The sequence below is a fragment of the Wolbachia endosymbiont (group B) of Erebia ligea genome (genome assembly GCF_947179575.1).
Classification (GTDB): Bacteria; Pseudomonadota; Alphaproteobacteria; order Rickettsiales; family Anaplasmataceae; genus Wolbachia; species Wolbachia pipientis_C.
Map to the genome: position 1 here is coordinate 1 of NZ_CAMXBW010000001.1, position 57,671 is coordinate 57,671.

A 57,671-nucleotide genomic window follows, 5' to 3' on the forward strand; every position below is an offset into this window, starting at 1 on the left:
TATAATAGAGCTTTCATCTGACATATCGATATAGTTTCTTATACCTCCCTTCTCACTTTTAACCTCAACTGCATCATTGCCAATTTTTAAAATATTAATTCCTAACTCTCTCAGTATTTTGGCTACCTCTACCTTGCTATCCCCAGAAAATTCTATATACGATGTTGTATTATCTATCTCAACATCTATTAATTCTCCTTCTTGCATAGCATTTTCGCCAGCTTTCTCTAGTTCTTCTAGTCTCTCATCTATCTGTGGCTGAACTTCTGGCTGTAGCTCATTATAGATTTCACCTATTAGTTTATTCTGCAATAAAGTATCATGAAAATCTGCACCACTTAGCATTAATTTACGCATTATCTTTTTTCGATCAGTCTTATCAAATTTATGAAAATGTGTACCCAATACTACATACTCTGCAATGCTCCATTCCCCATCGTTATATGCATTTATTCTTGCTCCAGAGGCTAGTACTTGGTCTATAGTTTTGTGCAATTCATTTACGTTTTTTGCCTCTACCACTTCACTTTTAAACCAGCTCAACTTTTCGCTTTCGCTTATACTTGGCTTTATTTTTTGCAAAGCTGAAGCAAATGGATTTAACCCTTCTGGATAATCTGCTTGATTACTCAAAGGTTTTGTGCCATAAATATAGTCAAATCCTTTCCCATAGTTGATTTGGTTTTCGCGAACTTCTCTACAAGGGAAAGGTACTACTTCTTTATCTCCAAGCTTTTTAGCATTATTAATTTTGCTTACAAAGGTGGATTGCTCCTTAGTACGACCAATTCCTACAATAGCATTTAACATCTCACCTTTTGATAATCTATCAAGATCAACGTTTAACTCGTAAACACCCCCCTCTTTATCACTAAAAGGTACAATTATTTTATTATTCATATTAGCCTCCGCTATTAAATATACTTTCTAAGTGTATAGTTATTATACACTGTATTACTTATTATAAATTATAGTGAGTAGATTTGCAAATACTTTCTGCTATAACAATCCGTTTTCTCTAAAGCTAAAATAGCCACCACTTGTGATGATAATGTGATCAAATAACCTAACGCTTACAGTACTACATGCTGCTGCTAAGCTCTTCGTTACTTCTTGATCTTCTTCTGATGGTTCTAAGCGTCCCCCAGGATGGTTGTGTGACATTATTACTAATGTTGCATTCTTTATTAATGCTTTTCTTATAATTTCCTTTATGTATACTGGTGCTTTTTCCATTTCACCAATATAGGATTCTTCTCCAATTAGTTGACGCCTTTTATTCAAGTACAGTATTTTTACACATTCCCTCTCTGCATGACCTATACTTACGTTTAAGTACTCTACTAGCCCTTGTAAGTCCATTATTGGCTCACTCTTAAGCTTTTCTTTCAGTACCCTTTCTAGTGTTTCCTTAACACACATAATCATTGCTACTGCAGAATCAGTTACTCCTTCTATAACTTTCAGGTCATCCATTTCTCGGCCTAAAATCCTTCCTACTCCCGTATAAGTGTTCACCAGATTTTTAGCAATTTCTTGAGCTTGTGGTCTTTCATGTACTGCACTTAAAAACGTTTCCATTATTTCACGATCAAGTAGTGCTTTGCCTTTGCTTTCTAATATTCTGAATTCGATTTCTTCTTTACTTTTATTCATATAATTTACCCTTCACTAACAACAAACTTTTTTTAAATATTTACTGCTGTTTTTTTATCAGCATTGGCATAGAGCCATAGCTTTCGAGTGAAGTCAAATCAATTTTTCAATCTTTTTTACTTATTTTTTCATTAAGAAGTAAAAATATTAATATATAATGATTTTTTATTTTAAATTTGTTGAATTTCGTTCAAAGAGATGCCTACCGCTTGCAAAATAATATCAACAGAAATTCCTTCTTTTACTAAATCTTTTGCAATTTTGATTCTTTCTTCTTCTCTAATTTTCTCCTCACAAATTTGTATGCTTTCAAACAGAGATTTTATTAGCGCATAGCGTAATTCTTGACTCTCAATTTTTTTGTATTCTTTTATTAAATCAGGTAGCTCACTTTCTACTATCTCATCTTCCTCTATGAGCAGATCTGTAATGCTAATTGATAATGTTTCTGCTATTGCATATAATTTTTCCAGTGGAATGGCCACACGTCCTTGCTCATAGTTGCTTATTTCATCACGTGTTGTATCCATTTTCTCAGCCAAATCCTTTTGAGTATACTCCCGTACTGCCCTCCACTCCTTTATCTTTTTTCCTATTTGGTAGTAGATAGAACCCGTTTTTTCTTCAACACATTCATCAGCAGACAGACCAATTGTTTTTGAAACAGTATCAACAGAAACTCCTGCTTTAATAAGACCTTTTGCAATTTTTATTCTCTCCGTTTTTTTACTATTTTTCTCACTAACTTGAACAAATTTGGTTAGTAAACAAAACATTCTACGTAATTCCTGATCATTAATCTTTTTATATTCTCTTACTAGATTTAGTATTTCTTCTCCCTCATCTTCAAGACAGATTTTTTCATTTGATACAGGAATTAGGTCTACAATACCAATCGACAATATCTCTGCTATAGCATACAACTTTTCAATCGAAATTTTACGTGTTCCTTTTTCATATTGTAGTACTACTTGATACGTTACACTGACTTTCTTCGCTAAATCTTTTTGAGTATATCCTCGCTTTAACCTCCAGTTCCTTACTTTTTGTGCTATCTGATACCTTATTGAGATGTTTGCCATAAATATTATACATGTTAATACTACCAAACAAAGATATACAAAAACTTCTATGTTTGCATTTTAGTTGAATATTTCTTCAGAATTGTGTATAATTATTAATGCTTTTTAGGTACTCTTGCTATGGCTCTCTCGAAGTTTCTGGATCCCAAGAATGATGTCGCATTTCGCCGTATCTTTGGCACTGAAAAGAATAAAGACATCCTCATTCACTTTCTCAATGATATTCTGGGTTTTACTGGCAAAAATGAAATAAAGGATATAGAGTTTTTAAGTACTATTCAAGACCCTGATATTGCCTCTAAAAAGCAAAGCATTGTTGATGTATTATGTAGAGATTCCACGGGGATGCAATGGATTATTGAAATGCAGGTCGCTAAAACCAAAGGCTTCGAGAAACGTGCCCAATACTATGCTGCTAAAGCCTATTCAAGACAAGCCGATAAAGGTGATCAATACCAGGACCTTAAGGAAATTATCTTTATTGCTATAGCAGATTGTATTTTATTTCCTGATAAGTCTGAGTACAAATCAAAGCATACTATTCGCGATGAAGATACTAATGAACGTGATCTAAAAGATTTTTACTTTATATTTATTGAGTTGCCTAAATTTCCAAAAACAAAAGAAGATCAGCTTTCAAGTATAGTTGAAAAATGGGTCTACTTCTTTAGATATGCAGATGAAACTAGTGAAGAAGAGCTAGAGAGAATAATAGGAAGTGATCTAATAATTAAAAGAGCGTATGAAGAATTAAATAGGTTCAACTGGTCAGAAAAAGAATTTATAGCCTATGAACAAGAGATAAAGCGTATTCGTGATGAACAGGCTGTCCTCGCTCAAAAACTCGATGATGCCACTCAAAAAGGTAGACAAGAAGGCATCCAAATCGGCCATGAAAAAGGCAGAAAAGCAGAGAAAATTGAGGTTGCAAAGAATCTACTTAAAGCAGGAGTTTCTATTGACATTATAACTCAAACTACTGGTCTTTCTGTTGATTATATTGAGAAAATTCAAGAAAAGAAGTTTTAGCCATAACGTTTTTTTATTAAACCCTCTATTCTGGTAATTTTAATATTGCAATCCATTCTAATTTCTGTATAATGCCTTTTTTACATGACACTGTTAATACTTAATAGGGGGGATAATGCCAACACAGAAAGAGCTTCGGGCTACGATGTCCAAAAAATTACAGGAAGCTATTAAACATCCAGATCCAGCAGTTGTTGCCGGGAGGAAGTCAGCTATCAAGAGATGGGTGGGAGTCCTTCAAGATAACTTTATGGAGCACATAAAATACTTTAAGGGTGATAAGTTGAAGTTTTTGCACAATGTATTTCAAGATGAAGGTTGCTGGTCAGGTGTAAGGTTGGATAATGCTGCTTTAGGTCAAAGGTTTACTGAAGAAAAAATAGGTGGAATAGATAATCCACTTCGCAAATATGAGATGGCTTGTAGTTACTGTGTAGTGGATAAAATTCATCCTCTCTTTCAAAAAAGATTTGAATCTTATAGGAACAAGTTTCCTCCTGGTGCATTTGATGGTAAAACTGAAACTGAATTTGGCAAATACGTACGAAACTCGTTACTAGATAGCATAAAGAGGAAAGGTCCTGTATTTGATTTCTGGATCGATAGAGAATCTGGGGAATTAAAGAAGTATGATGCAGTAGAAGGTTTTGACAGTGCTGTAAAACTTAAGTGGAGTGAAGGGGTAGAGTATTTTTATAATCATTTAAAAGAAGAAGATAAGGAAAAGAAGCTCACAGAAGCTATTCTTGCTCTTTCTCGCGTTCAATCTGTTGAGAAAGACGCCCCTATTTTAGATTTTTGTGTAAATAAGATAGTCGATAAAGATACTCTTTTACAGAAATTATCACAGAAAGATAAAGGAGTATATTCCCTTTTTGCTGAATTAATAGAGTCATGTTTTTTTGATACGGTTCATGATTTGGTACAGTGCTGGTGTTATAAAGAAGTTTCAGCAAGAGGAGACTGTTCGGACAAAATATTCTCACAGCGAGACTATGAGCTTTTTCTTTCCTCTCTTTCAGATGTGATGTTGAAAAATCCTGAATCAAATGTTCAAGCTAGATCTCTTATTATGGAATTTTGGGAATGTGGTAGCTTGTATCAATACAGAAAAGCTGCTGTTAATACTTCTAATTATACAGTTCCTACAAGTGGTGTATTTGCAGAGTTAATAGTCAATTGGAGACGAGAAGACATTTATAAGACTGATGAAGAAAAAGAAATAGAGAAAAAAGAAATATTAGATATGATGTCATTTGCCAAAGATTGCTTTCCTGAAAAGTTTGAGCTCTTTAAAAAACTAATAATAAGAGACCTTAGATTATGCGGTAGGGAAGGTAAAAGAGTAAATGTAGATTACGGTCTGTTTGCAGAAGAATTATTCTCTGAGTTAGAGAAAACAATTTTACCACCTGGTCCTGTAGGTGATGGTCCTTGCAGTAATTTGCGATCACGATCTAAAGCTCATGGTAGTAAGAAAACAACTTTGCCAGTTGATGATAGTCCGCAGTCTGAGCTTGGAACTCCTAGTGTAAGTGGTGTTTCTTCTTATAAGAAAAAAAGCGTCTTTACGCTTAGTGGTAATAAGTAATCCACTTATGAACTCTTGGTGTTTCTGGTCGTAGTAAATAAGGGGTATTTTGTATGAGTAATGGTGATGGACTTATTAGGAGTTTGGTGGATGGAGATCTTGAAGGATTCAGACAAGGATTTGAATCTTTTTTAGATCAATGTCCATCTTTCTTGTATCATGTAAGTGCAGGTCGTTTCCTTCCTGTATTCTTTTTTAGTATGTTTTCTACTGCACATGATGCTAATATCTTAAATGCAAATGAGAGAGTCTATTTTCGTTTTGATAACCATGGTGTTAATCCACGTAATGGTGAAAATCGAAATACGGCAAACCTAAAAGTTGCTGTTTATCGTGACGGACAGCAAGTTGTCAGATGCTACAGTATTTCTGATCGTCCTAATAGTGATGGGTTGAGGTTCAGTACAAGGGAGAGAAATGCTCTAGTACAAGAGATTAGACGGCAAAATCCAAATTTAAGGGAAGAAGACCTAAATTTTGAGCAATACAAAGTATGCATGCACGGAAAGGGCAAGAGTCAGGGAGAGGCAATTGCAACGGTATTCGAGGTAATTCGTGAAAAAGATCGTCAAGGTAGGGATAAATTTGCCAAATATTCAGCATCTGAAATCAATCTTATTAGACGGCTCTTAGGAGATCACAGACTAACAATTAAGGAAATAGAAGGAAGACAACTCAATCAAAATCAGCGTAGACAACTTGGTAGGTTGGTCAATTTTGCGCAAGTAGCACAGGGTCAACAAGGAATTGATAATTTTATGGAAATGCTAGCGAGTGATAGAAGACAAGATGTAAGAGATAGAATACGCAGAGAAATTTTGCCATACATAACTGACATCTATAATAATTACAGACAAGTACTGGAAAATAATATTGAAAATCGCAATCAAAGATTTGAGGGTCACGGGTTTTTATTAGGTTTCTTAGCAAATTTTAGTCATCGCTACACAATAGGCATCGATCTTGATTTATCTCCTAGAAACACACATGTTGCATTTCTTGTACGTCATCAAGCAGAAAGAGAAAATATTCCTATTGTTATTAATCTTGCTATATTTGACACACCGTCAGATGTTACATTAAACTGTGCCATAGGCTACGCTGGAAGGTTACACACTTCTTCATTTATACCTATCCATACTGAATCAAGAAATACTGTCTGTGTTGGATTAAATTTTAATTTAGATCTAGATCCTTTTAGTGTTGATACAGTAGAACTTCAACAGGATAGATTTCCTTTAGTACAAAGATTATTTGAGTGTTTGGAGAATGAAGGCATTAGAGAAAATGTTAGAGATTTCTTGCTTCACCATCTTCCTGCTGAAATACCAAGAAATGCAGAGAATTATAATAGAATATTTGATTGCATAACTGGCTTTGCTTTTGGAAGTAGTGCTTTTGATAGGCACCCTTTAGAACTAGAAGAGGAAGACGAAGCACCTATAACAAAGTACATATTTAGACATGGTGATGAGGGTTTAAGATGTTTAACTATGGTCTTTCATGCTGAAGGTTCTGATATAGTTATACTTCATATTAGAGCTCACGATGCGCAACAACAAGGAGCCATCAATTTACAGACTCTTAATGTTAATGGAAATGATGTTCATGTGTGGGAAGTTTCATGCACACTTAATAATCAACTTGAACTAGATATTGATCTACCAAATGACCTTGGTTTATATCACGATTACCAAAATAATAATGCAAATAATTTTCTTGCTGGTGATCTTGTACAAGTGCCCAATACTGAAAATGTACATAATACTTTAAATCAAGTTGTGAATGATGGCTGGAAAAATATAGCTCAGCATAGAGGATTATTTCAAGAGATCTCTGGAGCATTGATGCCACTTGTGGATACAATAAATGTTAATAGTGAGGATAAGTTCCGTTCTATACTACATGGTACATTTTATGCTAGTGATAATCCTTATAAAGTGCTTGCTATGTATAAAGTTGGTCAAACATATAGTTTAAAAAGGGGGCAGGAAGAAGAAGGAGAAAGGGTAATACTCACAAGAATTACAGAACAGAGATTAGATCTTTTATTATTAAGACAACCTAGAGAGAATGACCTAGATACTCACCCAATTGGATATGTGTTAAGACTTGCTAATAATGCAGAAGAAGTAGGACAACAGCAAAATGATGCGAGACAAGAAATCGGAAGACTTAAGAAACAACACAGAGGATTTATACCTATTACTTCTGGAAATGAGGTGGTTTTGTTTCCTATTGTGTTTAATAGAGATGCACGCGAAGCAGGTAATCTTATACTTTTCCCAGAAGGGATAGGAAGAGAAGAGTATGTACACAAGCTTGATCGTCATGTTCGCGGTTCAAGACCAGGAGGATTAGTGGGACCTGAAAGTGTTATTGATGAGAATCCACCAGAAGGTCTATTATCAGATCAGACTCGTGAAAACTTTAGGCGTTTTTACGAAGAAAAAGCACCAGGACAAAATTCGATTTTTTTGCTTGATATAGGCGACAATCTACATGTTCCGTTTAGTTACTTGCAAGGTACTAGAGCACAGGTAATAGAAACATTAAAGTCAAGAATAAGGGGAGGTGGTACTCCTACAGCACAAGGAATATTACAACAAATAAATGCTATCCTTCGTAGAAACAACGCTCGTGAGATAGAAGATGTGCATGATCTACTTGCACTAGACTTTGCAACAGATAATCAAAATTATCGTTATTGGCTACAAACTCATGACATGTTTTTCGCTGCACAACAATATACTTTCTATGATGATCGATCTAATCCAACTAATAATCGTCATGATTTTACAATAACTTCAGTAGGAGTCGATGGAAATCAAAATGATCCAACAGGTAGGGGCTTATTAAGTAGTCACATAGCTAACTTTAAACAAAAAGTAGATTCGGGTGAAAAAGATAGATTAATTGCTATTATTAATGTAGGTAATCGTCATTGGGTTACATTAGTTATTGTACACCAAAATGGAAATTATTATGGGTATTATGCTGATTCACTTGGTCCAGATAGTGGTATTGACAATAATATTCGAGGAGCTTTAAGAGAATGTGATATTAACGATGATAATGTCCATAATGTTTCCGTTCATCAGCAAACAGATGGCCATAATTGTGGCATATGGGTATACGAAAATGCTAGGGATATTAACCAAGCTATTGATCAAGCTTTACAGGGAAATAATAACTTTGGAGAGAAAGGTGAGGGTATTATAGGTTATATACGTGGTCTTCTTAGTGTAGGCATTGGAAATGACACTAGACAATCTCAAAGAAATGAACAATACTTTAAAAATCGGAGAAGAAATATTTCACAATTATTCCAAAATGATCCTCTATCTTCTCCTAGGGGTAGACTGATTCAAGATCATCCAGGAATTCAACATGAAATTGATCCATTACTATTACAATTTTTAGGACTCCAATACCCACAGCGTGGAGGTGGAGGAGCATTACAATTAGGCGGAGAAAGAGTGATATCAATTGATTTTGGTAACCCGCAGTCTGCATTAGATAAAATTGATGGAGTGAGTAGAGTTTATAACCATAGCAATAGTAGAGGTAGTAGGTAGAAGTTAATAGGTGGATGAAGTTTTCTTTACTCTATATTTACGCATTGGTTGTAATCGGTCTTCTAGGTTGTTTCTGCATATTTTATCTTACTATTACCCACAAATATAAATGTTTGTTGCGTAGCTCTTAATGGCATAACTTTTGCTTGAAATAACTGTTTATATGGTGCAATTTACAGCTTTTAGTTGCTAAAATTATAACTCTTAGTTTAATAATTTTAATCCAATAAGTTTTCAGGTTAATAAAATTAAATTATTTGAGTAAATACAATACTATGTTTTTATTTGTGGGTAATAGTAAGATATTTTATGGTGGTGTTTATTAACAATAATATAGAAGACTATTATTAAGACTCTTGTCCGTAAAGCACCTTCATTTGCTCCTCTCATGAGAGTGATATTTCCTTCAAATCAGCTAGTTTTAGATGCTGAGGTTGTGTGCCGTTTAAAATGGCTTCCTTAATTTTGGGTATCAAATAATTTAAACGTAAGACCCATTGTAAAAGATAAGATTTAATTTGAAAGAAAAATTGATGTGGTTAAAACTTGACCTTGCGCAGTATAGGAATATTTTTTATAAAAAGAACAATATCGATTTGAAATGTAAAATTATCATAAATTTTTCTTTTTATTCTCAAATGAATTACTATTAATTCAGTAAACTATATTATTAATATCTCAAGTAAATCAACCATTTTCAGCGCTCAAAACCAAGTGCGGTGAGAACAAGTTTTTTTGGTATGGATTGGACTACCAAACGATACATACGAACTTTTTAATATAGTGATTTTGCTATACGCTAAAACTAGCTATATTAGCGGATTTCATCGATATCTACATACGAACTGTTTTGCCCAAGCTTATGAAAATAATTTAAATCCTCTATTTTTATAACCTTATTTTTACGCGGCTTGTTCTCACAAATATACGACCTTTTTTGCAATCTTATGAAGAGTCAATAATTCAATTCTTTATAACACTAGCTAGCATGGTACTTTTACTAAAGTATTTTTTGAAAAAGTTAGTTGACTTATAAATCATTCTCTACTAATATTGGCATGTATTTGTTTATTCTGCTGAAGTTGCTCCATACAGGTTTGCTGTAAAAACTTCAGCAGTTTCCGTACTCCTTTAAAGCATCATATTCCTATATATTAAATATAGCTGGTGTTCTCAATTTTGTTGATCTATAGTAAAATTGGCTAAAACTTCCAGTAATAAACAACTTTTAACCTAGCAGTACTCACCATAAAAACTTAACAAAAATATGAGTAGTAAAAAGATTATGTTGAAATTAGCTTGACACATACTACACATTCTATATAATATATTCTATATCTAGAGCTAGCAGGTAATATGGGTACAGGGTCAGTAAAATATATTGCAGGACCTATCAGTGAACAAAGCAAACACACTGATGAGCAAAAACTGAAGTGTGACCTAAGTGCTGGACAAGAGTGTTCAGAAATAGGTAGCCCAAAAACAGAAGCAACTGAATTACCAGTAGATAGTTATTATGAATTCATTAAGCGAGATTTATTTTGGGCTGATAGAAGTTTGATAGATGATAAAAAATACTTAGAGGATTTAATAGATGAGTGGCTTATTCATGCACCTAACTTAAAACTGGAAAAGAGTCAAAAAAAGTTAAATCAAAAATTACTCAATAGTATTATAAAAGATTTTAATATGGGGAATTATGACTCATTTTCAAATCTTAAGCAGTTTTTAGAAAGTAACGAGAAAAATAAAGACCTGAAGTACGTTCTTAATCTAAAAAGAGGGCATCTAGGAACAACAGTATTGAATGTGTTTGTCGCACACGATGAAGCCATTCATCCTCTTCTCAAAGCTGGTGCTGATCTAAATATGAAGGATAATAAAGGTAAAACACTTTTGCATGATACTGCTATTTATTCCAGTGAGTATGAAGGTCTAAAGTATCTCTTAGATGCAAAAACTGATCCAAATATACAAGATAAAAAAGGTAATACACCTTTACACTATTATGCTGCTAATTGTAATGATTATAGCAGAAAGGTTATGGATTTACTCATAAGCAAAGGAGCTGATTTAAACATAAAAAATAACAATGGAAAAACCCCACTGCAAATTGCAATTGATAGCAACAATATTATAGAGTGTTTTTTAACTGACAACCAAAAAAAGTTAAGAGACCAACTACGTAAAATGGTTAAAGCTACAGATTCTGATGAAGATTGGGATAATCCTTATGGTCCAGGTGTTGAAGATCTGAAAAAATTTTTAGATAAACATAAAAATAACCAAGATTTAAAGATAGTTTTAAATGTTAAGGGTGATAGTTCAATTTGGCCGTTTTGTCAATTTCCTGATGTAAAAGCTTTACTCTTAAAAGCAGGAGCAACTGACTTTGTAGGTAATAAGCAAGATAATTGTGAAAAATGTGATAGTCTCTTATCAGAGATGTATCAAACAAATCAACTTGCTAAGCTAAATAAGTTTTTGAGTAAGGTAGTAAAAGCTAAAAGCATGATTGAACTACAGGAAGTTGTAAATGAGATTATAGCTTCTGGAATGAGATTAAATTTTGCTAAAGACAAAGATTATTACTTTGCAGATCACGTACTAGAAAAAATTGCTCAGCTAGAAGGAAGCTATGGAATTGCCAGTGATATAGTGTGTGCATTAATATCGAGAGGAGCAAAGTTAAAAAACTCAGATAGTTTAAAAGTCATTGATACAATAGAACGAGAGTTTAAAGATCATAAAGCTAATGTAATCAAGGCTCATGTAGAGTACATTAATTATGCTGAAGAATTTTTTAGAGTTGCAAAGGATGCTACCAGTGGTCAACTGTGTGATGGAAAAATCGATAACAGTGTATCTTACTTAGAATACTCAGAGGATAGTATAATAGATGTTGCAAAAATCACAGATAGAACAAGGAATTTAGGAATACCTCAAGGAGAAAAAGGATATGGAAGGAGTGTAATAAAAATTGGCAAAAGTGAGGTGGAAATTATAACCCAAGATGGCATAAGGAATTACACAGATCTTACAGAAGGCAGCGATGTAGTATTAACTTTCTATACTAGTTTGGGAAATGTAGACGTTAGGCTGTATCCTGACATACAGAATAAAAGCAAAATTATAGTAGAAGTGAGTAATAGAGAGGAAATATTAGAAAAATTCAAAGGTCGCGAAGAAGAGTTAGGCAATGATTGCGAGCTTGGTAACTACTGGGTCTACGATGCTATTGAACAGGGATATTTTGAAAGGTCTGGAAAATTAATGCATACTGAAGTAATAAGCGAGTCTAACAACAAATGGACAGAACGTGAAGAGTTAAGAAAGGATTCTATGGAGGAAGTTGCTAGAAGGCATAAGTTATTACAAGATTTACGCAATATTGAGTCTAATATTGTGAAAAAGGAGAAGAATTTTGACGTAAAAACTTACCTGATAGATATCTTTAAAATTTTATCTAGGTTCTATGAAGAAAAAGGGGATATTTCTAAAACAGACTTAGCTAAAGCAGCAGAAAAGGAAAGTAAAAAATTGGGGTTAGAAGGTAAATACAACTGGAGTAAGATTTTTGGTTTAGAGGAAGAAATTATTGAAAAGGCAGAAAAACAAGGTGATAAAGAGCAAAAATCAAACATACCTGATGACTTCTATTTAGGGCACGCAATCAATAATGGAAGCTGTTTTTTTGATTCATTCAGGCAAAGTCTGGAACAACAGAAGGGAATCAAAGTTACTGTAGAGCAGTTAAGGAATGAGTGTAAGAGATTTGCGCAAGACAATCCTCCAGAGTGGTTTATAAGTAAAATTGGCAATGACTTTGATGAGGTTGAAGGTGAGTTCGTAAATCGTGGAATTACGTGTAACCAATATATCAATAGCATTGGAAAGAATGAATTTTGGGGACGTTCCGATATCGAGGGCAGAGTACTTTGTGATAAGTATGGTGTGAAATTGCATGTTGCAGAAAGTAACCCATTGCACACTATTGATAAGCAACAAGATCCGTTCTTGCATCAGTTAATAGATAGCTCAGGATCAAAAGCAGGTAAGATAGATTATAGTCACAATAGTGTCTTACATATGGTAAATGGAGGCCATGATCATTTTCAACCCCTACTTTATAGAAATAAGGCCTTGGCAAAACAAACGCAAGAACAAAAAGATTCCTTATGCTATTCAAGCTTGCCAAGCTGTAGTATGGATGAGTTAAAGATAGAAAAAAAAGCATCTCATCAACAGAAGGCACTGCTTGTAAGTAGACCATAGCTTTGTATATGATTTGTTACACAGCAATGATGGGAGAAGTTTATTGTATCCGTTCAGAGGTGTGGTTTAAGAAACAACAGCTAGCAGGTTTTGAAAAGGGTTTAATTCCTTTTGTTTCCAAGTCAGATACAACGAAATTATCCGCTCAAGAAATCTATTCCCTCGCTCTGACTGTGCAAAATATGAATTCTTACGATAGACAACATAATGCCGTATCTGTCGCTCAACATGGTTATTCGTTAATGGAATATTCTCTGGGTCATCCAAAAATGTCCACATCATTGACTCGGATTTTATAATACCCTTTACCGTTCGTGAAGCTCCTTTTGCTTCAAGTATATAAGATATTTTTATCATGCAGTACTGTATGTATCTTCGTAATTCTTTAGCTTGCTTAGTGAACTTTGAAATACTAATTTCATTTTCTGACAAAGCGTTTTTTAATACAAACAATCCATTAGCTGCGTCTTTTAAACAATGGCCAAGTCTCATTACTTCACTATTCCAACTATGAGATAACCTCTCGAAATTTCTCAATAAGTGAGCCCAACAAATTTGTCGTTTTTCATCACTGAAGTGGTTGTAAACTGCATATCTGTCAGTAATTACCAGGTTTTTGTAATCACAAAATGCACTATTCTTTAAAAATTTCATTCCTCTTGTATCTGCTAACTTCATAAGACTTGCTTTATTGTTGGCAAACATCCAGCACCATCCCAATTTGCCTTTGTTGTAGTGACTGGTTTCATCAATATGCAAAATTTCGCTTGCTTTTATTTCTTCCTCTATTTGTTCATAGGCTTCTTTACATTTTGACGAAACCCTTGCTTCACTATTGGACACACTACCAACACTTATACTCATGTTAAAGATGTCTTTCATAATATTCGCTATTTCTCGCTTTGAATTCTTATAAAACCCACTTAGTGATGCAACTACTGACTTAACTCTAGGACCAAAGGTATCCGGTGTAACTCCTTCTGGTAATTTGCTACTCCTTCTTTTTCCGCATTTACGACAGCGACCATGTTCTAATTGATACTCAACTACGTAAGGCTTAATTTCTGGTAAATCAACTTTTTGATAGACATATGGTTTTTCCGATATTGCGATTTCTTCACCACACTCGCATCTATTTGGTAACTCTACCTTCACCACCTCATCTGCTTCCATTTTAGCTCGGCAATTCCCCTTATGTCCAACTTGACCACCTATCTTCCTGCCGCCCTCTGACTTATCTTCTGGTGTGTCTTTTTTTATTTTGTACAGCTCTTTTGAACTTGGTAAAGATGAATTCCTTGAGTTTAAGCCGAGTCTCTCTCTTAGTTCAGCATTCTCTATTTCTAAGATTTTATTTTTTTCTTCAATCTTTGCTACTTTCTGCTCTAAGTTTTTACATAACTCTACAATACTGATCAACAATTGAAGCATCTAGCCTTACTTTACTATCAACATTTTGTGTTATTACTACTTTAATATATTATGTCAATTGTTTTTTATCCTTGCCACACCTCTGAACGGATACAAATATTTACTTAATATACTAGTATTTACCTTGACTAAACAATTATAGTGCTGTATGATTTGTACTTAAGCTTTAATAGTGAGGTGTTGATGGACGCACAAGAATTAGAAAACTTACAGAAAAGTTCATCAACAAAATCCCAAGATGCTGGGGAGAAAACATCAGAAGAGTTGGAAAGAAATTTAAACCCGAATGAAGCCAATAATGATATATTCTAAAATCTATCAAGAATACGAGGGAGAAACATGGACAGAGTCATTAATGAATGGTTTTATAGCCGCTGTTTCTTTGGGATTTGGCTTCCTTCTAGGAAAAATTCTACAAACGAAGCTGTTTCTACAAATCTAGAAAACGCTGCTGTTGAACAACCCAATGTGCAACAAACCCTACCCTTATGTATATAAAATGACAAATTTTATAACTAAAAAAGTACTTCCCCATTTTCAAAGCACTGCATACAATAGAATTATATTGTAGTGCCTTATACTCATCCTGAGATATAGGAAAACAATCTGTACGACATTTTAAGCTGGCTCAGAGCGCTGGCAAACCCAATACCATAATTTACAAGGAGGACTTATGAATAAGAAATTTCTCTATTCACCATTGTCAATAAAAAGCATAGAAGAAAACGGAGTATTTTCTGGCTATGCGAGCGTTTTTAATATAGTTGATAAGCAAAATGATCTGATATTGCCTGGAGCATTTAAGAACAACTTAAATAAAAGTCAGATAAAACTTCTTTGGCAGCACAACCCAAGTGAGCCTATAGGTAATATTACAGATATTTGCGAAAATGATATTGGCCTATATATAACTGCACATTTGCTTTTTGGTATTCAAAAAGCAGAGGAAGCATATTTAATGCTAAAAACTGGAACTATTAACGGGCTTTCGATTGGCTATATACCAATAGAGTATGATGTTGATCATGAAAGCGGAGCTCGAGTGTTAAAACAAGTGGAGCTATGGGAAGTTAGTTTAGTCACTTTTCCTGCAAATTTGTCAGCTCAGGTAATCAATGTGAAGAATCATTACAATGAACAAGAAATGTTAGCAAGAGCAATAGAAAAAGCAAATTCTGTGCTTACAAACATGTGTATTTCTACTTAAAATTTATAAAAATTTTCACATAATTTAACATTAATATTATTATTTATTTAATAATTATATTAATATATATAACTTCAATACTTTGAAAATTAGGTAATTTTATGATGAATGCTAACAATGAGGTTAATTACGAACCTAGTATTAAACAAAAGGAAAAAAAATACAGCTTATCCACTGTGCTTGCTTGGCTATATCTAAAAACAATTGGACGAATATTGCCAGAGAGATGGAATAAATGGGCAGAGAATATTCTACACCACAATAAGGTTATTGTGGATAGTGGAGTTCAGACTGAGATAATGAGTAAAAATAAAACTACGAAGACTAAATATGATAAAATAGAGGGTAAAAATTTCCAAGCTATAGTATTTTCTAAAATGGATGATAAAGTTCCATTATGGTATTACCAACCAAAAGCTGTAAGTCTGTATATTTATACATGAGAGGTCTGAGGCGGCTTTTGATGGTATGCCAACAGTATTCTATAGGATTCAAATCTGGTGAATATGTTGGAAGATACAGCAAATGACAGCCAAAAGACTCTATTAATGATTTTGTTTTAGTGGTCTTATGAAATGTAGCATTATCCATAACTATAGTTGTGCCAAGTGGCAATTTAGGTAATAACATCTTCTCCAACCATGTATTGAATACCTCTTTGTCACACCCACCTTTGAAAGTCATTGGTGCAATAAATCTCTTTCCAATCCACCCGGCTACTATACTGATTCTCTCTCGAGTTCTCCCTGGAATATCTGCATAAATTTTCTTTCCTCTTGGAGCGCGTCCATATTCTCGGTATAACTTATTATCAACTCCTGCTTCATCTATATATAAGATGCTGGAATGGTCTATTTTTGAGATTTTATCAATAAATTGCTCCCTATCTTCTTGATTGCGCTCTTGATATAGTGTGACTTTTTTTTAAAGTAATTTTTAGCTGTTTTAGTCTATACCAAATTGAGTTTATTCCAAATCCAAGATTTTGTTTCATCTCTGCCAGAGTATGATCTGGATTCTTTGTAACATATTCTTCGAGTATTTTGGGGTCTATTTTTCGAATAAAGCTACCGTTTTTAGATGGCTTGAGGCTTTCACCAGCAGCTTTCTTTTTTAACCAACGGTACAGAGTTGCTATTCCTATCTCCATAAGCTCTGCTACCTCAACCTTTGTCTTACCTTTTTCTATCATCAATACTGCCTTTTCCCTTAAATCCACACTATATGCCATTATAACTCAAATACTTTATTATACCTTTATCATTTACTTTAGGAAATACTATATTTCATAACTGTACAAATATTGTAGATCAGGAAACTTCAGTCCTTGATACTGGAATAACATCTCTATACTACTCCGGGCCAATCTAAATATTAAGAAATTTACCATATAAAAAAAAGGCAAAAGAAACCCTATTAGCTATTATCTATTTTTTAAATTTACGTTCTTTATTGTCTCATTTGACGTTCACTAAACAGAATGTAGTCTAAGTACAAACTTGTGAAAGGCTTATGTGTAATGCTTCTCCACATAATCACTAATAATTTCCTTAAATTCTTCAAAAATATTATCACCTTGTAAAGTTTTGAAATATTTGCCGTCTTTGTAGACTGCTGAAACAGGTTTTTCTCCGTATCCAGGCAGGCTGATCCCCAGATTTGCATGTTTGCTCTCTCCAGGACCATTTACTATGCATCCCATAACAGCAACGTTCATATACTCTACACCAGGATTCTTTTTCTTCCATACCGGCATATGAGTTTTTATGTAGCCATTTACTTCCTTAGTTAATATACGAAAACGATCGCTACTTGTGCGTCCACAACCAGGACATGAACTCACCTGAGGGTTAAAGTAGCGCAAACCTATAGACTGCAGTATTTCCTGACATACTACCACCTCATTAGTGCGTGATTCACCAGGGCGCTGAGTTAAAGAAGCCCGGATAGTGTCTCCAATACCATTTTGCAATAAATAAGTAAGCCCTGCTGTGGTATTTACTACGCCTTTGTTACCCATACCAGCTTCGGTTAAACCCAAATGCAGCGCATAATTGGAAGATTGTGCAAGTGCCGTATAAACTAAAATTAAATCTTGCACTCTACTGACTTTACATGAAATGATTATTTTCTCTGCATTAAGGCCAATCTTTTCAGCTTTTTTTGCACTACCAAGAGCAGACATTACAAGCGTCTTACGTAATATAACATCAGAAGTTTTTGGATTACTAGACAAGGAGTTTTCATCCATTAATTTTTGTGAAAGGTACTTATCAAGACTACCCCAATTTACTCCAATTCTGACAGGAAGATCATGCGTTATTGCATACTCTATAATTTTTTCAAATTTTTCATCACGTTTATCACCAAAGCCTATATTACCTGGATTTATCCTAATTTTACCCAGAATTTTAATGTTGTCTGGATAATCCTGAATCAGCCTGTAGAGCTCATATTGTCCACAGCCTACTAATATCTTACCATCAAAGCCTTCTTTATTTATTTCCTCTACTATATAAGGTATTGCTTTTGCTACTTCCTCTGAGTTCAAAGCAATTCGCACCAATTCTGAACCTGCATGCGCTAGTTCTATTACTTCTTTTGCATATTTCTGAGCACTGCTTTTTATGTTGTCAGAATCTATATGTGCACCAAGTGCCATGGATTGAACAACTATAGGATTATTTCCACCTATCTTCACTTGTCCAACTTTTACAGTATGAGTTTTATGCCTGGAAACCGGCAATGACTCATATGCATCATCACTCAATGTCAGGTCTCTATCTAGCATATTATTAATCGTGACACTATTTTACTGTGTCAACTACACTGCCAAATGAACTTGAACCATTTAAACTATGCTGTGGTGTTCTATTTAGATCAGTAATAGAATCATGAGAGCACGTTCTTCTTGATGGACTTTCTTTTATAGTAACATTTATAGGGGAAACTTTTTTTTCTCGTGTTGAAGTAACTTTTTTCCCTTTTTGTTGTTCACTTTTATGCTGCTTACTTTCATACTGAGAAACTGGCTCTTGATCTATAAATACAGCACCCTTTAAACGTGCAAGATTAATACCATGCTGATTGATCATAGCATCCTCCCCATCTTCAACTATGCAAGCTCCCACGTTGTTTGGCTCGTTATCAAGGCTAGCAATTTTTTTTTCTTTTAATTTTTTGATTAGATCTTCTTTATTTATAGCTAGATCTTGTAACTTTTTTTTCTTGAGGAGCTCCCTACGCTTCTCATACAGTTTATATGACTCAGCAAAATCCTCGTCTGCATGAAAGTTTGCACCACCAGGGTTACCAGGAGGTATGTACCTCTTACTGAACTTTACCTTAGACTTCGCTTCAACATTATGTACAGTAAAGAAACTAGAAACCAAAAGTATTAATATAAATAAAACTTTAGAAAAGATCTTAAGCATATTATAGTGAATATTGTGCTTTAAAAGATACCAATTAACAAACTTCAAGTAAATCAGAATCTCTACCAACTTTATAATACAAACATCTTTCTAAAAAATTTACTACCAAAACCTACATAATCTAAAGGAAATTTAAGGTGTTACAAATTTTACGTAACACCCTTTCAAGAAGAGCATTACACTCTTCCTTGCTGTAAGTTATTCTTCAGTTTTTCGGTATCATTCACATTATTAAACTTTCCGCTTGGCATATCTTGAGACAAGTCGTTTTTCTTCTCTTTATCAAGCTTAACTCCCTGATAGATACAGAATGCAACAAAACTAGTTACAGCTATTGCAGCAACAGCACTGACTATGGCACAAGTTAGTATTGCTTGTTCTTGTCCCCCTACCATGTCTGCAAATGTTTCTACTTTTTCTTCTAAGCCTGTAAATTTTTCTTGCAAGCCGCTTAAGTGCTCTTGCATAGCTTGAAACTGCTCAGTACCAATCTTGTCTTCTAATGCACCAAAAACTTTTTCAAACTGCTCAACATCTATCTTTTGAGCTTCTTGCCACTCTTTTAATGCACTAAATACCTCTTCAAACTGTTTAGCATCTATCTTTTGAGCTTCTTGCCATTCTTTTAATGCGCTAAATACTTCTTGAAACTTTTTAGCATCAATATTTTGACTTTCCTGCAATGCTGTTACATCCGATTTATCAAAACCGAATACAAATTTGGTTATACCCATTTTTAACCCCCTAGCTAATTAATATATTACTATTGTACGTTTTTAGTAGTTAATTTAGTATTAAACACTATATAACTGGGATCCAATAAGAAATATCTGGTCATGCGCTGGAACTTTTGAATTCCAGTTATGCAAGAGATCTATTGATCTTAGAAATAACTTTCCTTGGTTTAAGTTAAGGGTTATTCTACCAATATCTCTCTCTTTCCTGAGTAACTCGGAGCACTGACAATACCTTCTTTCTCCATTCTTTCAACAATATTTGCAGCTCTGTTATAGCCTATTCTAAGTTGCCTTTGAATGTAACTAGTTGAAACCTTTTGATCTCTCTGAATGATGGCCACTGCTTGCTTGTATAGATCGTTCTCTTCATCTTCTGTTTCACCTTCTGATTCCGCAAAAGAATTTTCATCTTCTCGAGTGATTTCCTCCATGTAGTTTGGCTCACCTTGCGTTTTCAGATGATCAACTATATTTTGCACCTCATCATCACTTACAAATGGACCGTGAACTCGAATAATCTTGCCACCAGAAGCCATATAAAGCATATCACCCATACCAAGCAATTGTTCAGCTCCTTGTTCACCAAGTATTGTACGGCTATCTATCTTAGAAGTAACAGCAAAACTAATTCTCGTTGGAAAGTTTGCTTTTATCACACCTGTTATCACATCTACAGACGGACGTTGCGTTGCCATTATGATGTGTATTCCTGCAGCACGAGCCATCTGAGCTAAACGTTGAATAGAGCATTCTATATCTTTGCCAGCAACAAGCATTAAATCTGCCATTTCATCTACAATCACCACAATATACGGAAATGTCTCCATTTTAAGTGGTATTTTTTCAAATAAAGGTTTACCCGTTGTTGAGTTAAACCCAATCTGTACAACACGTTCCAATTCTATTCCGCTATTCATCGCTTCTGTAATTTTTTGATTATAGTTTATTACATTCCGCACATTTAAATATGACATCATACGATAGCGATTTTCCATCTCTTTCACGATCCACTTAAGAGCAATAACAGCTTTTTTTGGCTCTGTTACCACTGGTGTTATTAGATGCGGTATTGCATCATATATTGAAAGCTCAAGCATTTTTGGATCGATCATTATCATCTTGCATTCATCAGGACTTAGTCGATAAACAAGCGACAGAATCATCGTGTTAATTGCAACCGACTTACCTGACCCTGTAGTTCCGGCAACAAGCAAGTGGGGCATTTTAGTCAGATCTGCAATAACTGGTTTTCCGCTTATTTCCTTGCCAAGCGCAATTGGAAGATTTAAGTTTGCATTTTGGTATTCTGGTGATTCAAGTAAATCACGCAGCATTACAATCTCTCGCTCCTTGTTTGGCAATTCTATTCCCATGGCATTTTGTCCACGAATTATTGAAATACGTGCAGAAAGTGCACTCATTGAACGTGCAATATCATCTGCAAGACCAATCACTCTTGCAGATTTTGTACCTGCTTGTGGTTCAAGTTTGTATAAAGTCACAACCGGTCCATAACATACACTTATAATTTTTCCTTGCACGCCAAAATCACTCAGCACCTGTTCGAGCAGAGATAAATTCTTATTGCTCTCTAATGCATTCAACTGTTTTCTCTGCATAGATTCTTCTACTTTAGAAAGTAAGTGAATGCTTGGAAACTCAAACTCGCTAGAAGGTGGTTTAAAAATCTCTTCGGTAGCTTTTTTCTGTCTTTCTTTTGGCTGTTGTCTAGTGGTTCTATATTTTCCCTCTATTACTAATGGTGCTATTGAATAATCAGTAGTTTTACGTAACCTGAAAAACAGAAACTTTGCAAAAAAGGAAGCTATTTTTTTGCATAGGAAAAGTAAAGAATAAACTGTTCTCTTCCAACCAACCAACCCTACAACACCTATTGATGCTACTACTGTGAATATGTAAAATGGGCAGTGGTCAATTAGAGCATTACCGACTATTCCACCGTGCATGTATCTAGCAGTAATGCCAAGCGAAAGTTGCGACAATATAGCATATATTGCTACATTGATTAACGTTAGGTAGATAATTTTCAGCAATGATGCTCTGAAAATTAAAAAGTAAACTATGGTTGTAGCTATTGTAATACTAGCGAGTCCAAGAAATTGAACCAATATATCAGCTAAATATGAACCTACTACTCCGCCCAAATTTGTTACTTCCTGATTTGTAGCTGTATTTAAGGATGGATCTTTATAATTATAGCTAAAAACCGATATATATATATACATTAATAGTGACAAGTATATCGCTGATTTTAGCTGTTTTTTTAACATCTACTTAAAGTAATAAGTAATTGTATATTTTACAAAGTGAATTGCTATTATCAATATCATCACGGATAAATCTAATCCATTGAATGGTTGTATATACCTTCTGATAACCTTTAGTGGAGGATAAGTGAGTCTGTTTAAAGTTTGCATTATGCTGCTTACAATCTCATTATACATGTTAACTACATTCAATTTAATCAACAAATCGAGAGCAACTGAGCATATTAGAACGAAGCTGTAAAGATCAAGTAAAAGGTTAAGTAAGTATATGATTGGATGCATATTACTAATTTATACTAAAGTCTATTATGTGTAGTGATATGTATAAAATCAAGCCCCACAATAATTTTTATGCTGAAATAGGTGTAAACAATAAGCTATAAGATATTATACCCTTTGATTCCACGTGGATAAAAAACTTATTGATAAATTAACGGAGAGATGTGTACTGTATGAATAGCTTTTTGATCATGTTTATTACATGCAGGATAAGTGTTCAGGTACGTATGAAACCAGCGCTTCTTTTCTTGTCACCTCTTGTTACCTAAATAGCCTCTGTTCAAGTAGCCCCTTTGTTGTTATCCCAGTGCCCAGACACTGGGATCCAGATTGGCACTAAGTTGGTAAACATGAAAGCGCTTTACAACGTTTTTTATGTGAAAGCTAATGTCAGATACTCAAATGATACCATTTGTTATAAACTCACTTTTACTCTATGGTCTTGTCGATATCCTGAACAGATACAATATTTTTTATTTATAAAATGAAGTAACTACTTATCGTAAAGTTGATCTATAGATATAATACTACCGTTTGATGATTTTTCAGCACATTTTTCACTTTCGTATTCTTTGTCAGAATCAAAGCTAAATACTAAAGTATCTCCTGAAATTTTATCATGAAACTCACTAATAGCAAAAAACGGTACAGTGACTTGTTCTTGTTTTCCACGAAAGCTCAAACTGACGCTAAACTTATCTTCAAGAACTTTTAGACCATAAAATTGATGCTGTAATATAATAAGCATTTGAGTAGGATATGATTCTTTCAAGTAATCTGGTATGACAACACCATTAAATCTCGTAAAAAACAGTATCTCTAAGTGAGGAGTAAAAACATTATCTAATATAGTATTCAAAGCCTTTTTTATAACTTGAAATTTAGCATAACTAAGCGACTTCTGATAAGCTGTTTTATCCATATAACCCTTACATGTTTGGGGGAACTTCTGTTACCCGGCGTTCCCTAAACCGTGCTTATAGCAATGAAATTATAGTGCCTAAATTAAGCAGCTACTTTAACATTGTCTTCAGCAGCAAAGTTATCGTTTGCATCTAAATTGTGAACTCTTAGCGGTGGTATCTAACCGAGCAAAGCTACCATCTTTACTATGCATGTCGATCCTTACTCGCCCCCGTATCAATCAAAAAATATGGTGGAGGCGCCGAGTACTGCCCTCGGGTCCAATACACCTATTACAAGGTAATTTTATTGCCATAGTGTATAAAAAATACACATGTTTATTATACAGTAGTATTGAATAAATGTCAAGTTGTTAAACGTAAAATCGGTTGTAAGCTAAAAAACTAATATAAAAATTACTTCGCCTATTTATCTAATCTTAGTATAATCAAAGTAGAGGTATTTTTAGAGCTCAAAATCTATCTTCGTCTACAGACTTTTTTATCAAATAATCAAACTCAGTAAAGAATGTAGCATATCTTCTTCAGCGCAAATGGGTGCACACATATGCTTAATCTCTGTCGTATGTGCGTTACATTTTTTCTGTTCTTTATTAATAAATATGGGAGATTTTATGCCTAATTCTTAACAAAAATTGCTCAAATGCTTGTGTAACTATTGAATTTCTGAGTTCAAGAAAGCAAGAGACAGTGTAAAAAGTGAAATAAGCCGAAAAAAAGACGAGTTATGGAACAGAAAATGCAGACAATTGTGGAAAATTGCCTGCGTAACTAGACTATTTTTCTTCTCAAGAATTAAATCAATTCAGTGCACTTTCTAACTTTCTACTTGTTAGAAAAAAAACGGACATGAAGGAAGAGTTTCGTATTGTGAATCAATCTCTACTTCTTGCTCTGATGACATCTTTGATGTCAGTCCTTCATCAGATAAAAGAATTTTTCCTGTAAGAATTTCTATTACTTCTTCCCTTCCACTAGAAATAGCATAATCTAAAGGAGTCTTTCCTTCATTATCTCGTACATTAACATTCGCTTCTTTCTCTATAAGAAGCTCTACTACTTTTGCACAGCCACTTCCAGATGCTAAACATAGTAAGTTACTTCCATCAAATGAATTGGCATTTATATCAAATCCATTTTCTTCCCATGCATTGTACATATTAACATGCTGTTGCTGCAGCTCACTTTTTAATTTTTCAATTATGTTAGATGCGCTTATTTTGTCATCATTATCAATCCTATATAGTATTTTTTGTAATATCGACGTGTTACTCATAATGTTCTCCGATTTTTAAGAATAAATACTAATTATAGCATTAAAGCAAGATATGAGGACGAAAACATTCTATGTAATGACTACTATGCTATAGGTATTAATATAATTTAAAACTGCAATTATTAAATTAGCCATCTGTATACTGAATCTATGTCTTAAAAGGATCATACACATCAATTTTTTTAGGGTCGCTTTTTTTCATTTTCTCACTCAATAACCTCAGAATGGGCTGTAAATCATCGTCGATTGATAAACACAGTACTTCTCTATCAAGATAATTGGCTAAATGATTCTTCTTCTCAAGAATTTCTGCTTCCTCCAATAAGTCGCATTTGTTTAACACAACAGTTTCTTCCTTCTTAATAAGGTCGCTATTGTAAAGCTTCAGTTCATTATGTGTACAATTATAAGCTGAGATAACGTCATCGCGCGTTACATCAATTAAATGCAGTAAAATTTTGCACCTTTCTATGTGCTTTAAAAATTTGTGTCCGAGCCCAACTCCAAGATGAGCATCATCGACTATTCCAGGAATATCTGCTATCACAATTTCACTATAATCCACTTTTGCTACACCTAAATGTGGCCTTATAGTAGTAAATGCATAATCACCTACTTTCGTATCAGAATTTGAGCAGCGGGTTAAAAATTTAGATTTACCTGCATTTGGCATACCAATAATGCCAACATCAGATAAAACTTTTAGCTTCAATATTATATTTCTTTCTTCGCCGGGCTGACCATGAGTAAAATGTCTTGGTGCCCTATTAGTAGCAGATTTAAAGTTAGTATTTCCAAGCCCACCTTTTCCACCTTTCACTACTTGAAATTCCATGTCAGGTTTATCAAGATCTACTATTATTTCCTCACTTTCTTCATCGATTATTTGTGTACCAACTGGAACTTTAAGTATAATATCTTTTCCTGCTGTGCCAGATTTATCTCTACTCGTACCACTTTTTCCACTACTCGCTTTAATATGTCTTCGACAACGAAAATTAAGCAAAGTGTTGAGATTTGCATCACTGATGAAAATTATGTCTCCTCCCCTGCCCCCATTACCACCGTTTGGGCCACCAAATTCAACGAATTTTTCTCGACGAAAACTAGCGCAGCCATCGCCACCATCACCTGCTTTTAAATATAATTTAACTTCGTCTATGAAATCCATGCTAACCCGCGATAATATTTAGCATTTTCTCCTAGTGAACTTTCTATTCTCATCAATTCATTATACTTTGCAAGCCTATCAGAACGCGACAGCGAGCCAGTCTTTATTTGCCCACAATTCGATGCAACCGCTATGTGGGATATCGTTGTATCTTCTGTTTCACCTGAGCGGTGAGAAATAATAGCCCTGTAACCATTTAATTTTGCCATTTCAATAGCAGCAAAAGTTTCCGTAAGTGTTCCTATCTGGTTTGGCTTGATTAGTACAGCATTTGCCATTTTCTCCTCTATTCCTTTACTTATTAGTTCACAATTTGTAACAAATAAATCATCTCCAACCAATTGAACTTTATTCCCAAGTTTTACAGTAAGTAATTTCCAACCTTCATAGTCGTCTTCATTCATTGCATCTTCTATAGAAATTATTGGATATTTGCCTACAAGGTCAAAATAATACTGAACCAATTCCTCTGAAGTGAGTTCTCTGTTTTCAAATTTATAAACTCCATCTTCATAAAAAGTAGATGCAGCAACATCAAGACCCAGTGCAAAGTGATTTTTCATCGAATAACCAGCAGATTCAACAGCCTGAATTATCAAATTAAGAGCTTCTTCAGTGCTTCCAATATTTGGTGCAAAACCACCTTCATCTCCTACGTTTGTGCTATAACCTTTTTTCTTAAGAATGCTGCACAAGTTATGAAATACCTCTGCAGATATTCTGATTGCTTCACTGAAAGTTTCAGCACCAACGGGAAGAATCATAAATTCTTGAAAATCTAGTTTATTATCCGCATGTACTCCACCATTAATTACGTTAATAAGTGGAACTGGCATCTGCTCTTCCCCTACTCCCAAATACTTATATAACGGCATTTTAAAGCTGTTTGCTGCTGCTTTTGCAACAGCAAGAGACACACCCAAAGTTGCATTTGCTCCAAGTTTAGATTTATTTTTTGTTCCATCTAGTTCAATTAAAATTTTATCAATTGCACTCTGGTTTGCTGCATCCATGCCAATGATTTTATTTGCTATCACTTCACTCACAGATTGAACAGCTTTCAGCACTCCTTTACCACAATACCTTTTTTCATCTTGATCTCTCAGCTCCAATGCTTCTAGTTTACCGGTCGAAGCCCCAGAAGGGACAGCGGCTCTACCTGTTGCTCCATCACATAGTTCTATTTCTACCTCAATTGTTGGGTAACCCCTGCTATCTAAAATTTCTCTTGCAAATACACTGCTAATTGTCTTTTTCATCATGCTAAACCTCTACTAGATTCACAATTGTGTGCACGTTCGGGAAATGTCACCCCAGCGCTGTAACATTCCAGTGTACGAACATTGCAACCTACAGATAAACAGATAATTTGAGTAGCAGATGTTGTCATTCCAGTGCTTGACACTGGAATCCAGTTTTTATTATACAGCCACTTATTTAAAGTTAAGTTTTCTGGATCCCAGTGTCTGGGCACTGGGATGACACCATTCTTAATGGAAGCTATCCCCATATCGCAATGTCTGTACAGTTGTTTGCCTAGACACTGGGATCCAGTTTTACTACACAATTTTATCATATAAATCACCAATGCTTAAGTTTATTTTACTAGCAGCAGCTTTACAGCTTCTCTTGCTAGTTTAGCTATATTACTACCAGCACCAATAAATAATACTACATCTCCTGAACTTGTCGAATTACTAATAAAATGTGAAATGAGTAAAGCATCATTCATAATCTTCACATCATTAAACCCATTACTGATCAAGGCTTTTTGTATATCATCAATTCCACAGCCAGGAATAGGCTTATCTTCTGGAGGGTGGACAGGAGTGAGAATTACATAATCAAACATCATGAAAATTCGTACGAACTCATCAAAAAAATTACGAATACGAGCAAAACGAAGCGGCTCGATAATTCCTGTTACCTTTCCTTTAATGGTCAAACGTGCTGCTGACAGGGTTGCCTGTATTTCATTTGGGTGGTGAGCATAATCCTCAATTAACTTAACACCTTTAATATCGGCAATTAATGAAAATCTCCTTGCTACTCCTTTAAATTCCAAAAGACCTTTTTTAATCTCTTCATCACTAATTCCAAGTTTCACTGCAACTGATATTGCAGCCAGGGCGTTGCTAACTTTATGCATTCCTATTGCATTTGATAGCACTACATTCTTTATAATTCTGGTACAAGGTTGAATATCTTCTTTTTGTCTTTCGAGAGCGAGTTCTTTTAATCGAAAGACTATATGTATATTATCGTCATCAATTTCAATACGCTGAACTAACTTTTTAATTATATTAAATTTAGTCTCCCAATCTACCTCTGATAAATCACACTTTTCCTTCGTTATATGCTCTCTTACCATCTTCGCTTCTTTCCATATTACCTCTTCTAGTATATCCGCGCGTATTGGTCTGCTATTACATTCATCAAAACGGTTTCCAGGACAACGATAGTAACTTCTTCCTCCCTTAGCATTACTCATTCCATAATAAATGGATTTACAATACTGACATACAATTAATTCTTGTAATAAGTATTTACTTCCTCTTTGTTGCATTTTTTCTATTTGTAGCTCTTCTTTTTCCATGCTACCTCCCTACAACTTATATCTATTTTGCCTACAGTAAAATACGCACATAATGAGACAAATAAAGGAAAGTGCAAACCAAGTAATTGCATACTCCAAATGCTTAATTGGCTGTATAGTCAATTTTCCACCAAAATTGTCTTGCCACAATATACATTTTTCTAGCTTAATACCTAGATCATTGGAGATTTCTTCTGTACTTAAGGTAAACCACGTATTTGAAGCAATATCATTTTTGATAAACCAATTTTTGCTACCATCACAATATAAAACTCCACTCAAAGCTACTTTTTCAATTTTTGCTTTTTCTTCTTTTTTTTCTCTGACTATCCCTTTATTTATTAACATGTAATGTCCATTGATAAGCAACATAGGAGACAGCACATGATAGCCACGTTGACCTGCGAAAACATATAGTTCTATATCACTTAAAATTCCGTCGATTTTAACGTTTCTGTAGTTAAACTTTGAAAGATTATCACTAGGCAGTAGATGAATAACTGGAAGATCCATATTTTTGATAATATTATTCTTCCAGCTCAATCTAAATAACTGCCATAACCCGAGTGAAAAAAGAAGTAAAAAAGGTATAATGAAAATAAATACTGTTTTTCTTAACACTCTATATTTGTGTTCTCAAGTAATTTTCAATACCCATAAGCTCAATAAGGTCAATCTGTCCTTTGATCCAATGTAAGTGCTCTTCCTCATTTTTCAGTAGTTCTTCTAATAACATTACACTCACGAAATCCTTTTCTTTTTCAGCAACGGAAATTGCCTCTTTGATGCCCTTGATACCTTCTTCTTCTAAGTTAGAATTATCTTCTAAGATTTTCTGCATTGTATCTTTTGTGAACTTTCCTTCATACTTTGAGATTTTATTTGTATCTTGAAAATTTGGCATGCCCTTAAGCAGTAAAATTCTTTCTGCCAGCCTATTTGCATGCTCAAGTTCTTCATTAAGCTCCTTTCTCATCTTTTCTGCAAGTTTATTGATTCCGCTATTTTTAAGAATCGCAGAATGCAAAAGATACTGACGTACGGAAGTTAATTCATGAGTCAATAATTTATTCAAATGTTCTACTATTTCTTTATTCATAACCTTTCTTTAGCTAATATACCAATGTAATCTACACAACAATCAAGGCAACATCAATTCATTTTTCTCACAACAATCGTATCAAATAGCACATCATGAAATGCCTGTTTCCTCTGAGAGAAGCAAGCAACTAAATACCAACTGAAGGTAAGCATCACTATAATCACTTCTAGTGTACTTAAAGCATTTACTGATGTTTTAAAAAGTTTGATAAAGGTGATAATTGAATTATTTAGCATAGGAAGAAAAAACTGAGAGATAGTGCGATCAAATGCTAAGCTCAAACCTATTTTAGAACTATCTAAAGTGATAGTATATATATTCATTAACTGTTGACCAGGAGTTGCTTGAGCTGTTGAAGATATAAAATATGTAAAGTAACCACAATTTATACACATGTATGACAGGTGTAAAATTAATGGAAAATCCCCTAATAACAACACAATTAGTAAGGTTGGAATTAATAAAATTGCTACATCTATTAAATATGCGCAAAAGCGCCTGTGTACACTAGCGATCTCTGTCATTACCACCTATCTTTCAAATACTTTACTATGAATTCTGTAAGTTTATTAAAATGTTGAAAATATAACAAATCTTTATAACCGCTTATTGATTGGCCGTATATAATAGGTAAGCAATTGGCATTTTGTGCACATAGAATGTCTGTGATGCTATCACCAACAAAAAACACATTTTCTCTATTTATAGGTAACGTACTCTCCTCCAGTGCAAATAGCAGTGGAGTTGCAGATGGCTTATCTTCTGCAGTATCACATGAGCCAACTATTCTTTCAAAGTAAGAATCTAGTTTAAAATAGGCAACTTCTTGACGTAAATTAGTATTTTTCTTATTGCTCACTATTGCTAGGTAAATATTGTGGCTTTTGAGTGTCTGCAGCATTTTCTCTACTCCTTCGTTCAGAGTAATATTTTGTAACAGTGCATTATCTAGGTATTTTTGATATATCTGATTCGCTTTTTTCCACTGATCACCAAACAAATTGACCATGTAGCTCTTTCTTGATTCATGAGAATTTCTATCAGCAACTTTGTTGCTGCACCCCATTGAACTCAAGGTATGCTGAATGGCATTAGAAATATTATCTTGAGTGTCAACTAAGGTATTATCCCAATCGAATACTACTGCTAACGGGCTATTTTTCATTTTTATATTGTTACGTATTTTAAGTTAATAAGTAAATGATATTTTGATGAAAAAAGCATAAATGAGGTGCTCCTTGTGTCTTAACCATTTTTACATAATTAACTACTATACTGATTTTAGTATAAGCTTTTATTTAGTTAGGTATGACACAGCTTAAAGATACACAAGATATTGAGAAGAAATTCAAGGATGTCTTTGCTGGTGCTTTTCCAGAAGGTACGTCGCTGGCAGATAAAGTGAAGATTATCAATGATTTCCGCCAGGAACTTAAAGCTTACAAAAGGCAAGTAACCAAAGAAAATCCCGGGAAAAGGTTAAAAGATATTTCTGCAGCAGATAATTCTTCACTGGGAGATAAAATCAAGACTATTGCAAAATTAAATCGTAGTCTTAGAGATCGAATGAACCGTGCAGCTAAAAAAGTAGCTAAAGATTTTGAAAAGATCGTCGAATTGAATCGGGAACTTAAAGATGTTTTTCCAGAAAATTCTTCATTGGAAGATAAAGTAAAAATTATTGTTGAATTGTACCGGGAGCTTAAAGCTCAAAAAGGGCGTACAGATGAAGTGAAGATTATTAAAAAATTGATTCATAATCTTGAAGGTCGAATGGATCGTGCAGCCAAAAAAATAGCTGAAGATTTTGAAAAGATTGCTGGATTTAAACAGAAATTCGAAGGAAAAGACGTTTTTACAAGTAAAAAAGTTGCAGAGTTTGAAAGTAATAAAAAATCTCAAACTACATTAGAAGGCAAAATTTCTGATCAAAATAAACAAGAAAAGACCTCTGTGCAAACAGACAAAATTCGTGACTCAGTTAGTGAGGCAGATACTTCTGAAAAAGCTGTTTCAGAAGATAAAAACTTTGAACAAGAAAAGACCTCTGTGCAAACAGACAAAATTCGTGACTCAGTTAGCAAAATAGATACTCCTGGAAGAGCTATTTCAGAAAATAAAAACTTTGAACAAGAAAAGATTTCTGTTCAAACAGATACAGTAACTAAGTTACAACCTTCAGTAAGCAAAGATCCTATAAAAGATAAACCTAGCGACAAAAAGCCTGAAATTTCGTTAAAACAAGTCTCAGTGGATAGGAATGCTACAGAAAAAAAATCTAATAATAAAAAATCTCAGTTAAGTGAAAAGAAAAATATAGCTCAATTGAAAGAAAATCAAAAAGAAGAAGGCTTTTTGGTACGTTTTCTGAAGAAAATATTCAAAGAACTTTTTGGTAAAGATAAAAAGAGTGTAGAGGATATAAAAGGAACTACTCAAAAAAGTACGCCAAATGATGAAGGGCAACAACAAAATGAGCTCCTTTCAAATCAAGACCAAAGCGCAAGTGAAGGTTTAAAGCAAATTGATAATTCATTGGTAACTCCTGTCACGAAAGTAGAAAAAACAAATACAGACCATAAAAGATAATTCGCCTTAGATTTCTTGCATAGTCTGGGGTCCAATTTGTCATCCTATGGCTTGACCATAGCTAAAAATCTAGATTCCAGCGTCACGCGCTAACTTAAATTGTTCATAAAATTTGTTTCGGCAAACCTAATTTGGGTTAACTATAGAAAGCAAAACAGACACAAATCAGGAAAATAAAAAAAATTATAGATTTTCTATTTTTATTAGAAAAATAATTAATTTTTAAATATTTTATATTGATTTTGTCATCAAAGTTCATATAATATTAATACATTAACTTTGATGGTGGTAAAGAAATGCATGGTAGTATAAGCGACGAAGTGGTGAAAAATTTAGACAAGTTAGCTCACTCTCACCAAACAAATAAACTTAGAAAGGCATTTAATAACCTTAGCACTAACCATAAAAATGAATATATAGAGCATGTTAAAGCAAAGCCTCAAGGCTCTAAAGCTATGTCCGGCATACTAAATGCACTAGACAAGGAAGAAGCACCTTCTATCTTTAATCAGTTACCTCAAGAGTTTGCTTTCAATACACTCGATTGTATTAATCCCACATCGACTTTATTTAAAATTCTATTTAATCAACTGAATCCCCAACAAAAAGAAGATTATAAAGTAAATTTAGAGACAAAATCAACTGTCAAAGCTAAGCTTGTCCTAAAGAATTTTTACTTAAGCAATAAAGAGAGTTCAAGCAACTTAAGTACTGAAAACTCCAATGAACCGTTAGTACAAAACAGAGATGATTTGCCAGCAGCACATTTCTCTCTTATATCTCCTGCGTTCGAGGAAACAGTTGTTGAACATACATTTGATACTAGACTAGAACTTTCTTCTGACAAAGAGAATCAATCATGTAGCCAAACAGTAATTCCATTTCTGGGTTTTGCTGAATTCGATAATCAATTCTGCAATACTGTAACAGAAAATTCGACAGTTAGTAGTAGTTTAACGTCGAATGAGCATATATCAGATAGCCTAGAAGGTGAGCAATTATCCCCAGAGTATTATAACTATTTGATAAATGGAGTAACTAGTCTGCAATCCTCAAATGTGAATCCATTGCCAGAGTTCAGTTTCTCTCTAAGCTCTGTTACGCTAGATGAGATGGTTAAGAGATATGGCTTTAATCACAATGACCACGCTCTAAGTGATTTAGAAGAGGTATATGTAGAGCAACCAGCAAAGTTCCATACATATTACCACAATTAACTAGGGACAAAAAAAGGTGGTAGTTTAACCTACCATCTCCTCTGGTTTCACTATCCTTTCAAACTCCTCCTCAGTGAGCAGTTGAAGTTTTGCTGCTGCTTCTTTTAGAGTGATATTTTCTTTATAAGCAAGCTTCGCTATTTTTGCTGCATTGTCATATCCTATATGCGTATTTAATATAGTAACTAGCATTAACGACTGATTTAGTAAATCCTTTATTCTTTCTTCGTTTGCTTTAATATCAACTACGCATTTCTCTGCAAAATTTAAACTTGCATCAGCTAAAAGTCTTATAGACTGCAAAACATTGTAAATTATCACCGGCTTAAACACGTTCAATTCAAAGTGACCATTTGAGCCACCAATTGTCACGGCAACATGATTTCCCATAACCTGAGCACATACCATAGTCACTGCTTCACATTGAGTTGGATTCACCTTACCTGGCATGATTGAAGAGCCAGGCTCATTTTCTGGTAACATTATTTCTCCAATTCCGCATCTTGGACCAGAACCAAGTAGCCTTATATCATTTGCAATTTTCATCAAGCTTACTGCTACTGTATTGAGTGCTCCACTGAGCTCAACTAAAGCATCATTTGCTGCTAGTGCTTCAAACTTATTTTTTGCTGAAGTAAATGGAAAATTAGTGATTTTTGCCACTTCTTTAGCAAAATCCTCAGCAAAACCCTTTTTAGTATTGATTCCCGTGCCAACTGCAGTGCCACCTTGTGCAAGTTCATATACATTGCTTAGAGTTGACTTTACTCTCTCTATTCCCTTTTTAATCTGAACTGCATAGCCAGAAAATTCCTGCCCAAGTGTTAGAGGAGTTGCATCTTGCAGATGAGTACGCCCTACTTTTATTATATCTTTAAATTCATGAACCTTATTATTTAGCGCTTTATATAATTCTTCAAGATTGGGAATAAGCAAGCGGTCTATTTGTTCTGCTACTGCTATATGCATTGCTGTTGGAAAAGTGTCATTTGATGACTGACCACAGTTTACATGATCATTTGGATGCACTGGAGACTTACTACCTAAATCACCGCCCAAAATTTCTATTGCACGATTGCTGATCACTTCATTCACATTCATATTGGTCTGCGTTCCAGACCCGGTTTGCCAAACAACAAGCGGAAATTGATTATTAAATTTACCGTCTATTACCTCCTGTGCTGCTGTGCAGATTGCATCCCCTACTCTATTATCTATGCTACCCTGTTTCATGTTAACACGTGCTGCTGCAAGTTTTACTATTGCTAGCGCTTTAATCAGGGGCTCTGGCATTTTCTCTGTACCAATTTTGAAATTTTCCAAAGAACGCTGAGTCTGCGCTCCCCAGTAATGTTCACTTGGTACTTCTACTTTTCCTAAGCTATCTGATTCTATTCTAACTTTTTTATCCATATTTCCTCATTCTAGTGTTTGACATTACCTACATATATGATTAGTTAAATCAAATTGTATTTCAGTGTCAAGTTGAGACATTTTTAGTGAAGACCTTAGAAAACTTTCAAGCCATATCTTTTACTTCTATTATTTTTTTATTGTTATTAAGGCAATCATGCAACCTTAAGCAATAAACCTACTTTCACTCTCTATAAGGCTATTCTACTTAGAGCTTGAATAGTGAAAACATCTTTAAGCACAGAAGCTATACCTGTGTTTGCTTTCTCTTTTTTTACTTCTACAATTGTATAATCAAAAATTGCACCTAACGCTAGACTAATGGTAGCTGATGCTGCACAAACTGCAATCGCTGCTCCCGCAGAACATGATATTGTCATACCTGCAACATAACCTATTGCACCACTCACGCCAATGCAGACGTATTTCTTCCGTAGCTCTTTTTGTATATGACTTTTCAGATATTCTTTTACATCTAAATGCCCGTTTCTAGTAGCATAATTCAGAGCAGTGTTTTCATAGCCATCTTTCACATTAACATTTGCTTTTGCTGTTTCTATCAGGTACTTTACTACCTCTAAATAGCCACTTCCAGCAGCCCACATTAGAGCAGTTCTTCCATAGTGATCTGTTGAATTAATATCTTCTTTCTGTTTTTCTATCAGGTATCTTACTGTTTCTAATTGACCATTTTTGGCAGCTGAAAATAATCCTGCATGATTGTTAATCATTTGTGCAAATGATAATATTTTTAGTTTAGAGGGTTGTAACTCTTTAGTATTAAAGTTTAATTGTGCTGGAACAATTTCTACTTCAAGCTCTACATGTTCTCTTATGAAACGATCAAGTAGACTTTTTACCTGATCAATTGTTTGAATTCTTACCTTATAATACCGCGATAAAGAATTGATTATTTCCCTGTTGTTAAGAAAAAATATCACTAATTCTATTTTACCTGTTAAATCTTTAGCATAGATTAAGTATTCTATATTTAATCTATCTTGTGAAATATTTTGTATTGTCTCACTCTCTGTCCAAATTCTTACCTGGTCATCAATGCCCTTACTTACAAGAAAATTATATAATTCACTATCTTCTTCCTTCATTTTATTGAGCTCATCCTTACAGTCATACCAATAAGATGATAACTCTGGTATACAAGTAGGAAGAGGCAAGCGAGGTATTGACATATCAAGATTAGCTATTAAATGATATCTAGTTAGAAGCTTTGCTACCTCCGTATTGCCATTTACAATAGCATATGTTAGGGCAGAGAATTGACCTTTACGTTTCACATTTAAATCAGCTCCATTTGCTATTAGAAGTTGTACTACCTCAAGATGACCATGGGCAGCAGCATGAATTAGAGCAGTTATGTTTCCCGGAGATTCTGCATTAACATTTGCTCCCTCTTCTATCAAGTATTGTACTATCTCTAATTGACCATTTCTGGAAGCCCACATTAGAGCAGTTCTCCCATAATCATCATCTATTGTATTAATCATTGCTCCACCCTGTATGGCTTGCTGAACAAAACGTAGCTCACCTTCTTTAGCAGCATCAATTAGCTGCGCATTTAGCTGTTTTTGTGATGGCATATACCCCTCCTAAAAAATATACAATTTAAAGCTATTTTAGCCACTATTCAAGTTTTAATGGCTAAAATTGATTGAATCACTTTTTAGTGTTTTTTTATGGTTATTTGAGTCTAGCAAAGATGAGTCTATATCACAATCTAGTAATTCTCCTACTGCACTTAGTAAACCAGCTGTACAACCAGCTATTTTGATCTGGATGAGAGGAGATATAATTTATAACCACTCCCCTATCCTTTCTAGTTGTTTGTAGCTGTTAAATCTCAGGAATTTATCAAAATAAGGAGAGGCAATAAAGGGAGTAGTATCTCTTAAATAATTAGATAAGAAATCTGGTAGAATATTCTGAAATTCATGCATTTTTTGTCTATAATCTTTCAAAGCAATAACCTTTATTTTATCATAATCAAGTTTCCAATAAGAAAGCTCCGAGACTTCTTTTTTTGTTGTGTATTCCACTGCTAAAGCTTGTAAAATTAATTGCGGGAAAAATCCTGACATAACTTCCTCATTGGAAGGTGGTGAACCAAGTTTATAGTCTATAATTGCTACTTGCCCACCTGGTAGATACTCAACTCTATCACATCTTGCTGTCAATAAAATTTCTTCTGTCATTCGAGTATCTGACCAGCTATTATTACACAATTGTCTGGTGTGTTCATTTGCAATCAAATTTTCTGGATCCAAGTAGTCAAGCACTGGAATGACACCCTTCTTCTTAGTGGAAGTTGTACAGCATCCGCGCAGTTGTGTGTCACGCGCTGGAATATGAAATATCGGATAGGAAAAGCTCTTCTCCAACTCAACTTGATTGTTTCCAGTCCTATCAAACTCAACAAAAGATTGAATTATCCTCTGCAACCTTACCCACCACATATTTGAAAAGTGGAATCGATTAGACGAGAATATTTCTCGTACAACACTCATCAGCGACTTTTCGTTGCGTAAATATCTTGCAAGAATATTGTGTACCATAGTGCCAAACTCCAATATCGATGGCTTAAAATTCAAGTCTCTCAATTGCTTAAGGCCCAGTATATATTCAACGTAAAACGAATAAGGATTACGAATTAGCTTTTCTATTGCACTGCAAGACATCACTTGCATTTTTTCTTCTCTGACTTTGGCTTGAGGTTTTGGCATAGGCTGAGTACATGGAACAATACACTCAGGTGTATTTAATATTCTTAGCCAATCGCGGTAAGGATATTTTGGTTCTTGTAACAGAACTTCCAAATGGCGCAATAGAATTGATTTTCTATCACTCACTAGCCTCGTAATATAAACCTTGCCGGCACCAAATAAATTGCGCAAAGTATACAAAAAGTACCCTTGCTCTTCTTGCACAGAAGGAAGGTTAAATTTTTCTCTATTCAGTGCACTCAAAAACGGATTCTGAAAATTTGGTATATCATTAAATCCAGCAAGTATTACAACTTTATTTTGATATAAGCTAAATTTATCAAAGTTATTTTCTGGAGAAAAAAACTTCCTTTTTAAAAATAATATCAGGATTTGACTGTATAACTCTAAGGAACACTCAATTGCTATACCGTCACATGCATTTAAGAAATCGCGAGTAAAATTACCTATTTCACCATTTAGCTCTAGAAAATTCACATTAGAAAGCACATTAACACACTGTAAATGAGCTGCTACTATAGCAGAAATAGGATGATTTATAAGATTAAATAAAAGATTAAATATAGTTTCCAATCTACTGATAATAATTAATATATCTTCTTTATATCTTAGCTTTTTACATGTACTAATAGCGTTGATAATATCCTTAAGACCATTTATATCAAAGCTACGCAATACTTCTATCTCAAACTCAGATAAAATACGAGTGTACTCTTCTTGAGCGTAACCAAAAGTCACTAGCCTATGTTTAAGAAGAGAAAGCAATGCCACACCGTTCCATTTTGAGTTCAAAATCTCAATACTATAAAGCAGAAGCGTCACATAAGAATAGTTTTCCGATATGGGGCACGCCATACGAACTGCAAGTAATTTATCAAAAACAAACAAAGAAACGTTTTCATAACCTTCATTCTCTATAATTAGTGACGTCACCTGTGCTTCTTCCTCTCTGGAATTACAAGTGATGACTTCAATATTGTCAATATATCCATTACTAACTTTACTTAGATCGGCAGTTGTATCAAAGACATAATCTAGTTCAGGACTGCCTGTCATCCCAGCCCTCTGATTTTTAGTGTACGAACATTGTAATTTGCAGGTAATTTGAGTAGTAGATGATGTCATTCTAGTGCTTGACACTGGAATCCAGTTTCTATTGTACAGCCACCTGGTGCACTCATTTAAAGTTAAGTTTTCTGGATCCGAGCGTCTGGGCACTGGAGAACACACTTCTGGCAGAAAACTTACATCCTCTCTGCCTATACTTAAATAATCGAGCAGATCTTTCAGGCAATATTGATAATGTTTTTTATCAAGTGATTGCCAATCTTTCTCTTTAATTTTCAAATTCAGATTAGGTAAAATTATCTTTCCAAATGGCAGGTCGTATACAGCTTTAATCAACGACTTATAAATCTCCTCCTTCCCAATTCCAATAAAGATCATATGCTGATCTTTCTTCAGGGAGGCTATCATATTGTTTATGTAGTCACTCTTATGCTTTAGTATATCTACTACTCCTAAATTTTTTAAAGTGTTACTCCAAGTCTTGATAAGTAAGTTTATGAAATTCTCCATTTTCTTCGAATGCTCATCAAGCTGATAACAATCCGCTATTTGGGTATATTGAAGTAATGACGGCAAACTGTAAACTAGATCGATTGGAAAACTATCATTGTGTTTTTTATTCCACTCCAATATAAATTGAATGAGTAGCAGCGTTCTCTTTGTCGGGTTAATAACTTTAACTCTATCAAGATTTAATATTAAATCTTCTTCATCAATGTTTTCTAGTGAAACTATCTCTGGTAAAATTATAGTTCTGTAATTCTTGAATGCACTCAGCAATGCTATCACATCCCTCTTGCAGGGAAGTATGATCTTTATCTCGGGAATTTTTTCTCTTTCATATTCAGAAAATATGTGCTGAACCAGCACATCAAAAAGGGACTCATTCACATTAACAGTAAAAACTCTTCCCACTAACAGTAACAATTAATACAACACTTTTATTGTATAGAAATTATTTAAAATATAAATGTGCTCGCAGTTTCTTATGCTATGATATATTAAAGTCTTTCACAATATTACATGGCAAACATCAGAATAGAAGTTTTTAATAAATGTGAACAAGTTGGCCGCAGAAGGGTAGTTAATGTTTACTTGATTTACATAAGCAAAGAATTACCATCAAAATTACATGAAGAAATTTGTGGGCTATTTTATAATAAAGTCATACAAGACTGCCGTTATTATTCCTACAATGAAAACCTTAAAGAAGTTCAATATAACTTCATAGAATCACAAGCAAAGTGGGGCTTGGAGATAAGCTTTTTACCTGGCATGACCGATAACGTAGGAAACACGGCAAAACAAATTGTTAGAGAATATCTAATGAGCAAAGGCCACATTGATGAAAGTGTTTCTATCAAGGCAAGAAGTTCAAAATTGATTCTAAGTCAAGGGAACTTGCCAACTGAAGATGATATAAAACAAGAATTCAACCCTATCACTGAATATTGCACACTTATCTGTAAGAACTATAGCTGGAAATATTATGGTAAATCCAATATCACACCTGGTGTCATTACATCGCATGACCAGGAAAAAAAAGAATGGATCCCAGTGTCAAGCACTGGGATGACGCCAGGTAATAATGGAGCAAAATCTGTCAAACTCAATGTGAGTGACCAAGAGCTTGAAAAAATCAGCAGAGATGGAATCGATGGTAATGGCACTTTAGGGCTCTCGCTGGCAGCAATGAAAGCTATAAAGGATTACTTTAAAAAACTCGGTAGAAATCCATATGATATTGAACTTGAGTCTCTGGCACAGACTTGGTCTGAACATTGTAAACACAATATTTTTTGCTCCCCTATTGATGAAATAAAAGAAGGTCTATATGCTCATTATATTAAGCGTGCAACGCGTGAGATAAATTCTAACATATGCGTGTCAGTTTTCTCCGACAACGCAGGAGGAATAATTTTTGATGACGATTACTTGATTGTAGATAAAGTTGAAACTCACAATAGTCCTTCAGCTCTCGATCCGTTCGGTGGAGCAATGACTGGAGTGCTTGGAGTTAACCGAGATATAGTCGGTTTTGGCAAAGGTGCAGAACCTATCATGAATACTTATTACTTTTGCTTTGCCAAAGAATCAAAAGGCAAACTTTATAGAGATAAAGAGCGTACTGATAAAATCTTACCACCAAAATATATAATGAAAGAAGTGATTCACGGTGTTAATGTTGCTGGTAATTGCTCCGGTATTCCAACGCAACTTGGATCAGTATACTTTGACGATAGATTCTGTGGAAAGCCATTAGTTTTTGTTGGAAGCATCGGAATTATTCCACGGAATATAAATAATGCACCTTCACACATAAAAGAACCCAAAAACGGTGATAAAATCGTAATTATTGGTGGAAGAGTTGGAAGGGACGGAATTCACGGTGCAACTTTTTCTTCAGAGGCATTGTCGGGAAACAGTCCTTCAAAAATTGTGCAAATTGGTGACCCTATAACACAAAAAAAATTATCCAACGCCGTCGTAGAAGCAAGAGATCTTGGTCTTTATAATGCAATAACGGATAATGGAGCAGGAGGTCTATCATCGTCCATTGGTGAAATGGGAAAAGACGGATTTGAAGTTGATTTGAGCAAGGTTCTCCTTAAAAACGATGGTATGGCTCCGTGGGAAATATGGATATCAGAATCACAAGAGAGAATGACCTTAGCAGTGCCAGAAGAAAATCTTCCTGCGTTTAAGCAAATCATGAAAACACATGATGTGGAGGTCTGTGTAATTGGAGAATTCAACAAAAGTGGCAAAGCCGTTGTTAAATGTCCCCCAGGAGAAGTAATAATGGACATCGAAACTGAATTTCTGCATGACGGTAATCCCAAAGTGCATTTACAGACGAAACCGTGGTCTAAGGAGTCTACTGTATCCTTTCCTGTCATCCCAGTGCTTGACACTGGGATCCAGCAGGTAAAGCCTGCAAACATTTTACGCCAAAACCCATACGATGGTGGAGCTGAGCGTGAAATGGATTCCAGTCTCAGCTACTTGCATGACACCTTTGAACTAAAAGAAATGCTAAGCAGACCAAACATACGCAGCAAAGAGTTTATAGTGGTGCAATATGACCATGAGGTTCAAGGATCGTCAATACTGAAACCACTGCAAGGCAAGGGAAGAGTGTGCAGCGAAGCTGTTGTCTCGAGGCCAGTCCTTTCTTCAAACAAAGGTGTTGTAAAATCGCAGGGATTTGGCTCAAGTTATGGAGAAATTGACACTTATCACATGGCAGCATGTGCGATTGACACTGCCATACGCAACTACGTAGCTGCAGGAGGAAATATAAATCATCTAGCGTTGCTCGATAATTTTTGCTGGTGTGATGCTTATAATCCAGAAAGATTGTGGCAACTAAAGAGAGCTGCAGAGGCTTGTTACAACTTTGCAACTGCATTTAAAACACCATTCATATCCGGAAAAGACAGTATGTTCAATGACTTCAAGGGATATGATGAAAATGGCGAGAAAGTGATAATCTCTGCACCACCTTCATTACTCATCTCAGCAATTGGAATTATAGAAAATATTGAAAATGCGGTATCGCTTGATGTGAAAATGCCAGGGGACTTGATATATGTGCTTGGTACAACCCACGATGAGCTTGGTAGATCTGAATATCAGTTATATAGTGGAATAGATAATAACAACGTGCCAAAAGTTAATGCAAAGAGCGCTAGGAAGTTGTATGAACGTTACAACCAGGCAATAAAAGATGGCATAATTGTCTCTGCAATTGCACCAAACTTAGGGGGCTTAATTATTGCTCTGGCAAAATCGCTAATTGCAGGAGACCTTGGTGCTGAAATTGATCTTTCACTAGTACCAATAGGAAAAACACAAAATACAGACATAATAAACAAGATAATAATGTTTTCTGAATCGCAAAGTAGAATATTAGTAACCATTGCCCCGCAAAATCAGCGGAAGTTTGAAGAATTGTTTAAAGGTATAGTTTTTTCATGTATTGGAAAAGTGACAGAGGAGAAAGCTCTCAATATAAAGGATATTATAAGAATAGATTTGAAAGACTTAGGTACTAGTTTAAATAACTTTTGATTACGCTAGACAAATTTTTCATTATGTGTAATGTCTGATTAAAATAAATGCATGTTATTAAATTTGGGTAGGTGATTATGTCCATTTTATCAATACTCTTGCTTATCAGTCTTTCTTTACTTAACACTTCAAATAAATTAATGATATGTGCTACCTTATTTGTAGGAGCTACTTTAGTTGTAAACTCAATGGTTGAGTTTCATGGTAGAAGCAAAGCTACTTACAGCTTAATAGTGTGTACGGTGATATGCTGTCTTTTTAAATTGCAAAATTTTAGTTTGGTAATATTGGTTTCATATACTGCAATTCTAGTCTCTCTTCTCTCAAGCATAGTTATTTTAAAAAAATTAAAGTCCAAATTGAATTTTCATATGGCAAATTTCATCACTTTAATTATAGCATCAGTCATTGATAGTACGATTGTTTGTGTTGGACTACTATACAAAATTTCTGCAGGTAAATGCTTATCAAGATATATTAAAGATTTAATTTTCAAGTTTTCCTATGCATCGATATTGAGTATCTGCTTGTTTGTAGGAATGTATTTATTCTCCTTGGCAAGCAAGAAGTATTTTAAGGTTTCTGCATAACCCGTCTTCTGATATAGCCAAAATAGTTTAGATTTAACTATAACCGTCATTCCGCTATTTGTTAGCAGCTTGGCAGTATAATGTGAAAAGCTCTTATTCGGATAGCGGTTCTAAAATCAAAGTAATTGGAAACTGTTAACTTAAGTTATCCTTTAAGAGAGCTATAGTATTTTCTAAAATGGATGATAAAGTTCCATTATGGTATTACCAACCAAAAGCTGTAAGTCTGTATATTTATACATGAGAGGTCTGAGGCGGCTTTTGATGGTATGCCAACAGTATTCTATAGGATTCAAATCTGGTGAATATGTTGGAAGATACAGCAAATGACAGCCAAAAGACTCTATTAATGATTTTGTTTTAGTGGTCTTATGAAATGTAGCATTATCCATAACTATAGTTGTGCCAAGTGGCAATTTAGGTAATAACATCTTCTCCAACCATGTATTGAATACCTCTTTGTCACACCCACCTTTGAAAGTCATTGGTGCAATAAATCTCTTTCCAATCCACCCGGCTACTATACTGATTCTCTCTCGAGTTCTCCCTGGAATATCTGCATAAATTTTCTTTCCTCTTGGAGCGCGTCCATATTCTCGGTATAACTTATTATCAACTCCTGCTTCATCTATATATAAGATGCTGGAATGGTCTATTTTTGAGATTTTATCAATAAATTGCTCCCTATCTTCTTGATTGCGCTCTTGATATAGTGTGACTTTTTTTTAAAGTAATTTTTAGCTGTTTTAGTCTATACCAAATTGAGTTTATTCCAAATCCAAGATTTTGTTTCATCTCTGCCAGAGTATGATCTGGATTCTTTGTAACATATTCTTCGAGTATTTTGGGGTCTATTTTTCGAATAAAGCTACCGTTTTTAGATGGCTTGAGGCTTTCACCAGCAGCTTTCTTTTTTAACCAACGGTACAGAGTTGCTATTCCTATCTCCATAAGCTCTGCTACCTCAACCTTTGTCTTACCTTTTTCTATCATCAATACTGCCTTTTCCCTTAAATCCACACTATATGCCATTATAACTCAAATACTTTATTATACCTTTATCATTTACTTTAGGAAATACTATAGTACAATTTCTTACAGGTTTCATACATGATAAGAGTTTTATTTTTAGCTAAACCAATTGAAATAAGCTATAAAATCTGTTAAAGTCAACTTTGTGCAAGCACCCTTAGCTCAGTTGGATTAGAGCATTTGACTACGGATCAAAAGGTCGGGCGTTCAAGTCGCTCAGGGTGCACCATATTTTATAGGAAATAGAGGTCATGCTTGAAATTCATATGTGTAATACCTATCTTTAAAGGTAAAATACTGAGCTATTATATATGAACAAAAAAGACTATTATGATCTGCTAGAAGTGAGCAGAAATGCTAGTACTGACGAGATAAAAAAAGCATATAAAAAACTAGCATTAAAATATCATCCTGACAGAAATCCTGGTAATAAGGAAGCAGAGGAAAAATTTAAAGAAGTAACAGCTGCATATGAAGTTCTATATGACTCTGAAAAAAGAGCAGGTTATGATCGTTATGGTCACGATGGTGCTTCCGGTGGATTTGATTTCAGCCAAGCTGGAGGGGATTTTAGCGATATATTTAACGATTTTTTTGGTGGAGGATTCGGCGGCAGTACAAGTAGGTCAAGAACAAAAAGAAGTACAACAGGAGTATCTGGATCAGATCTGCGCTACGATCTTAAAATTACCTTAGAAGATGCATTTAAAGGAATACAAGCACCTATACATTATGTGACAAATATAAAATGTAATACATGCCAAGGCACAGGTAGCGAAGGAGCAATCAAACCAGTTCAGTGCAACACATGCCAGGGAAGCGGTAGAATTAGAACTCAACAGGGCTTTTTTACCATTGAAAGAACGTGTACTACATGCTATGGGGAAGGAGAAATAATACAAAATAAATGTAAGAAATGCGGTGGAAGTGGGCGTAAAAGAGATGAAGTAAATATCTCCGTTTCAATTCCAAAAGGCATAGAAGAAGGAGCTAAGGTAAGGGTCAGTGGTAAAGGAGAAGCTGGAGCAAGAGGTGGAAAAAGCGGAGATTTATACGTATGTGTGAAAATAGCTACTCATCAGATCTTCACTCGCAATAGAGCAGATTTACACTGTAAAGTGCCTATAAGAATGACACTAGCAGTACTTGGTGGTGAAATCGATATTCAATCAATTGATGGAGCTAAAATAAAAGTAAAGGTCCCTGAAGGCACTCAAACTGGTACCAAACTACGTTGTAGGGAAAAGGGTATGCCATATATGAACTCACATGCTCGTGGTGATTTATACGTACAGGTAATAGTTGAGACTTTAAATCCAAAGAATTTAACCCAAAAGCAGATTGAGCTATTAAAAGCGCTTGAGGAAGAGGAACATAAAAGTGTAGAGCAGAAATCTGAAGGATTCTTTGGAAAAGTAAAAAAAAAATGAGAAATTTGCTAAATGATATAAAGAGGTAGCTGTCTACACTTAATTCTTTTTACCAATTTGAAAGCCTTCTCTTTTAGTGAAAAGATTTTTTAAGTTATGCAAAAGTGATAAATTCCTTTATTTAAGGTCGAAGTTTTGCTATTCTCACATTTTAATAATTTAAAATTAATGAACATAAACAAAAATGAGTTTTTATTTCTTCCTCTTGGAGGAGTAGGAAGAATTGGGATGAACGTTAGCCTATATCATTATCAAGGCAAGTGGATTATGATCGACCTTGGTATCGGTTTTGCAGATGAAACTATGCCAGGTGTTGAGCTACTCATTGCTGATGTAGATTTTATTGCTCAAAGAAAAAAAGATTTGCTTGGAATAATAATTACACATGCACATGAAGATCACTGTGGTGCAGTGCCTCATCTGTGGGAAGATTTGCAATGTCCCATATATACAACAAAGTTTACAGTTAATTTTCTCAAGGAGAAACTAAAGGAGTTTCGATTGGAAGGTGTGGTACCTGTGAAAGAGGTAGACATAAATGGCAGCATAAATTTGGGTCCTTTTACCGTTGAGTTTATAAATGTAACTCACTCAATTCCTGAGGCAAATTCAATATTAATTAGCACTGAAGCAGGTAGTGCACTTCATACTGGGGACTGGAAATTTGATCCAAAACCTGTTGTTGGATTAATTTCTAATATAGAGCGTTTAAAAGAAATTGGCGATAAAGGTGATCTACTTGCAGCAATTTGTGATTCAACAAACATACTGAGCAAACACGACCCTGAATTAGAAAGTGAAATTTATGATAATATTTACAATATAATAAAGCGGTCTAAAAAATTGGTTGCTGTCTCGCTATTTGCCTCGAATGTGGCGCGAATTGAAACAATAAGCCAAGCTGCAAAAGCACTAAATAGAAAAGTGGTTTTACTTGGCAGATCTTTATGGAGAATAGTGAAAGTTGCTCAGGATAGTGGTTATTTAACTGATTCTCCTGAGTTTCTAGAAGCAAAGGAGGCAGTAAATTTTCCAAGGGAAAAGCTGGTGCTACTTTGCACAGGTTGTCAAGGTGAGCCACTGGCAGCTACCGCAAGACTTGCCGCTAAGAGTCATCAAGCATTTAAAATGCAGCAAGGTGATACCATGATCTTTTCATCAAAAATCATTCCTGGCAATGAAACTCGTGCACATAACATGCTCAATGCCTTTATTGAGATGGGAGTGGAAGTTATTACTGAAAAAACAGAGAATGTTCATGCTTCCGGACATCCAGTAAAAGCAGAGCTAAGGGAAATGTATTCTTTGATAAAACCTAAGATGTCTATTCCGGTTCATGGTGAGTATATTCATACGGATGCACATGTAAAGTTTGCTAAAGAGTGCGGTGTGAAAAAAGCAATAATGATTGCACCAGGTGATATTGTTAATTTGGAAAATGGGGAAAAAGTTAGCTCCATTGATGTCGACTACTTTGGTATTGATGGTATTTTACTCCTTCATCCAGAATGCAGCGTTATAAAAATGCGTGAGAGAATGAGAGATGCCGGAGCTATCGTAGTGACAGCAGTTGTAAACAAGAAAAATAAACTGCTCGCTAAGCCAAAAGTATTTGCACCTGGTGTTTTCGAAGCGCAAGAAGATGCAGCCATTATGCAAAAGATCATAAAGAAGGTTGAGTCAGCATTTGACTCACAGCCGATAAAAAAAATAAGAAATAAAATTGAGAGCTCAATATTTAGTATCTTAAAAGAATATTTACTAAAAAGACCTATAATTGAAGTCCAGATAGAACAGGTATAGAAATACACCTTTTTTTATTAACCATTATTTGAGTAAGAAGTTAACAATGTATTCTTTGATGTTATTTCAGCATGCAATACTGGAATCCGTAAAAAAAAATCAGTGTCAGATCACACAACTATACAAACATTGTGATTTGAATCTACCAGAAGGGTGCCATCTCAACGCCCAGGCAAACATTGTAGTTTTAGAACAATCTCCACCAGTAGGGTATCATCCCAGTGCTCTGAAACTGGAATCCAATTTTTCATGCAACCTTGTCAAAGACGTTTATTTTAGAATAAAACAGCTACTTTTATGCTTGCCACCTCAGTGCACTTACTTGCAGTCAAATTTCTGGATTCCAGTGTCAAGTACTGCAGAAATTGATTTACTCTACTGTCATGCAGTTTAACTTCAAAAGTAAGCTATTTGCTGAGATGACAGGAGGTAATGCAAGAAATCTAATGAAGCTATTCGTTCAACTGGTGTTATTTATTTCGTTATTTATTCCTTATTCCACAAAAGCTGTTTTATATGTTGATATAAAAAAAAGCAATATTGGTAATATTGATCTTGTTGTATCTAAATGTGCATGCAAGACAGAAGTGGAAAGTGAGCTAAGTGAAAGCATCACAAAAGTAATTGAAACAAATCTATCTAATTGTGGCTTATTTAATGTGAAACGTGACGCGAAAGTTGAGTCTTGGAAAAGCGATACTGTAGTCACAGTAAGTTTAAGTGAAGTATCAAACAGAAATTTAGAGCTATCTTTTCGTTTATCTGACAGCTTTACAAACAGAGAATTGCTTACTCAGTCGGTTGTTTTTCTAGCAAAAGACTGGAGGAAAATTAGTCATCTTGTTTCAGATCTGATACATGATAGATTGATTGGTGAGAAAGGGCATTTCAATACAAAAATTACATATATCGCTGAAGAAAAAGATAGCAATTACAAATCCGTCCGTAAAATTGCTGTGATGAATCAAGATGGAAGTAATATAAAGTACTTAACAAATGGTGAGAAATTTGTGTCAACACCAAGATTTTCACCAAATGGAAAGGGTATTGTTTATATCTCATACACAAATGGTAAAAGTTATATAATATTAAAAAATTTAAAAGATAACACTGAATCAATAATCAGCGCATTTGAAGGAGTTATTTCTGCACCAAGATTTTCTCCTGATGGTAAATCTCTTTTTATTTCCCACTCATTGAGTGGTGAAACAAATATATTATCTCTAGACTTAAACAGTAAACGAACAAAAAAAATTACTAAAGGTTCAGCTATAAGTACTTCTCCCTCTTTGTCTCCAGATCAAAAGTACATGGTTTTTAGTTCTGATATAAGTGGAAGTCAGCAACTATATATCATAGATTTCACTAAAAAAAGCAAAAAACCCAAGAGAATTAGTTTTGGAAATGGAAGATATGCTACACCTGTTTGGTCGCCAAAAGGAGATCTGATAGCTTTTACAAAAATTCAGTCAGGAAAATTTTACATAGGAGTTATGAAGCCAGATGGCAAAGAAGAGCGCTTGCTTTCAGAGGGGCATAAAATTGAATCTCCGGCATGGCTACCAAATGGCAGAGAAATTATCTTCACTAACGCAGAATCACCAAGCAACTCTAAATTATATTTAGTAGATTTAGTAAAGAAAAATCAAAAAATGGTTTTTACTCCAACGAATGCTTCTTTACCAGATTGGTCTTATTTTTGAAAGTAGATCTATAAAATCGTTATAAATCTTGCTTTATCTTAATCGTTTATAACCTTCGGTACTACGAAATACCCATGCTCCGATTTTGTATTGGATAATATTTCTTCTTTAATGTTTTGAGAATTTATAATATCATCGCGTACATGAATATCCTTATCTATAGTTCCATAACGCATAGGAGAAACACCTTCAGTATTAACTTTCAACAAAGTATCATGTATCCAATCCAGCATTGTCAGTTCTTTTGAGTAGTATTGAATCTCATCATCGGATAACTTAATCCTCACAAGCTGTGCAGTTTTAAGCATTTCTTCTTTAGTAATTGTTATTTTTCTCTTATTTGCAAATTCTATTAACGAAGTGATAACATCTTCTGTTGATCTAGCTGGCACTTTTACCTCCTTGCATAAAGCAAATTAAAATATTTGCAATTGAAACAACCTCTATCTTATCATTTTTTTCAAATTTGTGAAATACGGTGTCCGTAATTACTAATTTATCCAGAGAAGAGGAAGAGATTTTCTCAACTGCATTTCCTGAAAGTATTCCATGTGTAATGCATGAAACTACAGACTTTGCTCCTCGGTTTTTTAAAGCAAGAGCTGCATTACATAATGTTCCGCCAGAGTCAACTATATCATCAACAATGACGCAATTTTTGTTTGCAACTTCTCCGATTACATTCATTACCTCAGATGTACCTGCTTTTTCTCTATATTTATCTACTACAACAATATCATTATCTAACTTGTATTTTTCCTCTAAAATCTTTGCAAAAGCACGAGCTCTTCCAATTGCTCCAACATCAGGCGCAACTATTGCCAAATTCTCCTTGTATATAGAGTTAACAAATACTTTAAAACAGCTTAAATTAGTAACTGATATATCAAAAAAACCTTCAATTTGACTTGAATGCAAATCAATAGCAGCAACGCTATTTGCACCTGCAGTTTGAATAAGATTTGCAACTAATTTAGCACTTAAAGCAGATTGCATATTATTGTTTTTAATAACCCTATCCTGCCTACTGTATCCGTAATAAGGAATAATAGCCGTTATTCTCTTGGCTCCTGACCTCTTTGCTGCATCAATTGTAAGCAGAAGCTCCATAAGGTTATCATTTACAGGGGAAGAAATAGATTGTACTACGTATACTTCTTGATCACGTAGATCATTTGCTACTTCTACATTTACCTCACCATCAGCAAATCTTGACACCTGAGTAGGAAATAGCTGAGCATTTAGCCCACTTGCTATTAAATCTCCTAATTGTTTACTAGCGCTACCTATTATTATCTTCATATATATCAATTAAGTTTTGAAAATTATACAGAAACCATGGAATGATTAAAACTTTATTCTTGCCGTCAAGTAGCTCATGGAAAAGAAAAAGTTACTCGAAACATTTCACCGATGTTCCTTATCATAATAACGGCACTTGCTGAGTGCATTAAGTAATTTTATGCGCAGTGGAATGATAAAAAGCGTTTTCACAAACACATTTTACTACATAATCAGCGCTAATATTAAAATGCTTATAAAGAGCTTCATAAGGTGCTGATTCTCCAAAATTTTTCATGCCAATAAATATACCGTTTGAACCTATATATTTATGCCAACCCACTTCACTTCCAGCTTCAATTGCAACTTTAATACTGCCATTATTTAATATTACCCCTTTATATTCATCACTTTGCTCGTCAAAAAGCCTCCAACACGGCATAGAAATGACCCTTGTACCTACACCTTTTTCCTGTAATTTTTCTCTTGCCTCAACTGCAATTTCAACTTCAGATCCGGTAGCAAATATCGTCACTTCTAGCTTCCCTGAATATTCGCATAGTATATATGCACCAAATTTTGATAGGTTGGCCAATTGGTCAGTATAAGAGTGCATGTAATTAATATTTTGCCTTGAAAGCGCAAATAGTGCAGGTGACTCTTTTTTTTCAAGTGCAATGCTAATGCACTCCAAAGTTTCAATTGCATCTGCTGGCCTAAAAACATACAGATTTGGTATAGCTCTCAAAGAAGCTAAATGCTCTATTGGCTGGTGAGTTGGACCATCTTCTCCTACTCCAATTGAGTCATGAGTCATTACATAGATAACCTGCTGCTTCATCAAAGCTGAAAGACGTATAGCAGGTCGGCAGTAATCGGAAAATACTAAAAAAGTTCCACCATAAGGAATAATTCCACCATGAAGAGCCATACCATTCATACAAGCTGCCATAGCGTGCTCTCTCACTCCATAGTGTACATAAGAGCCACTATAATTATTACTATCTATTGCCTGCATGTGCTTATATTTAGTACAATTTGAACCGGTAAGATCAGCAGAGCCACCAATTAGTTCTGGCATAGACTTAGTTAATAGTTCCATTACTCTGCCGAAAGAAGATCGAGTAGCTTCGTTTGGCATTAGCTTACATATTTGTTTCTTCAGATCAGCCAAATCACTCTCGATATTATTCGGCAAACGTTTCTCAAGTCTTCTTTGTAGTTCTTTATTGATCAAGGATGTATAGTTTTGCTTTGCCCTCTTAACTGTTTCTATCCAAGCGTTTCTCACATCTTCTGGTACATGAAATGGTTCATAGTCCCAATTTAATTTTTCTCTCATCTGTTTTACATCTTCCTCTGTAAAGGCACCACTATGAGCAGAAGATGTGCCAGCACGGCTCGAAAATTTTCCGATAATAGTTTTGCAACAGATTAGTGTAGGTTTATCAGACTTTTGCGCCTGCTCTATTGCAAGGGATATAGCATCAAAGTCATGCCCATCGATTTTGTCAACATTCCATCCATACGCTGAAAAACGCTTTTCTACATCATCAGAGCAAGAGAGGCTAGTAGAGCCGTCTATAGAGATGTCATTGTCGTCAAAAAGTGCTATCAGCTTATTTAATTTAAGATGCCCAGCAAGGGACGCTGCTTCATGGCTTATACCTTCCATAAGACAGCCATCTCCTAGCATTACGTAAGTGTAATGGCTGATTTCAAACTGCTTTGCAAGAATCGATTCAGCAAGTGCCATGCCAACAGCAGTGGCAAATCCCTGACCAAGCGGGCCTGTTGTTGCTTCTATACCAGAAGTCAAGCCAAATTCTGGGTGACCTGGAGTTTTTGATGTAAGTTGCCTGAAGTTTTTTAGTTCATCTATACCAATGTAGCCTGTCAGATATAATATAGAGTATTGCAGCATCGAACCGTGACCATTTGATAGGACGAAACGATCTCTACTGATCCATTGAGAATCATCAGGGTTATGGTTTAGATATTTAGCAAATAATACAGTGGCAACATCTGCCATGCCAAGTGGCATACCTGGATGTCCAGAATTTGCTTTTTGTACTGCATCAATTGATAAAAAGCGGACAGCATTTGCCATGGATTTTAGTAGTAGATGATTCATGTATTAATAGGAAAACTTAAAAGTGAAGTATACTATATCATAGCGGCAAAAACAAGTTGACACTTAATGTTAAAATCATTAATAATTTATAGTTAGATTGTGAGAATTTTTGTATGACAACTGTTATCAATAGAAAGTATAGAATCAGTCGCAGGCTTGGTGTAAACTTATGGGGTAGAGCAAAAGATTCGGTCAATAAAAGAAAATACCCTCCAGGTCAGCATGGTATTCTTGGATTTAAGAAGTTATCTGACTTTGGTAAGCAGTTTGCTGCACATAAAAAATTTAAGTTCTACTATGCAATTTCAAGCAAACAGCTTAGACGTACATTTTTAGATGCCTACAAAAGAAAGGGTTATACGGCTGATAATTTTATTGGTGCCTTGGAATCAAGGTTAAGTTCTGTTTTATATCACTCTGGTTTTGTGCCAACAATTTACTCGGCAAAACAGCTTATATCTCATAAACATGTTACAGTTAATGATAAGGTGGTTAACATATCAAGTTATAGAGTGAAGCCTGGTGATATAGTAAAAATAAGGGAAAGAGCAGCAAAAATTCCTATATTAATAGAGGCTGAACAAAAACAAGAACGTAAGGCCCCAGATTATTTAGAGGCAGATAGCAAAGCACTTTCAGTGAAGTATTTGAGAGCGCCTCAATATTCCGAAGTCCCATATTCAGCAGACATGGAAGTCAATTTAGTAGTAGAATTTTACTCTAGATAAACAACATAAGGCCCGTGTGGCGGAATCGGTAGACGCAGCGGACTTAAAATCCGTGGGTTTTGCGACCTTGGGAGTTCAAGTCTCCCCATGGGCACCAGTTTAATTTATTAAAAAAGTATGAAATGGCTTGATATAGAAGATATTGCAGAAGCTCTAGAAGAGAAATTTCCAAATGAAGATATAATTAGTATTAGATTCACTGAACTTAAAAGAAAAGTCTTGGATTTAGAAGAGTTTGATGATGATGAAAAGTATTGTAATGAAAAAATATTAGAGGCCATTCAAGCAACTTGGATTGCAGAAAGATCTTAAAAAACAGATAGCTATAAGAAAATTACTGCATACAGTAAAAAGATAATCTTCTTGGAAATACTATACTTTACTCGAATTTTACTTAGCTTCATAATAATTTAACAAATTACAATTAAAAATGATTACAAGGTAGGAAACACAAAATTCTGGCAAATGCTAGATATACAAATACTGCTTTTTATGTGTGAGGCCGAGGGTCATGAAAACAATAAGTTAGTTTTTTGTATAAGAAAGTTGTAATATAATTTAATTTTAAGCACTGGAAAGATGTTTAAATATAGCGGGCCAAAGAAATTAAAATCTATAATAGAAAACTATGCATTAAAATGCATGAAAAATAAGATCAGCAAAAATGAAATACGTCTTATTTTAAACTGGAAAAGTATAGTTGGAGAGGAATTAGCAGAATGTACAAAACCACAAAAGATCTCATACGCACAAAACGTAAATTCTGGTGTTCTTCATCTGTTAGTAACAAATGGCAGTAAAGCATTGGAAATGCAGCATATGGTTTCTCTTGTAATAGAAAAAATTACAGTTTTTTTTGGCTATAAAGCAGTATACGGTATAAAAATCAAGCAAGGGAGTTGACTATTTCACTATATCAGGTTAACCTAGTTACATAGGATAAATTGGTATATTGAAGTGAGTAGAATTTGTGAGTTAACAAATAGAAAAAAGTCTTTTGGTAATAAGGTATCGCATTCAAATCGTAAAACAAAGCGTACCTTTCTCTTAAATTTACATAAAGTTACATTGACGAGTAATATATTAGACAAAAAGTTTAGCTTTCGTATAGCAACAAGAACTTTAAGAACTATAGACTATAAAGGTGATCTTGATGCTTTCTTGCTCAATACAAAAACAATTAAACTAAGTAAAGAAGCACAAAAGATAAAAAGAAGGTTAAAGAAAGTTTTAGCAAAACAAGAGGTAGAATTAGCTGTTTCAGATGCATAGTAAGCCTATATGGCTCAGAGCAAAAGCTCCAGCTGGTAAAATATTCAATGAAACCTTAAACACTGTTAAGCTACATAACTTACATACAGTATGCGAAGAAGCTGCGTGTCCAAATATTGGTGAATGTTGGAATAAACGTCATGCTACTGTGATGATTCTCGGTTCTGTTTGTACTCGTGCTTGTGCGTTTTGCAACGTTGCAACTGGCATTCCTGATAAGCTCGATCCTCATGAACCAGAAAATTTAGCAAAAGCAATAAAAAAGTTAAATTTAAAGCACGTTGTCATTACCTCTGTTGACCGTGACGATTTACCAGATGGTGGTGCAAATCAGTTTATAAGGTGTATAGAAGAAATTAGAAAGATAACTTCGGAAACAACAATAGAGATTCTTACTCCTGATTTTTTAAATAAGAAAGAAGCGTTTGAAGCAATAGCTATTGCATCACCTGATGTTTATAATCACAATATCGAAACAGTACCAAGGCTGTATGCAAAAATAAGACCGAGAGCTCGTTATTTTCATTCACTATATTTGCTAAAGATGGTGAAACAGATTAATCCTAAACTTTTTACGAAGTCAGGGCTTATGGTTGGTCTTGGAGAAACAAAAGAAGAAATCTTTCAGGTTATGGATGATTTACGTAGCGCCGAAGTTGACTTCATTACAATTGGTCAATATTTGCAACCAACTCCAAAGCATGTAAAGGTTGATAGATATGTTACCCCAGAAGAGTTTGAGCATTATAAATATATTGCTTATTCCAAAGGCTTTTTGGTAGTTGCATCAAGCCCATTAACGCGGTCATCGTACCACGCTGAAGAAGATTTTAACAGACTTGCTGCTGCTAAAACTTCAACCTAATTTAACCTATCTGTTCAAGGAAATGTGCACTCCCTTTCTTTTCATTCAAGTAGCCTCTTATCCTTCCAGTATCCCCTGTCATTAGAGTAGTTAACACTGAAATCATAGGACTGACCAGGCAATAAGAACTGGTCACGCGCTGGAATGACACCGTCATAAATTGCTAGGCCTTCATAATTTCATCCCAGTTTCCTCTTTACTCTTGTCATCCCAGTACTTGATACTGGGATCCAGAAGACTGATTAGTCAATCAGAACTGGTCACGCGCTAGAATGACATCATTGTTTTTTGCATGAAAAGACTGGATTTTCATGATACCCACTTATTAGTTTCGTCTAATTTATTTTACCACTCTGCTGAACGGATACATTCTAACTGAGAGCAAAGCACACTTACATCATTTAACACCTTCAGTGGCTCCCCTAGACTATGTTCCACTTTTGTCTCAAATTTAAACCCCAAATTTCCAAAAAATTCTTGAAAATACTCAATAGTAATGTCACACAAACTTCTACCACTTGCTTTATAATTTTTCAGCTCTTTCGGAATATTAATAAGCACTTTACCATCTTCATATGTTATACTTCTACCCTTAGATTTTAACTTAAATTTTATTGAACTGTGAAAATTTGGTGTTTTAATATCATTAACAGGATTAATGCTGCACACCTTTATACAATCCATGCTAAAATTGAGTTTTAGACAATTGGAGTCACGGCAATCCATACTATAAGTTATTATTATGTGAGAATCTAACACAAGCAAGCCAAATGGAGAAAGAGCCTTTAATATATGAAGAAACAGAAAATGATTATACCCTTCTTGATGATAGTTAGTTATCAATTCTTCCATGATAGAGTCACTCGGAACTTCTGCACCAGCATATTCAAATATTTTTATGAAAATTTGCTTAAGAAATGGACTATAGTTCTTTCTTCCATTCTCATCTTCTAAAATGAGATCTTTATGTTTTGAATATAGCTTCTCAATAAGCTCATTAGGCACTTCTTTCTCATTAATAGTAAGGTTGTGTGATCTACCAAGGTCAATATATGTTTTGTAACTAAAGTTCCAACTATCTGATTTTATTGATATAGACTTTAAATCAGCATATTTGAGCTTTTCTACTTCAGATTTTAATGCATTAACTATTTTTTTTGACATATCACAATCTTATATTATATACGTATTACGTACTTTTCATCATAAGTAAAGGTTTTCTGTAAAACTTGATTTACTTTTTATTATACTCACCTTATTAAAAAAAAGCAGAGATTTCAATATCTTATTTTAAATTCTTCAAGTTTAGATTCTTATCTTGGGATGTATTTATATCACTTAATGCTCGAAGTGGCTTATCCAGATTATACTCAAAATTTTCCTCAAAAAAGTGAAATCCAAATTTTTCGCAAAATTTCTGAAAATACTCAATAATAACGTCAAACAAATTCTTATCATTTGCTTTGTAGTTTTTCAGCTCCTTAGGAATAGTAAGAGACACCTTACCTCCTTCATACTTCACATTTTAGTTTAAACTCCACTACGCTAAAACTGAACTTCAGACAATTGGAATCTTCACAACTCATACAGGTCATTTCTCTGTAAGAAGGATTTGAGAAATATGAGGAATAAACGCGCAACCCAAAAGGATGAAATGTTTGATTACGAAAAGAATTTCTTGTACCCAAGTCTATTATAATGAGTTATCAGGTATCCGTTCAGAGGTGTGGTTTAAGAAACAACAGCTAGCAGGTTTTGAAAAGGGTTTAATTCCTTTTGTTTCCAAGTCAGATACAACGAAATTATCCGCTCAAGAAATCTATTCCCTCGCTCTGACTGTGCAAAATATGAATTCTTACGATAGACAACATAATGCCGTATCTGTCGCTCAACATGGTTATTCGTTAATGGAATATTCTCTGGGTCATCCAAAAATGTCCACATCATTGACTCGGATTTTATAATACCCTTTACCGTTCGTGAAGCTCCTTTTGCTTCAAGTATATAAGATATTTTTATCATGCAGTACTGTATGTATCTTCGTAATTCTTTAGCTTGCTTAGTGAACTTTGAAATACT

Annotated in this window: 48 protein-coding genes, 2 tRNA genes, 1 other RNA gene and 1 pseudogene (1 of these 52 running past the window's edge); 19 read left to right on the forward strand and 33 right to left on the reverse strand. The window is 34.6% G+C overall.

Features of this window, described 5'->3' with window-relative positions; translation table 11 throughout:
• From OM962_RS00005 to wmk, 3 genes are all read right to left on the reverse strand, one after another.
• A partial coding sequence (locus tag OM962_RS00005) for a hypothetical protein (RefSeq protein WP_264330401.1) occupies positions 1–900 on the reverse strand: 900 nt, incomplete at its 3' end.
• Positions 901–999: 99 nt separating this feature from the next.
• The gene (locus tag OM962_RS00010; protein ID WP_264330402.1) at positions 1,000–1,656 is read right to left on the reverse strand and encodes a JAB domain-containing protein; all 657 of its coding nucleotides are present in this window, start codon (positions 1,654–1,656) and stop codon (positions 1,000–1,002) included.
• 170 nt (positions 1,657–1,826) lie between these two features.
• A complete protein-coding gene (gene wmk, locus OM962_RS00015; protein ID WP_264330403.1) occupies positions 1,827–2,738 on the reverse strand; it encodes a WO male-killing family protein Wmk in 912 nt (303 codons plus the stop codon).
• A gap of 120 nt (positions 2,739–2,858) precedes the next feature.
• Between wmk and OM962_RS00020 the strand changes: the two genes are divergently transcribed.
• From OM962_RS00020 to OM962_RS00035, 4 genes are all read left to right on the forward strand, one after another.
• Complete coding sequence (locus OM962_RS00020; protein WP_264330404.1) at positions 2,859–3,767, forward strand: Rpn family recombination-promoting nuclease/putative transposase; 909 nt, start codon at positions 2,859–2,861, stop codon at positions 3,765–3,767.
• Positions 3,768–3,882: 115 nt separating this feature from the next.
• Positions 3,883–5,358 (forward strand): hypothetical protein, encoded by a 1,476-nt coding sequence (locus tag OM962_RS00025; RefSeq protein WP_019236549.1) that lies wholly within the window; start codon positions 3,883–3,885, stop codon positions 5,356–5,358.
• 53 nt (positions 5,359–5,411) lie between these two features.
• On the forward strand, positions 5,412–8,936 hold the full coding sequence (locus tag OM962_RS00030; RefSeq protein WP_019236548.1) for a cytoplasmic incompatibility factor CifB: 3,525 nt from the start codon (positions 5,412–5,414) through the stop codon (positions 8,934–8,936).
• 1,356 nt (positions 8,937–10,292) lie between these two features.
• Positions 10,293–13,211, forward strand: coding sequence for an ankyrin repeat domain-containing protein (locus OM962_RS00035; RefSeq protein ID WP_264330405.1), 2,919 nt, complete (start codon positions 10,293–10,295; stop codon positions 13,209–13,211).
• Positions 13,212–13,277: 66 nt separating this feature from the next.
• Here OM962_RS00035 and tnpC (OM962_RS00040) read toward each other — a convergent pair whose 3' ends face one another.
• Positions 13,278–14,630, reverse strand: a complete 1,353-nt coding sequence (tnpC, locus tag OM962_RS00040) for an IS66 family transposase (RefSeq protein WP_264330459.1) — start codon at positions 14,628–14,630, stop codon at positions 13,278–13,280.
• 195 nt (positions 14,631–14,825) lie between these two features.
• Between tnpC (OM962_RS00040) and OM962_RS00045 the strand changes: the two genes are divergently transcribed.
• The gene (locus tag OM962_RS00045) at positions 14,826–14,954 is read left to right on the forward strand and encodes a hypothetical protein (protein ID WP_006013643.1); all 129 of its coding nucleotides are present in this window, start codon (positions 14,826–14,828) and stop codon (positions 14,952–14,954) included.
• Positions 14,955–15,315: 361 nt separating this feature from the next.
• Positions 15,316–15,849: an HK97 family phage prohead protease gene (locus OM962_RS00050; protein WP_264330406.1), complete on the forward strand. Its 534-nt coding sequence runs from the start codon at positions 15,316–15,318 to the stop codon at positions 15,847–15,849.
• A gap of 372 nt (positions 15,850–16,221) precedes the next feature.
• Here the strand turns inward: OM962_RS00050 and OM962_RS00055 are convergent, their stop codons facing one another.
• The 18 genes and pseudogenes from OM962_RS00055 to OM962_RS00140 form a co-directional block, all read right to left on the reverse strand.
• On the reverse strand, positions 16,222–16,722 hold the full coding sequence (locus OM962_RS00055) for an IS630 family transposase (RefSeq protein WP_319606738.1): 501 nt from the start codon (positions 16,720–16,722) through the stop codon (positions 16,222–16,224).
• A gap of 10 nt (positions 16,723–16,732) precedes the next feature.
• Positions 16,733–17,080: an IS630 transposase-related protein gene (locus OM962_RS00060; protein ID WP_213864026.1), complete on the reverse strand. Its 348-nt coding sequence runs from the start codon at positions 17,078–17,080 to the stop codon at positions 16,733–16,735.
• A 279-nt stretch (positions 17,081–17,359) separates the two neighbouring features.
• On the reverse strand, positions 17,360–18,640 hold the full coding sequence (gene ispG / locus OM962_RS00065) for a flavodoxin-dependent (E)-4-hydroxy-3-methylbut-2-enyl-diphosphate synthase (RefSeq protein WP_264330407.1): 1,281 nt from the start codon (positions 18,638–18,640) through the stop codon (positions 17,360–17,362).
• 16 nt (positions 18,641–18,656) lie between these two features.
• Positions 18,657–19,283 carry a TRP75-related protein gene (locus tag OM962_RS00070; protein ID WP_264330408.1) on the reverse strand — a complete coding sequence of 209 codons (627 nt, stop codon included), beginning with the start codon at positions 19,281–19,283 and terminating at the stop codon, positions 18,657–18,659.
• 176 nt (positions 19,284–19,459) lie between these two features.
• A complete protein-coding gene (locus tag OM962_RS00075) occupies positions 19,460–20,017 on the reverse strand; it encodes a hypothetical protein (protein WP_007302667.1) in 558 nt (185 codons plus the stop codon).
• 182 nt (positions 20,018–20,199) lie between these two features.
• Positions 20,200–22,311: a DNA translocase FtsK gene (locus tag OM962_RS00080; RefSeq protein ID WP_264330409.1), complete on the reverse strand. Its 2,112-nt coding sequence runs from the start codon at positions 22,309–22,311 to the stop codon at positions 20,200–20,202.
• Positions 22,312–22,590 (reverse strand): YggT family protein, encoded by a 279-nt coding sequence (locus OM962_RS00085; protein WP_214250092.1) that lies wholly within the window; start codon positions 22,588–22,590, stop codon positions 22,312–22,314. It abuts the gene before it with no gap.
• 490 nt (positions 22,591–23,080) lie between these two features.
• Positions 23,081–23,509, reverse strand: coding sequence for a ClpXP protease specificity-enhancing factor SspB (locus tag OM962_RS00090; protein WP_264330410.1), 429 nt, complete (start codon positions 23,507–23,509; stop codon positions 23,081–23,083).
• A 16-nt stretch (positions 23,510–23,525) separates the two neighbouring features.
• Positions 23,526–23,863: a transfer-messenger RNA gene (gene ssrA / locus OM962_RS00095) on the reverse strand.
• 479 nt (positions 23,864–24,342) lie between these two features.
• Positions 24,343–24,786: an ankyrin repeat domain-containing protein gene (locus tag OM962_RS00100; protein ID WP_264330411.1), complete on the reverse strand. Its 444-nt coding sequence runs from the start codon at positions 24,784–24,786 to the stop codon at positions 24,343–24,345.
• A 148-nt stretch (positions 24,787–24,934) separates the two neighbouring features.
• Positions 24,935–25,957, reverse strand: coding sequence for an Obg family GTPase CgtA (gene cgtA, locus OM962_RS00105; RefSeq protein ID WP_264330412.1), 1,023 nt, complete (start codon positions 25,955–25,957; stop codon positions 24,935–24,937).
• The gene (eno, locus tag OM962_RS00110) at positions 25,945–27,219 is read right to left on the reverse strand and encodes a phosphopyruvate hydratase (protein ID WP_264330413.1); all 1,275 of its coding nucleotides are present in this window, start codon (positions 27,217–27,219) and stop codon (positions 25,945–25,947) included. Before eno ends, cgtA begins: the two co-directional genes overlap by 13 nt.
• A 98-nt stretch (positions 27,220–27,317) precedes the next feature.
• Positions 27,318–27,434: pseudogene (locus OM962_RS07815) on the reverse strand (WPE palindromic element domain-containing protein); the annotation flags it as partial.
• Positions 27,435–27,554: 120 nt separating this feature from the next.
• Positions 27,555–28,553: a glutamate ligase domain-containing protein gene (locus OM962_RS07700; RefSeq protein ID WP_264330415.1), complete on the reverse strand. Its 999-nt coding sequence runs from the start codon at positions 28,551–28,553 to the stop codon at positions 27,555–27,557.
• A 9-nt stretch (positions 28,554–28,562) separates the two neighbouring features.
• On the reverse strand, positions 28,563–29,174 hold the full coding sequence (locus OM962_RS00125) for an SURF1 family protein (RefSeq protein ID WP_264330416.1): 612 nt from the start codon (positions 29,172–29,174) through the stop codon (positions 28,563–28,565).
• 1 nt (position 29,175) lies between these two features.
• The gene (bfr, locus tag OM962_RS00130) at positions 29,176–29,652 is read right to left on the reverse strand and encodes a bacterioferritin (RefSeq protein ID WP_264330417.1); all 477 of its coding nucleotides are present in this window, start codon (positions 29,650–29,652) and stop codon (positions 29,176–29,178) included.
• A gap of 53 nt (positions 29,653–29,705) precedes the next feature.
• The gene (locus OM962_RS00135; RefSeq protein ID WP_264330418.1) at positions 29,706–30,179 is read right to left on the reverse strand and encodes an RDD family protein; all 474 of its coding nucleotides are present in this window, start codon (positions 30,177–30,179) and stop codon (positions 29,706–29,708) included.
• Positions 30,179–30,820, reverse strand: a complete 642-nt coding sequence (locus tag OM962_RS00140; protein ID WP_264330419.1) for an HAD family hydrolase — start codon at positions 30,818–30,820, stop codon at positions 30,179–30,181. The genes OM962_RS00135 and OM962_RS00140 overlap by 1 nt, the downstream gene beginning before the upstream one ends.
• Before the next feature lie 143 nt (positions 30,821–30,963).
• Here OM962_RS00140 and OM962_RS00145 point away from each other — a divergent pair, with 143 nt between their 5' ends.
• Together OM962_RS00145 and OM962_RS00150 are read left to right on the forward strand one after the other, a co-directional pair.
• Positions 30,964–32,244, forward strand: coding sequence for a hypothetical protein (locus OM962_RS00145; protein WP_264330420.1), 1,281 nt, complete (start codon positions 30,964–30,966; stop codon positions 32,242–32,244).
• A gap of 296 nt (positions 32,245–32,540) precedes the next feature.
• The gene (locus tag OM962_RS00150) at positions 32,541–33,461 is read left to right on the forward strand and encodes a hypothetical protein (RefSeq protein WP_264330421.1); all 921 of its coding nucleotides are present in this window, start codon (positions 32,541–32,543) and stop codon (positions 33,459–33,461) included.
• Between the two features lie 24 nt (positions 33,462–33,485).
• Here the strand turns inward: OM962_RS00150 and fumC are convergent, their stop codons facing one another.
• The 3 genes from fumC to OM962_RS00165 all read right to left on the reverse strand — a co-directional run bounded on the left by fumC (position 33,486) and on the right by OM962_RS00165 (position 39,595).
• Complete coding sequence (gene fumC / locus OM962_RS00155) at positions 33,486–34,874, reverse strand: class II fumarate hydratase (RefSeq protein ID WP_264330422.1); 1,389 nt, start codon at positions 34,872–34,874, stop codon at positions 33,486–33,488.
• A gap of 191 nt (positions 34,875–35,065) precedes the next feature.
• The gene (locus tag OM962_RS00160; protein WP_264330423.1) at positions 35,066–36,472 is read right to left on the reverse strand and encodes an ankyrin repeat domain-containing protein; all 1,407 of its coding nucleotides are present in this window, start codon (positions 36,470–36,472) and stop codon (positions 35,066–35,068) included.
• A 213-nt stretch (positions 36,473–36,685) separates the two neighbouring features.
• Positions 36,686–39,595 (reverse strand): PD-(D/E)XK nuclease family protein, encoded by a 2,910-nt coding sequence (locus OM962_RS00165; RefSeq protein WP_264330461.1) that lies wholly within the window; start codon positions 39,593–39,595, stop codon positions 36,686–36,688.
• 108 nt (positions 39,596–39,703) lie between these two features.
• On the opposite strand from OM962_RS00165, the gene OM962_RS00170 reads away from it, so the two are divergent.
• Positions 39,704–42,754 (forward strand): phosphoribosylformylglycinamidine synthase subunit PurL, encoded by a 3,051-nt coding sequence (locus OM962_RS00170; RefSeq protein WP_264330424.1) that lies wholly within the window; start codon positions 39,704–39,706, stop codon positions 42,752–42,754.
• Positions 42,755–43,517: 763 nt separating this feature from the next.
• Here the strand turns inward: OM962_RS00170 and OM962_RS00175 are convergent.
• Entirely contained in the window at positions 43,518–44,018 is a 501-nt protein-coding gene (locus OM962_RS00175) for an IS630 family transposase (protein WP_319606738.1), read from the reverse strand.
• Between the two features lie 10 nt (positions 44,019–44,028).
• The gene (locus OM962_RS00180) at positions 44,029–44,376 is read right to left on the reverse strand and encodes an IS630 transposase-related protein (RefSeq protein ID WP_213864026.1); all 348 of its coding nucleotides are present in this window, start codon (positions 44,374–44,376) and stop codon (positions 44,029–44,031) included.
• A gap of 151 nt (positions 44,377–44,527) precedes the next feature.
• Between OM962_RS00180 and OM962_RS00185 the strand changes: the two genes are divergently transcribed.
• From OM962_RS00185 to OM962_RS00200, 4 genes are all read left to right on the forward strand, one after another.
• Positions 44,528–44,605 (forward strand) — tRNA-Arg (locus OM962_RS00185).
• A gap of 82 nt (positions 44,606–44,687) precedes the next feature.
• Positions 44,688–45,806, forward strand: coding sequence for a molecular chaperone DnaJ (gene dnaJ, locus OM962_RS00190; RefSeq protein ID WP_264330425.1), 1,119 nt, complete (start codon positions 44,688–44,690; stop codon positions 45,804–45,806).
• 168 nt (positions 45,807–45,974) lie between these two features.
• The gene (locus OM962_RS00195; protein WP_264330426.1) at positions 45,975–47,609 is read left to right on the forward strand and encodes a ribonuclease J; all 1,635 of its coding nucleotides are present in this window, start codon (positions 45,975–45,977) and stop codon (positions 47,607–47,609) included.
• Between the two features lie 446 nt (positions 47,610–48,055).
• On the forward strand, positions 48,056–49,312 hold the full coding sequence (locus OM962_RS00200; RefSeq protein WP_026092717.1) for a Tol-Pal system protein TolB: 1,257 nt from the start codon (positions 48,056–48,058) through the stop codon (positions 49,310–49,312).
• A 38-nt stretch (positions 49,313–49,350) separates the two neighbouring features.
• On the opposite strand, the gene gatC is transcribed toward OM962_RS00200, so the two are convergent.
• From gatC to tkt, 3 genes are all read right to left on the reverse strand, one after another.
• A complete protein-coding gene (gene gatC / locus OM962_RS00205; protein ID WP_007302647.1) occupies positions 49,351–49,704 on the reverse strand; it encodes an Asp-tRNA(Asn)/Glu-tRNA(Gln) amidotransferase subunit GatC in 354 nt (117 codons plus the stop codon).
• Positions 49,694–50,614: a ribose-phosphate diphosphokinase gene (locus OM962_RS00210; RefSeq protein ID WP_264330427.1), complete on the reverse strand. Its 921-nt coding sequence runs from the start codon at positions 50,612–50,614 to the stop codon at positions 49,694–49,696. The genes gatC and OM962_RS00210 overlap by 11 nt, the downstream gene beginning before the upstream one ends.
• Positions 50,615–50,762: 148 nt before the next feature.
• Positions 50,763–52,727, reverse strand: coding sequence for a transketolase (gene tkt, locus OM962_RS00215; protein WP_264330428.1), 1,965 nt, complete (start codon positions 52,725–52,727; stop codon positions 50,763–50,765).
• 113 nt (positions 52,728–52,840) lie between these two features.
• Here tkt and rpsD point away from each other — a divergent pair, with 113 nt between their 5' ends.
• The 6 genes from rpsD to lipA all read left to right on the forward strand — a co-directional run bounded on the left by rpsD (position 52,841) and on the right by lipA (position 55,592).
• Positions 52,841–53,455: a 30S ribosomal protein S4 gene (rpsD, locus tag OM962_RS00220; protein ID WP_006012690.1), complete on the forward strand. Its 615-nt coding sequence runs from the start codon at positions 52,841–52,843 to the stop codon at positions 53,453–53,455.
• Positions 53,456–53,465: 10 nt separating this feature from the next.
• Positions 53,466–53,552: transfer RNA gene (locus OM962_RS00225), tRNA-Leu, on the forward strand.
• A 20-nt stretch (positions 53,553–53,572) separates the two neighbouring features.
• On the forward strand, positions 53,573–53,767 hold the full coding sequence (gene iscX, locus OM962_RS00230; RefSeq protein WP_264330429.1) for a Fe-S cluster assembly protein IscX: 195 nt from the start codon (positions 53,573–53,575) through the stop codon (positions 53,765–53,767).
• Between the two features lie 267 nt (positions 53,768–54,034).
• On the forward strand, positions 54,035–54,358 hold the full coding sequence (locus OM962_RS00235) for a DUF721 domain-containing protein (protein ID WP_006012687.1): 324 nt from the start codon (positions 54,035–54,037) through the stop codon (positions 54,356–54,358).
• A 54-nt stretch (positions 54,359–54,412) separates the two neighbouring features.
• Positions 54,413–54,727, forward strand: a complete 315-nt coding sequence (gene rpmB / locus OM962_RS00240; protein ID WP_015588578.1) for a 50S ribosomal protein L28 — start codon at positions 54,413–54,415, stop codon at positions 54,725–54,727.
• A complete protein-coding gene (gene lipA, locus OM962_RS00245; RefSeq protein WP_264330430.1) occupies positions 54,720–55,592 on the forward strand; it encodes a lipoyl synthase in 873 nt (290 codons plus the stop codon). Before rpmB ends, lipA begins: the two co-directional genes overlap by 8 nt.
• 345 nt (positions 55,593–55,937) lie before the next feature.
• Here the strand turns inward: lipA and OM962_RS00250 are convergent, their stop codons facing one another.
• From OM962_RS00250 to tnpC (OM962_RS00260), 3 genes are all read right to left on the reverse strand, one after another.
• Positions 55,938–56,756 carry a hypothetical protein gene (locus OM962_RS00250; protein WP_264330431.1) on the reverse strand — a complete coding sequence of 273 codons (819 nt, stop codon included), beginning with the start codon at positions 56,754–56,756 and terminating at the stop codon, positions 55,938–55,940.
• 121 nt (positions 56,757–56,877) lie between these two features.
• Complete coding sequence (locus OM962_RS00255; RefSeq protein WP_264330432.1) at positions 56,878–57,093, reverse strand: hypothetical protein; 216 nt, start codon at positions 57,091–57,093, stop codon at positions 56,878–56,880.
• A gap of 230 nt (positions 57,094–57,323) precedes the next feature.
• Positions 57,324–57,671, reverse strand: the 3' portion of a protein-coding gene (gene tnpC / locus OM962_RS00260) for an IS66 family transposase (protein WP_264330462.1). It continues 1,005 nt past the right edge of the window; the window shows 348 of its 1,353 coding nt (coding positions 1,006–1,353); its start codon lies off the right edge, out of view; it ends in the stop codon at positions 57,324–57,326.

Bases quoted from the DNA above. Each gene is read 5' to 3' on its own strand.
- OM962_RS00010 (WP_264330402.1), bottom strand. From the start codon at position 1,656: ATGAATAAAAGTAAAGAAGAAATCGAATTCAGAATATTAGAAAGCAAA.
- wmk (WP_264330403.1), bottom strand. From the start codon at position 2,738: ATGGCAAACATCTCAATAAGGTATCAGATAGCACAAAAAGTAAGGAAC.
- OM962_RS00020 (WP_264330404.1), top strand. From the start codon at position 2,859: ATGGCTCTCTCGAAGTTTCTGGATCCCAAGAATGATGTCGCATTTCGC.
- OM962_RS00025 (WP_019236549.1), top strand. From the start codon at position 3,883: ATGCCAACACAGAAAGAGCTTCGGGCTACGATGTCCAAAAAATTACAG.
- OM962_RS00030 (WP_019236548.1), top strand. From the start codon at position 5,412: ATGAGTAATGGTGATGGACTTATTAGGAGTTTGGTGGATGGAGATCTT.
- OM962_RS00035 (WP_264330405.1), top strand. From the start codon at position 10,293: ATGGGTACAGGGTCAGTAAAATATATTGCAGGACCTATCAGTGAACAA.
- OM962_RS00045 (WP_006013643.1), top strand. From the start codon at position 14,826: ATGGACGCACAAGAATTAGAAAACTTACAGAAAAGTTCATCAACAAAA.
- OM962_RS00050 (WP_264330406.1), top strand. From the start codon at position 15,316: ATGAATAAGAAATTTCTCTATTCACCATTGTCAATAAAAAGCATAGAA.
- OM962_RS00060 (WP_213864026.1), bottom strand. From the start codon at position 17,080: ATGGCATATAGTGTGGATTTAAGGGAAAAGGCAGTATTGATGATAGAA.
- ispG (WP_264330407.1), bottom strand. From the start codon at position 18,640: ATGCTAGATAGAGACCTGACATTGAGTGATGATGCATATGAGTCATTG.
- OM962_RS00070 (WP_264330408.1), bottom strand. From the start codon at position 19,283: ATGCTTAAGATCTTTTCTAAAGTTTTATTTATATTAATACTTTTGGTT.
- OM962_RS00075 (WP_007302667.1), bottom strand. From the start codon at position 20,017: ATGGGTATAACCAAATTTGTATTCGGTTTTGATAAATCGGATGTAACA.
- OM962_RS00080 (WP_264330409.1), bottom strand. From the start codon at position 22,311: ATGTTAAAAAAACAGCTAAAATCAGCGATATACTTGTCACTATTAATG.
- OM962_RS00085 (WP_214250092.1), bottom strand. From the start codon at position 22,590: ATGCATCCAATCATATACTTACTTAACCTTTTACTTGATCTTTACAGC.
- OM962_RS00090 (WP_264330410.1), bottom strand. From the start codon at position 23,509: ATGGATAAAACAGCTTATCAGAAGTCGCTTAGTTATGCTAAATTTCAA.
- OM962_RS00100 (WP_264330411.1), bottom strand. From the start codon at position 24,786: ATGAGTAACACGTCGATATTACAAAAAATACTATATAGGATTGATAAT.
- cgtA (WP_264330412.1), bottom strand. From the start codon at position 25,957: ATGGATTTCATAGACGAAGTTAAATTATATTTAAAAGCAGGTGATGGT.
- eno (WP_264330413.1), bottom strand. From the start codon at position 27,219: ATGATGAAAAAGACAATTAGCAGTGTATTTGCAAGAGAAATTTTAGAT.
- OM962_RS07700 (WP_264330415.1), bottom strand. From the start codon at position 28,553: ATGGAAAAAGAAGAGCTACAAATAGAAAAAATGCAACAAAGAGGAAGT.
- bfr (WP_264330417.1), bottom strand. From the start codon at position 29,652: ATGAATAAAGAAATAGTAGAACATTTGAATAAATTATTGACTCATGAA.
- OM962_RS00135 (WP_264330418.1), bottom strand. From the start codon at position 30,179: ATGACAGAGATCGCTAGTGTACACAGGCGCTTTTGCGCATATTTAATA.
- OM962_RS00140 (WP_264330419.1), bottom strand. From the start codon at position 30,820: ATGAAAAATAGCCCGTTAGCAGTAGTATTCGATTGGGATAATACCTTA.
- OM962_RS00145 (WP_264330420.1), top strand. From the start codon at position 30,964: ATGACACAGCTTAAAGATACACAAGATATTGAGAAGAAATTCAAGGAT.
- OM962_RS00150 (WP_264330421.1), top strand. From the start codon at position 32,541: ATGCATGGTAGTATAAGCGACGAAGTGGTGAAAAATTTAGACAAGTTA.
- fumC (WP_264330422.1), bottom strand. From the start codon at position 34,874: ATGGATAAAAAAGTTAGAATAGAATCAGATAGCTTAGGAAAAGTAGAA.
- OM962_RS00160 (WP_264330423.1), bottom strand. From the start codon at position 36,472: ATGCCATCACAAAAACAGCTAAATGCGCAGCTAATTGATGCTGCTAAA.
- OM962_RS00170 (WP_264330424.1), top strand. From the start codon at position 39,704: ATGGCAAACATCAGAATAGAAGTTTTTAATAAATGTGAACAAGTTGGC.
- OM962_RS00180 (WP_213864026.1), bottom strand. From the start codon at position 44,376: ATGGCATATAGTGTGGATTTAAGGGAAAAGGCAGTATTGATGATAGAA.
- dnaJ (WP_264330425.1), top strand. From the start codon at position 44,688: ATGAACAAAAAAGACTATTATGATCTGCTAGAAGTGAGCAGAAATGCT.
- OM962_RS00195 (WP_264330426.1), top strand. From the start codon at position 45,975: ATGAACATAAACAAAAATGAGTTTTTATTTCTTCCTCTTGGAGGAGTA.
- OM962_RS00200 (WP_026092717.1), top strand. From the start codon at position 48,056: ATGAAGCTATTCGTTCAACTGGTGTTATTTATTTCGTTATTTATTCCT.
- OM962_RS00210 (WP_264330427.1), bottom strand. From the start codon at position 50,614: ATGAAGATAATAATAGGTAGCGCTAGTAAACAATTAGGAGATTTAATA.
- tkt (WP_264330428.1), bottom strand. From the start codon at position 52,727: ATGAATCATCTACTACTAAAATCCATGGCAAATGCTGTCCGCTTTTTA.
- rpsD (WP_006012690.1), top strand. From the start codon at position 52,841: ATGACAACTGTTATCAATAGAAAGTATAGAATCAGTCGCAGGCTTGGT.
- iscX (WP_264330429.1), top strand. From the start codon at position 53,573: ATGAAATGGCTTGATATAGAAGATATTGCAGAAGCTCTAGAAGAGAAA.
- OM962_RS00235 (WP_006012687.1), top strand. From the start codon at position 54,035: ATGTTTAAATATAGCGGGCCAAAGAAATTAAAATCTATAATAGAAAAC.
- lipA (WP_264330430.1), top strand. From the start codon at position 54,720: ATGCATAGTAAGCCTATATGGCTCAGAGCAAAAGCTCCAGCTGGTAAA.
- OM962_RS00250 (WP_264330431.1), bottom strand. From the start codon at position 56,756: ATGTCAAAAAAAATAGTTAATGCATTAAAATCTGAAGTAGAAAAGCTC.